57 protein-coding genes and 1 pseudogene (1 of these 58 cut by a window edge) are annotated in these 55,910 nt (G+C 63.4%); 35 read left to right on the top strand and 23 right to left on the bottom strand.

From position 1 onward, the window contains the following. A protein-coding gene (locus JQ597_RS08000; protein ID WP_212263660.1) for a uracil-DNA glycosylase crosses the window boundary here: on the bottom strand, positions 1-82 show its beginning. The gene continues 572 nt to the left of window position 1, outside the view; 82 of the gene's 654 nt are visible here — the first part of the coding sequence; the start codon lies at positions 80-82; its stop codon lies off the left edge, out of view. A gap of 122 nt (positions 83-204) precedes the next feature. Beyond that, positions 205-837, bottom strand: a complete 633-nt coding sequence (locus JQ597_RS07995; RefSeq protein ID WP_192733620.1) for a LabA-like NYN domain-containing protein — start codon at positions 835-837, stop codon at positions 205-207. A 349-nt stretch (positions 838-1,186) separates the two neighbouring features. Between JQ597_RS07995 and rpoZ the strand changes: the two genes are divergently transcribed. From rpoZ to JQ597_RS07935, 12 genes are all read left to right on the top strand, one after another. Next, a complete protein-coding gene (rpoZ, locus tag JQ597_RS07990; protein WP_074276225.1) occupies positions 1,187-1,579 on the top strand; it encodes a DNA-directed RNA polymerase subunit omega in 393 nt (130 codons plus the stop codon). Between the two features lie 298 nt (positions 1,580-1,877). Further along, positions 1,878-4,169 (top strand): RelA/SpoT family protein, encoded by a 2,292-nt coding sequence (locus tag JQ597_RS07985; protein WP_212263659.1) that lies wholly within the window; start codon positions 1,878-1,880, stop codon positions 4,167-4,169. A gap of 29 nt (positions 4,170-4,198) precedes the next feature. After that, on the top strand, positions 4,199-4,966 hold the full coding sequence (locus tag JQ597_RS07980; protein ID WP_212038336.1) for a pyridoxine 5'-phosphate synthase: 768 nt from the start codon (positions 4,199-4,201) through the stop codon (positions 4,964-4,966). Further along, entirely contained in the window at positions 4,963-5,382 is a 420-nt protein-coding gene (gene acpS, locus JQ597_RS07975) for a holo-ACP synthase (RefSeq protein WP_212263658.1), read from the top strand. The genes JQ597_RS07980 and acpS overlap by 4 nt, the downstream gene beginning before the upstream one ends. A 316-nt stretch (positions 5,383-5,698) precedes the next feature. Continuing rightward, positions 5,699-6,457 (top strand): signal peptidase I, encoded by a 759-nt coding sequence (gene lepB / locus JQ597_RS07970; protein WP_212038338.1) that lies wholly within the window; start codon positions 5,699-5,701, stop codon positions 6,455-6,457. Beyond that, the gene (gene rnc / locus JQ597_RS07965) at positions 6,454-7,278 is read left to right on the top strand and encodes a ribonuclease III (protein ID WP_212263657.1); all 825 of its coding nucleotides are present in this window, start codon (positions 6,454-6,456) and stop codon (positions 7,276-7,278) included. The genes lepB and rnc overlap by 4 nt, the downstream gene beginning before the upstream one ends. Then, positions 7,268-8,182 carry a GTPase Era gene (gene era, locus JQ597_RS07960; RefSeq protein ID WP_212263656.1) on the top strand — a complete coding sequence of 305 codons (915 nt, stop codon included), beginning with the start codon at positions 7,268-7,270 and terminating at the stop codon, positions 8,180-8,182. The genes rnc and era overlap by 11 nt, the downstream gene beginning before the upstream one ends. A 32-nt stretch (positions 8,183-8,214) precedes the next feature. Next, positions 8,215-8,595: a hypothetical protein gene (locus tag JQ597_RS07955; RefSeq protein ID WP_212263655.1), complete on the top strand. Its 381-nt coding sequence runs from the start codon at positions 8,215-8,217 to the stop codon at positions 8,593-8,595. A 155-nt stretch (positions 8,596-8,750) separates the two neighbouring features. Next, positions 8,751-9,503 carry a DNA repair protein RecO gene (gene recO, locus JQ597_RS07950; protein ID WP_212263654.1) on the top strand — a complete coding sequence of 251 codons (753 nt, stop codon included), beginning with the start codon at positions 8,751-8,753 and terminating at the stop codon, positions 9,501-9,503. Between the two features lie 196 nt (positions 9,504-9,699). Beyond that, positions 9,700-11,955 (top strand): DNA topoisomerase IV subunit A, encoded by a 2,256-nt coding sequence (gene parC, locus JQ597_RS07945; RefSeq protein WP_212263653.1) that lies wholly within the window; start codon positions 9,700-9,702, stop codon positions 11,953-11,955. Between the two features lie 216 nt (positions 11,956-12,171). Then, the gene (locus JQ597_RS07940) at positions 12,172-14,118 is read left to right on the top strand and encodes a PQQ-binding-like beta-propeller repeat protein (RefSeq protein ID WP_212263652.1); all 1,947 of its coding nucleotides are present in this window, start codon (positions 12,172-12,174) and stop codon (positions 14,116-14,118) included. Between the two features lie 51 nt (positions 14,119-14,169). After that, complete coding sequence (locus JQ597_RS07935) at positions 14,170-15,105, top strand: cation diffusion facilitator family transporter (protein WP_212263651.1); 936 nt, start codon at positions 14,170-14,172, stop codon at positions 15,103-15,105. Between the two features lie 31 nt (positions 15,106-15,136). Here the strand turns inward: JQ597_RS07935 and JQ597_RS07930 are convergent, their stop codons facing one another. Beyond that, positions 15,137-16,231 (bottom strand): AraC family transcriptional regulator, encoded by a 1,095-nt coding sequence (locus JQ597_RS07930; RefSeq protein ID WP_349628800.1) that lies wholly within the window; start codon positions 16,229-16,231, stop codon positions 15,137-15,139. A gap of 254 nt (positions 16,232-16,485) precedes the next feature. Between JQ597_RS07930 and JQ597_RS07925 the strand changes: the two genes are divergently transcribed. Beyond that, positions 16,486-16,818 (top strand): hypothetical protein, encoded by a 333-nt coding sequence (locus tag JQ597_RS07925; RefSeq protein WP_212263650.1) that lies wholly within the window; start codon positions 16,486-16,488, stop codon positions 16,816-16,818. Positions 16,819-16,855: 37 nt separating this feature from the next. Beyond that, positions 16,856-17,380 (top strand): annotated as a pseudogene (locus JQ597_RS07920) (LabA-like NYN domain-containing protein); the annotation flags it as partial. Between the two features lie 78 nt (positions 17,381-17,458). Here the strand turns inward: JQ597_RS07920 and chrA are convergent. Continuing rightward, positions 17,459-18,862 carry a chromate efflux transporter gene (gene chrA, locus JQ597_RS07915; RefSeq protein ID WP_212263649.1) on the bottom strand — a complete coding sequence of 468 codons (1,404 nt, stop codon included), beginning with the start codon at positions 18,860-18,862 and terminating at the stop codon, positions 17,459-17,461. Beyond that, on the bottom strand, positions 18,862-19,680 hold the full coding sequence (locus JQ597_RS07910) for a chromate resistance protein ChrB domain-containing protein (RefSeq protein WP_212263648.1): 819 nt from the start codon (positions 19,678-19,680) through the stop codon (positions 18,862-18,864). The genes chrA and JQ597_RS07910 overlap by 1 nt, the downstream gene beginning before the upstream one ends. A gap of 269 nt (positions 19,681-19,949) precedes the next feature. On the opposite strand from JQ597_RS07910, the gene JQ597_RS07905 reads away from it, so the two are divergent. Next, on the top strand, positions 19,950-21,176 hold the full coding sequence (locus tag JQ597_RS07905; RefSeq protein ID WP_212263647.1) for an MFS transporter: 1,227 nt from the start codon (positions 19,950-19,952) through the stop codon (positions 21,174-21,176). 22 nt (positions 21,177-21,198) lie between these two features. On the opposite strand, the gene JQ597_RS07900 is transcribed toward JQ597_RS07905, so the two are convergent. Both JQ597_RS07900 and JQ597_RS07895 read right to left on the bottom strand, forming a co-directional pair. Then, entirely contained in the window at positions 21,199-21,663 is a 465-nt protein-coding gene (locus tag JQ597_RS07900; RefSeq protein ID WP_212263646.1) for a GNAT family N-acetyltransferase, read from the bottom strand. Positions 21,664-21,676: 13 nt separating this feature from the next. Then, a complete protein-coding gene (locus JQ597_RS07895) occupies positions 21,677-22,504 on the bottom strand; it encodes a helix-turn-helix domain-containing protein (protein WP_212263645.1) in 828 nt (275 codons plus the stop codon). Between the two features lie 82 nt (positions 22,505-22,586). On the opposite strand from JQ597_RS07895, the gene JQ597_RS07890 reads away from it, so the two are divergent. Both JQ597_RS07890 and JQ597_RS07885 read left to right on the top strand, forming a co-directional pair. Further along, the gene (locus JQ597_RS07890; protein WP_249147586.1) at positions 22,587-23,471 is read left to right on the top strand and encodes a DMT family transporter; all 885 of its coding nucleotides are present in this window, start codon (positions 22,587-22,589) and stop codon (positions 23,469-23,471) included. Positions 23,472-23,528: 57 nt separating this feature from the next. Beyond that, entirely contained in the window at positions 23,529-24,101 is a 573-nt protein-coding gene (locus tag JQ597_RS07885) for a GNAT family N-acetyltransferase (protein ID WP_249147584.1), read from the top strand. Here the strand turns inward: JQ597_RS07885 and JQ597_RS07880 are convergent. From JQ597_RS07880 to JQ597_RS07860, 5 genes are all read right to left on the bottom strand, one after another. Continuing rightward, positions 24,028-24,444, bottom strand: a complete 417-nt coding sequence (locus JQ597_RS07880; protein ID WP_212263644.1) for a RidA family protein — start codon at positions 24,442-24,444, stop codon at positions 24,028-24,030. The genes JQ597_RS07885 and JQ597_RS07880 overlap by 74 nt on opposite strands. A gap of 9 nt (positions 24,445-24,453) precedes the next feature. Then, on the bottom strand, positions 24,454-25,620 hold the full coding sequence (locus JQ597_RS07875) for an MFS transporter (protein ID WP_212263643.1): 1,167 nt from the start codon (positions 25,618-25,620) through the stop codon (positions 24,454-24,456). Positions 25,621-25,754: 134 nt separating this feature from the next. After that, complete coding sequence (locus tag JQ597_RS07870; protein WP_212263772.1) at positions 25,755-26,924, bottom strand: MFS transporter; 1,170 nt, start codon at positions 26,922-26,924, stop codon at positions 25,755-25,757. A 52-nt stretch (positions 26,925-26,976) separates the two neighbouring features. After that, positions 26,977-28,341: an NAD(P)-binding domain-containing protein gene (locus tag JQ597_RS07865; RefSeq protein WP_212263642.1), complete on the bottom strand. Its 1,365-nt coding sequence runs from the start codon at positions 28,339-28,341 to the stop codon at positions 26,977-26,979. A 49-nt stretch (positions 28,342-28,390) separates the two neighbouring features. Further along, on the bottom strand, positions 28,391-28,705 hold the full coding sequence (locus tag JQ597_RS07860; protein ID WP_212263641.1) for an ArsR/SmtB family transcription factor: 315 nt from the start codon (positions 28,703-28,705) through the stop codon (positions 28,391-28,393). Between the two features lie 813 nt (positions 28,706-29,518). On the opposite strand from JQ597_RS07860, the gene JQ597_RS07855 reads away from it, so the two are divergent. From JQ597_RS07855 to JQ597_RS07835, 5 genes are read left to right on the top strand one after another with little or no spacing between them, the layout of a single operon-like run. Then, positions 29,519-29,884: an ArsR/SmtB family transcription factor gene (locus JQ597_RS07855; protein WP_212263640.1), complete on the top strand. Its 366-nt coding sequence runs from the start codon at positions 29,519-29,521 to the stop codon at positions 29,882-29,884. Beyond that, complete coding sequence (locus tag JQ597_RS07850; RefSeq protein ID WP_212263639.1) at positions 29,877-30,404, top strand: arsenate reductase ArsC; 528 nt, start codon at positions 29,877-29,879, stop codon at positions 30,402-30,404. Before JQ597_RS07855 ends, JQ597_RS07850 begins: the two co-directional genes overlap by 8 nt. Further along, on the top strand, positions 30,404-31,102 hold the full coding sequence (locus tag JQ597_RS07845; protein ID WP_212263638.1) for an aquaporin: 699 nt from the start codon (positions 30,404-30,406) through the stop codon (positions 31,100-31,102). The genes JQ597_RS07850 and JQ597_RS07845 overlap by 1 nt, the downstream gene beginning before the upstream one ends. Then, a complete protein-coding gene (gene arsC, locus JQ597_RS07840) occupies positions 31,099-31,506 on the top strand; it encodes an arsenate reductase (glutaredoxin) (protein WP_212263637.1) in 408 nt (135 codons plus the stop codon). The genes JQ597_RS07845 and arsC overlap by 4 nt, the downstream gene beginning before the upstream one ends. 50 nt (positions 31,507-31,556) lie before the next feature. After that, complete coding sequence (locus tag JQ597_RS07835; protein ID WP_212263636.1) at positions 31,557-32,819, top strand: adenylate/guanylate cyclase domain-containing protein; 1,263 nt, start codon at positions 31,557-31,559, stop codon at positions 32,817-32,819. Here the strand turns inward: JQ597_RS07835 and JQ597_RS07830 are convergent. The 6 genes from JQ597_RS07830 to JQ597_RS07805 form a co-directional block, all read right to left on the bottom strand. After that, the gene (locus tag JQ597_RS07830) at positions 32,816-34,030 is read right to left on the bottom strand and encodes a multidrug effflux MFS transporter (protein WP_212263635.1); all 1,215 of its coding nucleotides are present in this window, start codon (positions 34,028-34,030) and stop codon (positions 32,816-32,818) included. The two genes, JQ597_RS07835 and JQ597_RS07830, sit on opposite strands and share 4 nt — an antisense overlap. Before the next feature lie 236 nt (positions 34,031-34,266). After that, positions 34,267-35,520 carry an MFS transporter gene (locus JQ597_RS07825; RefSeq protein ID WP_212263634.1) on the bottom strand — a complete coding sequence of 418 codons (1,254 nt, stop codon included), beginning with the start codon at positions 35,518-35,520 and terminating at the stop codon, positions 34,267-34,269. Positions 35,521-35,745: 225 nt separating this feature from the next. Beyond that, the gene (locus tag JQ597_RS07820) at positions 35,746-37,815 is read right to left on the bottom strand and encodes a peroxidase family protein (RefSeq protein ID WP_212263633.1); all 2,070 of its coding nucleotides are present in this window, start codon (positions 37,813-37,815) and stop codon (positions 35,746-35,748) included. Between the two features lie 189 nt (positions 37,816-38,004). Next, on the bottom strand, positions 38,005-39,747 hold the full coding sequence (locus tag JQ597_RS07815) for a flotillin family protein (protein WP_212263632.1): 1,743 nt from the start codon (positions 39,745-39,747) through the stop codon (positions 38,005-38,007). 20 nt (positions 39,748-39,767) lie between these two features. Continuing rightward, positions 39,768-40,400 carry an OB-fold-containig protein gene (locus tag JQ597_RS07810; RefSeq protein ID WP_212263771.1) on the bottom strand — a complete coding sequence of 211 codons (633 nt, stop codon included), beginning with the start codon at positions 40,398-40,400 and terminating at the stop codon, positions 39,768-39,770. An 8-nt stretch (positions 40,401-40,408) separates the two neighbouring features. Continuing rightward, positions 40,409-40,696 carry a hypothetical protein gene (locus tag JQ597_RS07805; RefSeq protein ID WP_212263631.1) on the bottom strand — a complete coding sequence of 96 codons (288 nt, stop codon included), beginning with the start codon at positions 40,694-40,696 and terminating at the stop codon, positions 40,409-40,411. 168 nt (positions 40,697-40,864) lie between these two features. Between JQ597_RS07805 and JQ597_RS07800 the strand changes: the two genes are divergently transcribed. Beyond that, a complete protein-coding gene (locus tag JQ597_RS07800) occupies positions 40,865-42,265 on the top strand; it encodes an Nramp family divalent metal transporter (RefSeq protein ID WP_212263770.1) in 1,401 nt (466 codons plus the stop codon). A gap of 112 nt (positions 42,266-42,377) precedes the next feature. On the opposite strand, the gene JQ597_RS07795 is transcribed toward JQ597_RS07800, so the two are convergent. The 3 genes from JQ597_RS07795 to hemB all read right to left on the bottom strand — a co-directional run bounded on the left by JQ597_RS07795 (position 42,378) and on the right by hemB (position 45,222). Then, positions 42,378-43,154, bottom strand: a complete 777-nt coding sequence (locus JQ597_RS07795) for an arginyltransferase (RefSeq protein WP_212263630.1) — start codon at positions 43,152-43,154, stop codon at positions 42,378-42,380. Between the two features lie 159 nt (positions 43,155-43,313). Continuing rightward, positions 43,314-43,883 (bottom strand): RDD family protein, encoded by a 570-nt coding sequence (locus tag JQ597_RS07790; RefSeq protein ID WP_212263629.1) that lies wholly within the window; start codon positions 43,881-43,883, stop codon positions 43,314-43,316. 277 nt (positions 43,884-44,160) lie between these two features. Then, positions 44,161-45,222 (bottom strand): porphobilinogen synthase, encoded by a 1,062-nt coding sequence (hemB, locus tag JQ597_RS07785; protein WP_212263628.1) that lies wholly within the window; start codon positions 45,220-45,222, stop codon positions 44,161-44,163. A 180-nt stretch (positions 45,223-45,402) separates the two neighbouring features. Between hemB and JQ597_RS07780 the strand changes: the two genes are divergently transcribed. The 4 genes from JQ597_RS07780 to JQ597_RS07765 all read left to right on the top strand — a co-directional run bounded on the left by JQ597_RS07780 (position 45,403) and on the right by JQ597_RS07765 (position 47,712). Next, positions 45,403-45,885 (top strand): DUF6163 family protein, encoded by a 483-nt coding sequence (locus JQ597_RS07780; protein WP_192733586.1) that lies wholly within the window; start codon positions 45,403-45,405, stop codon positions 45,883-45,885. A gap of 404 nt (positions 45,886-46,289) precedes the next feature. Beyond that, complete coding sequence (gene ldtR, locus JQ597_RS07775; protein WP_192733585.1) at positions 46,290-46,805, top strand: transcriptional regulator LdtR; 516 nt, start codon at positions 46,290-46,292, stop codon at positions 46,803-46,805. Positions 46,806-47,244: 439 nt separating this feature from the next. Further along, the gene (locus JQ597_RS07770; RefSeq protein WP_212263627.1) at positions 47,245-47,472 is read left to right on the top strand and encodes a hypothetical protein; all 228 of its coding nucleotides are present in this window, start codon (positions 47,245-47,247) and stop codon (positions 47,470-47,472) included. A gap of 18 nt (positions 47,473-47,490) precedes the next feature. Beyond that, positions 47,491-47,712 (top strand): hypothetical protein, encoded by a 222-nt coding sequence (locus JQ597_RS07765; protein ID WP_212037750.1) that lies wholly within the window; start codon positions 47,491-47,493, stop codon positions 47,710-47,712. 144 nt (positions 47,713-47,856) lie between these two features. Here JQ597_RS07765 and JQ597_RS07760 read toward each other — a convergent pair whose 3' ends face one another. Together JQ597_RS07760 and JQ597_RS07755 are read right to left on the bottom strand one after the other, a co-directional pair. Then, a complete protein-coding gene (locus tag JQ597_RS07760) occupies positions 47,857-48,783 on the bottom strand; it encodes a ketopantoate reductase family protein (RefSeq protein WP_212263626.1) in 927 nt (308 codons plus the stop codon). A 145-nt stretch (positions 48,784-48,928) separates the two neighbouring features. After that, the gene (locus JQ597_RS07755) at positions 48,929-49,138 is read right to left on the bottom strand and encodes a hypothetical protein (RefSeq protein ID WP_212263625.1); all 210 of its coding nucleotides are present in this window, start codon (positions 49,136-49,138) and stop codon (positions 48,929-48,931) included. Between the two features lie 161 nt (positions 49,139-49,299). Between JQ597_RS07755 and JQ597_RS07750 the strand changes: the two genes are divergently transcribed. From JQ597_RS07750 to thiL, 8 genes are all read left to right on the top strand, one after another. Beyond that, positions 49,300-49,926, top strand: a complete 627-nt coding sequence (locus JQ597_RS07750; protein ID WP_212263624.1) for a glutathione S-transferase family protein — start codon at positions 49,300-49,302, stop codon at positions 49,924-49,926. 314 nt (positions 49,927-50,240) lie between these two features. After that, the gene (gene glyA, locus JQ597_RS07745) at positions 50,241-51,542 is read left to right on the top strand and encodes a serine hydroxymethyltransferase (RefSeq protein ID WP_212263623.1); all 1,302 of its coding nucleotides are present in this window, start codon (positions 50,241-50,243) and stop codon (positions 51,540-51,542) included. A 25-nt stretch (positions 51,543-51,567) separates the two neighbouring features. Beyond that, the gene (gene nrdR / locus JQ597_RS07740; RefSeq protein WP_192733576.1) at positions 51,568-52,050 is read left to right on the top strand and encodes a transcriptional regulator NrdR; all 483 of its coding nucleotides are present in this window, start codon (positions 51,568-51,570) and stop codon (positions 52,048-52,050) included. Beyond that, a complete protein-coding gene (gene ribD, locus JQ597_RS07735) occupies positions 52,047-53,198 on the top strand; it encodes a bifunctional diaminohydroxyphosphoribosylaminopyrimidine deaminase/5-amino-6-(5-phosphoribosylamino)uracil reductase RibD (RefSeq protein ID WP_212263622.1) in 1,152 nt (383 codons plus the stop codon). Before nrdR ends, ribD begins: the two co-directional genes overlap by 4 nt. Beyond that, entirely contained in the window at positions 53,199-53,807 is a 609-nt protein-coding gene (locus JQ597_RS07730; protein ID WP_212263621.1) for a riboflavin synthase, read from the top strand. A 116-nt stretch (positions 53,808-53,923) separates the two neighbouring features. Then, entirely contained in the window at positions 53,924-54,415 is a 492-nt protein-coding gene (gene ribH / locus JQ597_RS07725) for a 6,7-dimethyl-8-ribityllumazine synthase (protein WP_212263620.1), read from the top strand. 2 nt (positions 54,416-54,417) lie between these two features. After that, entirely contained in the window at positions 54,418-54,915 is a 498-nt protein-coding gene (gene nusB, locus JQ597_RS07720; RefSeq protein ID WP_192733572.1) for a transcription antitermination factor NusB, read from the top strand. After that, positions 54,908-55,900 carry a thiamine-phosphate kinase gene (gene thiL / locus JQ597_RS07715; RefSeq protein WP_349628799.1) on the top strand — a complete coding sequence of 331 codons (993 nt, stop codon included), beginning with the start codon at positions 54,908-54,910 and terminating at the stop codon, positions 55,898-55,900. Before nusB ends, thiL begins: the two co-directional genes overlap by 8 nt. The last annotated feature ends 10 nt before the right edge of the window (positions 55,901-55,910 follow it).

Here is a 55,910-nt window from a genome sequence, read left to right as displayed (position 1 = left end):
GCCCACGAAATTCGGCGAGCCGCGGGCAGAGCGGGCAGTTGCGGTCGGGTTCGGTTGCGGGAAGGGCGGCGACGCTAGCCATCTACGACCATAGCGTTTTCGAGCGCAGCGGATACCGGATGGTGTCAAGAAAACGCGTCACGACAAAAGCCAAAGCCCGGTTCTGATTCCAGAACCGGGCTCTAGCAGTGCAGCGGATCATTCTCAATCTTCGAAATCGTCGTCGCCGGCGGCCCGCGGCGCCATGGTGGTGGCGCGCTGCAGGAATTGCGGGGCGTGATGACGCGGCTCGCGCGGAGCCGGGCGCTCCGAGGGGTCACGGCCGAGCTTCGATTGCAGTTCGACCAGATCGGTGAAGACGTCGGCCTGGCGGCGCAGCTCGTCGGCGATCATCGGCGGCTGGCTCGAAATCGTCGACACCACCGTGACGCGAACGCCGCGCCGCTGCACGGCTTCAACCAGGGAGCGAAAATCGCCGTCGCCGGAGAACAGCACGATCTGATCGACGTGCTCGGCGAGCTCCATGGCATCGACGGCGAGCTCGATGTCCATATTGCCCTTCACCTTGCGGCGGCCGCTGGCGTCTATGAATTCCTTGGTCGCCTTGGTGACGACGGTGTAGCCATTATAGTCGAGCCAGTCGATCAAAGGACGGATCGATGAATATTCCTGATCTTCGATGATCGCCGTGTAGTAGAACGCCCGCACTAGCGTACCGCGACTCTGGAATTCCTTGAGAAGGCGCTTGTAGTCGATGTCGAAGCCGAGTGTCTTTGCGGTTGCATAGAGATTGGCGCCGTCGATGAAGAGCGCGATCTTGTTGGAAACGGGTGACATCAAAGGGTTCTCGCGTTGTTGTTACGTTTTTAGCGCAGCGGGAATCGACCGCGCGCACTTTCCAGTTCAGCTGCCTAAAGTTCGGTGAATCTTTCCCCACGACAATCACCACTGCAATTATGGTGAGGCGAGGGCGAAATACCTAGTCTTTTGACGTTGTAAGGAGAGAATACTTGTCCCGAACGGTGTCCCGCCGTCTTCGGACGCTCCGGCCCTTCTGGCCCCGGAGATGGTTACCAGAGCCCATTAAGAAGGCAAATCACAAATTTAGTCTTGCGAAACCCCATCCGCCCCTATAACTAGCCCCCATAACCGACATATTGGGCCCCATTTAACGGAGCGACAGTCTATGGCGCGCGTCACCGTGGAAGATTGCATTGATAAGGTCGACAACCGGTTCGACCTGGTCCTGCTGGCAGCACATCGCGCCCGTATGATCTCGTCCGGATCACAACTCACAGTTGACCGCGACAACGACAAGAATCCGGTCGTTTCGCTGCGGGAAATCGCCGACTCCTCGATCTCCCCGGAAGACCTGCGCGAGGAACTGGTTCATTCCCTGCAGAAATTCGTCGAAGTCGATGAGCCTGAGCCCGATACCGTGCCTTTGATCGGCTCGGCCGGCGCCAGCGTCGATGCCGACGACACCGAGGTCGCGGTCGAGCGCATGACCGAAGAAGAGCTCCTGAAGGGCCTCGAGGGCCTGGCGCCGCCGGAAGAGCAGCCCGAAGAGGACGAATAGACCCGGCAACGGGACGTCCCGAACACCCTGATCTGACAAAGGCCCGGACATTCGTCCGGGCCTTTGCTTTTGTTGACATTTTTTCAGGTACGGTGCGTGCTTGGCGGATGGGTGCGAGATCGCCTGAACCGGGTTGGCGGCAGCTTGGCCGGGTTCGGCATCACAATCGTCCCAAGCCATGCGAAATTGATCGTTCGCGGACCCCTAACGGGGTGCAGCTTCGCTCGAAATCGCATTAGTGTTCTTGAGGCATTCTTGCAGCGGGCCGAGCTCGGCGCGCGGATGAGGCAGTAATTCGATGGCGTTCTGGCGCCGCATATCCCGGCAAATGCAGGCTGCGACCGATTCGGTCGCGGTGGCGCCGGCCTTGCCCGCGGTGGAGCGGCCCAAATCCCCCCGCTCGCGCATGATGCGGCAATACGATCTGGTCGAGCGTGTCCGCTCGTACAATCCGGACACCGACGAAGACCTGCTTAATCGCGCCTATGTCTACGCCATGAAGGCGCACGGCACCCAGACCCGCGCATCGGGCGATCCTTATTTCTCGCATCCGCTCGAGGTCGCGGCGATCCTCACCGGCCTCAAGCTCGATGATGCCACCATCGTCGCAGCGCTGCTGCACGACACCATTGAGGACACCGAGGCGACGCGCGCAGAGATCGACAACGTGTTCGGCCACGAGATCGGCGCTCTGGTGGAGGGCCTCACCAAACTGAAGCGGCTGGAGCTGGTTTCGCGCGAGGCCAAGCAGGCCGAGAACCTGCGCAAGCTGCTGCTGGCGATCGCCGACGATGTCCGCGTGCTGCTGATCAAGCTCGCCGACCGCCTGCACAACATGCGGACCCTGGAATTCGTGCCGCACGCCTCGCGTCGCAGGATCGCCGAGGAGACGCTCGACATCTATGCGCCGCTCGCCGGCCGCATGGGCATGCAGGAAATGCGCGAAGAGCTCGAGGACCTGTCGTTCCACACGCTCGATCCCGAAGCCTATGCGGTGGTGATGCAGCGGCTCGACGCACTGGCCGAGCGCAACCGCAATCTGATCGGCGAGATCGAAAGCCAGCTCTCGAAGAATTTGCAGAAGAACGGCATCACCGCGCGGGTCTATGGCCGCCGCAAGCAGCCATTTTCGATCTGGACCAAGATGGAGCGCAAGTCGGTCGGCTTCGAACAATTGTCCGATATCTACGGTTTCCGCGTCGTGATGGGTGACGTCGAATCCTGCTATCGCGCGCTCGGCGTCGTCCATACCACCTGGCCGGTGGTGCCGGGGCGCTTCAAGGACTACATCTCGACGCCGAAGCAGAACGACTATCGTTCGCTCCACACCACCGTGATCGGTCCCGGCCAGCAGCGCGTCGAATTGCAGATCCGCACCGAGGAGATGAACCAGATCGCCGAATTCGGCATCGCTGCGCATGCGTTCTACAAGGAGGGGGAGGGCTCGCCGACCGAGCGGCTCAAGCACGAGTCCAACGCCTTTGCCTGGTTGCGCCACACCGTCGGCATCCTGTCCGAAAGCGCCAATCCGGAAGAGTTCCTGGAGCACACCAAGCTCGAACTGTTCCACGACCAGGTGTTCTGCTTCACCCCGAAGGGCAAGCTGATCGCGCTGCCGCGTCAGGCCAACGTGATCGACTTCGCCTATGCGGTGCATACCGACGTCGGCAACAGCGCGGTCGGCTGCAAGATCAACGGTAAATTCGCGCCATTGTCGTCCGAATTGCAGAACGGCGACGAGGTCGAGGTCCTGACCTCGCAGGCGCAGGCGGCGCCGCCGTCGGCCTGGGAGTCGCTCGCGGTCACCGGCAAGGCGCGGGCGGCGATCCGCCGCGCCACCCGGACCGCCGTGCGCGATCAATATGCCGGACTTGGCCGCCGTATCGTCGACCGCCTGTTTGCCCGCGCCAAGATCGAATACGCCGATGACAAGCTGAAGGGCGCGCTGCCCCGGCTGGCGCGCGCCTCGATCGAAGACGTGATGGCCTCCGTCGGGCGCGGCGAACTGAAGGCGTCCGACGTCGCGCGGGCGATGTATCCGGACTACAAGGAAGAGCGGATGGTGCGTTACGGGGCCAAGAGAAGCCTCGCGGACAAGCTGAAGCTGAAATCGCCGCCGCATCCGGCGCGCAGCGCGTCGGTGATCCCGGTGCGTGGCCTCAATTCCGACCTGCCGGTCAAGTTCGCCCCGAACGGCGGCGCGGTGCCGGGCGACCGCATTGTCGGCATCGTTTCACCGGGTGAGGGGATCACGATCTATCCGATCCAGTCGCCGGCGCTGAAGGATTTCGAGGAAGAGCCGGAGCGCTGGCTCGACGTGCGCTGGGACGTCGACGAGACCATGCCGCAACGTTTTCCGGCGCGGATTCTCGTGCATAACGTCAACGAGCCCGGCAGCCTTGCCCAGGTCGCCACCGTGATCGCCGAGCATGACGGCAATATCGACAATATCAGCATGTCGCGCCGCTCCCCCGATTTCACCGAGCTGACCATCGATCTCGAGGTCTATGACCTGAAGCATCTCAGCGCTATCATCGCCCAGTTGCGCGCCAAGGCCGTCGTCGCACGGGTCGAGCGTGTTAATGGGTAACTTCGCCCACAGGATTCCAAGAGAGTGAAATGCCGAAAGCTCTTCCGCTGCGCCTCGGGGTCAATGTCGATCACGTCGCTACCTTGCGTAACGCACGGGGCGGCGCGCGGCCCGATCCGGTGCGCGCCGCGCTGACCGCGATCGAGGCGGGGGCCGACGGCATCACCGCGCATCTGCGCGAAGACCGCCGCCATATCCGCGACACCGACATGGCGCGCCTCAAGGCCGAAATCTCAAAACCCCTGAATTTCGAGATGGCGGCGACCGAGGACATGCTGCGGATTTCGCTGGCGACCAGGCCGCACGCGGTCTGCCTGGTTCCCGAGCGCCGCGAAGAACTCACCACCGAAGGCGGGCTTGACGTGGTCGGCCAGCACAATGCGCTGGCGCCGTTCATCGCGCGCCTGAACGATGCCGGCATCCGGGTGTCGCTGTTCATCGCCGCCGATCCCGCCCAGATCGAGATGGCCGCGCGCCTGCGGGCGCCGGTGATCGAAATCCATACCGGCGGCTGGTGTGACGCGGTGGTGGATGGCCATGCCGCCAAGGCCGAGGCGGAATGGCAGCGCATTGTCGCGGGAGCGAAGCTGGCGCGCGCCGCGGGGCTTGAGGTTCATGCCGGCCACGGGCTCGACTATGACACGGCCGAGACCATCGCCGCTCTGCCCGAACTCGCCGAGCTCAACATCGGCTATTTCATGATGGGGGAGGCGCTGTTCGTCGGCCTCGGCGAAACCGTCCGCAGCATGCGCGCGGCGATGGACCGCGGGCGCCAGCGCAGCGTGGCTCCGACATGATCATCGGCATCGGCTCCGACCTGATCGACATCACGCGGGTTGCCAAGGTGATCGAACGCCATGGCGAGCGCTTCCTCGAGCGCATCTTCACCGACGCCGAGCGCGCCAAGGCCGCGCGCCGCGCCAACAACGAGAAGATGGTGGTCGCGACCTATGCCAAAAGATTCGCGGCCAAGGAGGCCTGTTCCAAGGCACTCGGCACCGGCATCCGCCAGGGCGTCTGGTGGCGGGATATGGGGGTGGTGAACCTGCCGGGCGGCCGTCCCACCATGAAGCTGACCGGCGGGGCGCTGGCCCGGCTCGAGAAGCTGACGCCGGAGGGGTTCGAGGCCCGGATCGACCTTTCCATCACCGACGACTGGCCGCTGGCGCAGGCCTTCGTCATAATTTCGGCGGTCGTTCCGGGCAAATCATAGGGCAGGCGGCCGTTCGCGCCGGGGGACCGACATAAAACTAAAAAACATTGATTTATCAATGTATTACGAAGTTTTATCGAGGCGCTTGATTGCACGGCCGCGAACAACCGTCTAAAACGCCGCGGCGACACTACCGAGCCAGGGCGAATTCGGGTTTTGCGCCGGAATTTGCCTTCAACATCAGTATCGAAGACCATTTTCTTGACGCGAACGGAACTCTCGATTCGCGTGAGGAAAACGTTCTGCCACCGTGCAGGCCAAGCCTCTGTTTAAGACTAGCCTTGCTTGAAGCAGCCTTGCGGGAATTGGGAAAGCGATGAGCGTGACATCCGGGACAAAAACTGAAAGCGGCTTGGGCGAAACCATCCGTGTCGTCATCCACGCCCTCCTGATCGCGCTCGTGATCCGCACCTTCCTGTTCCAGCCCTTCAACATTCCCTCGGGATCGATGAAGGCGACGCTGCTGGTCGGCGACTATTTGTTCGTCTCGAAATATTCGTACGGCTACAGCCACTACTCGATCCCGCTGTCGCCGCCATTGTTCTCGGGCCGCATTTTCGGCTCGGAGCCGTCGCGCGGCGATATCGTCGTGTTCCGCCTGCCGAAGGACGATTCCACCGATTACATCAAGCGCGTGATCGGCCTGCCGGGCGACCGCATCCAGATGCGCGAGGGACTGCTCTACATCAACGACGCCCCGATCAAGCGCGAGCGCCTGAGCGATTTCATCGGTGAGGACCCGTGCGGCTCCGACGCCACCGCGCGCGTCAAGCGCTGGAAGGAAACATTGCCGAACGGCGTCTCCTATGAGTCGCTCGATTGCGTCGACAACGGCTTCTACGACAACACCACCATCTATACCGTGCCGGCCGGCCATTTCTTCATGATGGGCGACAACCGGGACAATTCGACCGACAGCCGCGTGTTGTCGGCGGTGGGCTATGTGCCGTTCGAAAACATCGTCGGCCGGGCGCAAATGATCTTCTTCTCCATTGCCGAGGGCGAACATGCCTGGATGTTCTGGCGCTGGCCGACCGCGGTGCGCTGGAATCGCATTTTTTCAATCGTGCGATGAACGACGAAACGCCCGTCATCAGGGATACCCCGACACAGGGCGAGAGCCCGCAGCCTGATGCCGGCGGCGAACCTGCGCCCAAGAAGAAGCGCGGCAGGGGCTCGGCCAAGGAATCGGCGAAGGCCGCGGCGGCTGCGCTTGAAGCGCGCATCGGCCACAAATTCGGCGATCCCAACCTCCTGACCACCGCGTTCACGCATGTGTCCGCGCTGAAACCCGCGCGCAATCGCGCCGAAAGCTATCAGCGCCTCGAATTTCTCGGCGATCATGTGCTCGGGCTGATCGTGTCCGACATGCTGTATCGCGCCTTTCCGAACGCCGACGAGGGCGAGCTGTCAAAACGCCTCGCCGATCTCGTGCGCAAGGAAAGCTGCGCCGATGTCGCCAAGTCGCTCGGACTGGTCGACGACATCAAGCTCGGCCAGGTCGGCGCCAGCGCCAGCGCGCGGCTCCGCAAATCTGTGCTCGGCGACATCTGCGAAGCCGTGATCGGGGCGATCTTTCTCGACGGCGGCTACGGTGCCGCCGCCCAATTCGTCGAGCGCAACTGGACCGAGCGGATGCGCAAGCCGCGCCGGCCGCTGCGCGATCCCAAGACGGTGTTGCAGGAATGGGCGCAGAGCAAGGGGATGCCGACGCCGGTCTATCGCGAGGTCGAGCGCACCGGGCCGCATCACGATCCGCAGTTCCGCGTTTCCGTGGAACTGCCGGGCCTCGCGCCGGCCGAAGGCGTCGGCGGCAGCAAGCGTGCGGCCGAGAAGGTTGCGGCGTCCGTGATGATCGAGCGCGAAGGCGTCGGCGGTGGTGGCAATGACAGCTGAATCTCCGGCCCAGACCGCTTGCGGCTTCGTCGCGCTGATCGGCGCGCCCAATGTCGGCAAGTCTACCCTGGTCAACGCGTTGGTCGGCTCCAAGGTCACGATCGTGTCGCGCAAGGTGCAGACCACGCGGGCGCTGATCCGCGGCATCGTGATCGAGAACAACGCGCAGATCATCCTGGTCGATACGCCCGGCATCTTCGCGCCGAAACGGCGGCTCGACCGCGCCATGGTATCGACCGCCTGGAGCGGGGCGCATGACGCCGATCTGGTCTGCGTGCTGCTCGATGCCAAAGCCGGCCTCGACGAGGAAGCGGACGCGATCCTGAGCAGGCTTGCGAGTGTGCAGCATCCGAAAATCCTGGTGCTGAATAAGATCGATTTGATCCCGCGCGAGAAATTGCTGGCGCTGGCGCAGGCCGCCAATGACCGCATGAAGTTCGAACACACCTTCATGATTTCGGCGCTGTCGGGCGACGGCGTCGACGATCTGCGCGCCGAACTCGCCAAAATGGTGCCGGCGGGCCCGTTTCACTATCCCGAAGACCAGATGTCGGATGCGCCGATGCGGCATCTGGCGGCCGAGATCACGCGGGAGAAGATCTACCGCCAGCTGCACCAGGAGCTGCCGTATCAATCCACCGTCGAGACCGACAGCTGGACCGAACGCAAGGACAAATCGGTCCGCATCGAGCAGACCATCTTTGTCGAGCGCGAGAGTCAGCGCAAGATCGTCCTCGGTAAGGGCGGCGCCACCATCAAGTCGATCGGCGCGGATTCGCGCAAGGAAATCGCCGAGATATTAGGCCAACCCGTGCATCTGTTCCTGTTCGTCAAAGTGCGCGAGAACTGGGGCGACGACCCAGAGCGCTACCGCGAAATGGGAATTGAATTCCCCAAAGAATAATCAAGAAACATCAGCGATGATCGGCGTCTTCGATGACCCTGCCCAGGAACGTAGTTTGGTTTGAAGTGCTGCTCTATCTGTCGCTGACGCTGGATGCGGTGTCGGTCGCGTTCCAGGACCGCACGCCGAAAGCCGACATGACCGAGCAGATGATCATGGTCGCGACCCTGATGGCGGCGGGCCTGATCCTGCTGCTGGTCTATTTCGTCCGGCTCGCGGCGCGGGACCGCAAGAACTGGCCGCGCTGGGTGCTGGCCGCGGCGCTGGTGCTGTCGGTGATCTCACTGGTGCAGGTGATCGGTGCGAACGGCCTGCAACTCGACAGCGCCATCGAGGTCGTGTCCTGCGCGCTGACGACGGTGGGGCTGTATTTTTCCTTCACCGGCGATGCCGTGGGCTGGTTCAACGCATAGTGATAGGCCCGTCATTCCGGGATGGTGCGTAAGCACCAGACCTCAGGTGCGCAATTGCGGGAATCTCGAGATTCCGGGTTCGATGCTTGCATCGCCCCGGAATGACGATCCTGAGATAGCTGCCCGCGCTGCCGGAATCCTGTAAACTCCCGCCCATGGAATGGACCGACGAAGGCATCGTGCTGGGGGTGCGGCGGCATGGCGAATCTTCCGCCATTGTCGAACTCTTGACGCGCAGCCACGGCCGGCACCTTGGCCTGGTGCGCGGCGGCGCGGGGAAACGGATGCGGCCGCTGCTGCAGCCCGGCAACAGCGTCACCACGGTGTGGCGGGCGCGGCTCGACGAGCATCTCGGATATTACGCCATCGAGGGCACGCGGCTGCGCGCGGCGACCTTGCTGGCGTCGGCGCATGCGACCTATGGCGTCACCCATCTGGCCTCGCTGGTGCGGCTGTTGCCGGAGCGCGATCCGCACGAGGACATCTACGAGATGTTCGAGCGCACGCTGGACGATTTCGACGATGTCGGCGGCGCCGCGGCGCATCTGATCCGGTTTGAGCTGGCGATGCTGGCCGAACTCGGCTTCGGGCTCGACCTGGAAAACTGCGCCGCGACCGGCGAGACAACGGAATTGATTTACGTGTCGCCGAAATCCGGCGGTGCGGTGTCGCGGCGCGCCGGCGAGCCCTACCGCGAACGGCTGCTGCCGCTCCCGGCATTTTTGCGAGAGGGCGAGGGCGGGACGAATGGCTGGTCGGACCAGGACCTGCAGGACGGCTTTCGGTTGACCGGCATGTTCCTGCTCCGCCACGTGCTGGAGCCGCGCGGACAGGGCCATTCCGACGCCCGCGACGGATTCATCAACGCGGTGACCAAATACCGGGCGCGAATCAGTTCCGCGGTCTGACGGGCTCCTTCCCCGCGTCGTCCCTGCGAACGCAGGGACCCATACGCCCCGGCCCATCGATTGGCGTGTGGCCCCAGCCGTTTTTTGCCACAAACACCTGTGGTTATGGGTCCCTGCGTTCGCAGGGACGACGGGTGAGTGGATGACGCCCGATTCGCGGCTTGCCCGATTCAGCCCAAAAGTTTAACCCCTCCCCATGGGAAAACGAACGTTACCGCCGGAAGAGCCGGCCGAAATCCATGAAGTCATGCTGCGGGATGCGCTGGAAGAGCGCTATCTCACCTATGCGCTTTCGACCATCATGCATCGCGCGCTGCCGGACGGCCGCGACGGCCTGAAGCCGGTGCATCGGCGCATCCTTTACGGCATGCGGCTGCTGCGGCTCGACCCCGGCACGGCGTTCAAGAAATCCGCCAAAATCGTCGGCGACGTGATGGGCTCGTTCCATCCGCATGGTGACCAGGCAATCTATGACGCCATGGTGCGGCTGGCGCAGGATTTCTCCTCGCGTTACCCGCTGGTCGACGGCCAGGGCAATTTCGGCAATATCGACGGCGATAATCCGGCGGCCTATCGGTACACCGAAGCGCGCATGACCGCGGTGGCGCAGCTGCTGCTGGAGGGCATTGACGAGGACGGCGTCGAGTTCCGTCCCAATTACGATGGCCAGACCAAAGAGCCGGTGGTGATGCCGGGCGGTTTCCCGAACCTGCTCGCCAACGGTTCCCAGGGCATCGCGGTCGGCATGGCGACGTCGATTCCGCCGCACAACGCCGCCGAGCTGTGCGACGCCGCCCTGCATCTGATCGACAAGCCGGATGCCAAATCGAAGTCGCTGCTGAAATGGGTCAAGGGGCCGGATTTCCCGACCGGCGGCATCGTCGTCGATTCCAAGGAAGCGATCGCCGAAGCCTACATGACCGGGCGCGGCTCGTTCCGCACCCGCGCGCGATGGACCCAGGAAGAGGGCGCGCGCGGCACCTGGGTCGTTGTGATCACCGAGATCCCGTGGCTGGTGCAGAAATCCCGGCTGGTGGAGAAGATCGCCGAACTGCTCAACGAGAAGAAGCTGCCGCTGGTCGGCGACGTCAGGGACGAATCCGCCGAAGACGTCCGTCTCGTGATCGAGCCGAAATCTCGCGCCGTTGATCCCGCGCTGATGATGGAATCGCTGTTCCGGCTGACCGAGCTTGAAAGCAAGATTTCGCTGAACCTCAACGTGCTGATCAAGGGCAAGATCCCGAAAGTGGTTGGCCTTGCCGAATGTCTGCGCGAATGGCTCGATCATCTGCGCGACGTGCTGCTGCGCCGTTCGAACTACCGCAAGACCCAGATCGAGAACCGGCTGGAAGTGCTCGGCGGCTACCTGATCGCCTATCTGAACATCGACAAGGTGATCAAGATCATCCGCACCGAGGATGAACCGAAGCCGGAGTTGATGAAGGCGTTCAAGCTGACCGAGGTCCAGGCCGACGCCATCCTCGACATGCGGCTGCGCCGTTTGCGCAAGCTCGAGGAATTCGAGATCCGCACCGAGGACAAGAACCTTCGGGCCGAGTTGAAGGGCATCAAGGCGCTGCTCGGCTCCGAGACCGAGCAATGGTCCAAGGTCGGCGATCAGGTCCGCAAGGTCCGCGACATGTTCGGTCCGAAGACGCCGCTCGGCAAGCGCCGCACCACCTTCGCGGATGCACCCGAGCACGATCTGGCCGCGATCGAGGAGGCCTTCGTCGAGCGCGAGCCGTGCACGGTGGTGATCTCCGAAAAGGGCTGGGTGCGCACGCTCAAGGGTCATGTCGAGGATATTTCCGGGCTCGCCTTCAAGACCGACGACAAGCTCGACCACGCTTTCGTTGCCGAGACCACCTCGAAGCTCTTGGTGTTCGCGACCAACGGCAAATTCTATTCGCTCGACGTCGCAAAGCTGCCGGGCGGCCGCGGCCATGGCGAGGCGATCCGCATGTTCATCGACATGGAGCCGGAAACCGCGATCGTGTCGCTGTTCGTCAACAAGGGCGGCCGCAAATTCCTGATCGCGAGCCACGAAGGGCAGGGCTTTATCGTCAACGAAGACGATTGCGTCGGCAACACCCGCAAGGGCAAACAGGTGCTCAACGTCGAAATGCCGAACGAGGCCTGCGCGATCACGACCGTTGTCGGCGACACCGTCGCTGTGATCGGCACCAACCACAAGATGGTGCTGTTCCCGCTCGACCAGGTGCCGGAGATGGCGCGCGGCCGCGGCGTGCGGCTGCAGAAATACACCAGCGCGAAACTATCCGACGTCGCGGTATTCGATTCCAAGGCGGGGCTCGGCTGGAAGGATTCCGCCGGCCGCGACCAAAGCATGAGCTGGAAGGAACTGGCCGATTGGCGCGGCAACCGCGCCGACGCCGGCCGCCTCGCGCACGGCCTGCCGAAGTCGAACAAGTTCCTGCGGGGTGTGGAGTAGGACGGAGACGGGCTATACCAAACGTCGTCATGCCCGGCCTTGTGCCGGGCATCCACGTCTTGGCGGCGGATTACGATTTCGTTATCCGCTCGCGGTTTTGCTGGATGCCCTTTGACTGCATCCCTGTTCTCGCCGATGCTCTCCAGAAAAGGGGAGGCGGCATTGCGCAAAGCGGAATGGCAACGACTCATCGCAACGATCGGCGGAGCAGTCCTGATGCTCGCCATGCCGTCTTTGCTCAACGCTCAGGCCATCCCCGGTGCGCTGCCTGAATCAGCCAAGGCATTGTCGCAAGGAGAATGGCCGGCCTATGCCGGGACCTACGCCGCGTCGCGCTATTCGCCGCTCACGCAGATCGAGCGGACCAACGCGAAAAGCCTGCATGTCGCCTGGCGCTGGAAGTCGCCGGACATGGCGGTCAAGCAAGCCAATCCGTCCGTCGGCCCGACCCGCGCCCATGAATCGACGCCGCTGATGGTCGGGGGTGTACTTTACACCTCGACATCGCTGTCACAGGTTGCCGCCGTCGATGCCGTCACCGGCGAAACCAAATGGGTGTTTGATCCCAAGGTTTACGAAAACGGACTCGGCATGCCCGCCAATGACGGCTGGCTGCATCGCGGCGTCGCCTATTGGCGCAATGGCGAGGACGAGCGCATCATCATGCTCACGGCATTTGCGCAGATGATCGCGCTGGATGCGAAGACCGGAAAGCCGGTGCCGGGCTTCGGCAATGCCGGCCGGATCGATCTCACGCAGGGTCTGCGCCGCGAGGTCGACCGCGACTACTACACCATGAGCTCGCCGCCGGTGATCGTACGCGGCGTCATCGTGGTTGGATCGTCTGTCATGGATTGGTGGCGGAAAAGCCCGTCGCCGCCCGGCGACGTACGGGGCTTCGATGTCGTGACCGGCCGGCTGCTCTGGACCTTCCACACCGTGCCGCAGGGCGAAGAGGCGGGCGTCGAGACCTGGCAACGGGATTCGTGGCGCGAGGCGGGTAACGCCAATGTCTGGGCGCCGATGAGCGCGGATGAAGAGCTCGGCTATGTCTATCTGCCGGTGAGCACGCCGACCAACGATTACTATGGCGGGCATCGTCCCGGTGACGGGCTTTACGGCGACAGCATCGTGTGTCTCGAAGCAGCCACCGGCAGAAAGGTTTGGCACTACCAGCTCGTGCATCATGGATTGTGGGATTACGACACCCCGGCAGCGCCAACCCTGATCGACATCACCGTCGGCGGCAAAGCGGTCAAGGCGGTCGCGCAGGTGACCAAGCAGGCGTTCGTCTACGTATTCGATCGCGTCACCGGCCAGCCGGTGTGGCCGATCGAGGAGCAGCCGGTGCCAGCTTCGACCGTTCCCGGTGAAATTGCATCGAAGACCCAGCCTTTTCCGACGAGGCCGGCCCCGATCGACCTTCAGGGCGTGCGCGACGAAGACTTGATCGATTTCACGCCTGAACTCCGTCAGGAGGCAAGAGACATCGTGGCGAAATACGATCACGGTCCGCTGTTCACCCCGCCGTCGGAACGAGGCACCATCCAGGTACCCGGCGTCGCCGGCGGCGGCAACTGGGCAGGTGCGGCGATCGATCCGGACACCGGTATGCTCTATGTCAGCACCTACCGGCTGCCGTTTGTGATCACCGTTCGCAGGCCAGCGCCGGGGGAGTCGCGCTACGACTTTATCGGCGAATTCCGCTACCTGTCCGGGCCACGTGGCTTGCCGCTGCTCAAGCCGCCATTCGGCAGCATGCTTGCCATCGATATGAACAGCGGCGAGCATCGCTGGCGGATTCCGATCGGGCGTGCCGAGCTTATTCCGACCATTCAAGCCTTGGGCATACGTGAGCGGCTGGGATTTCCCACACGCAGCTGGGCGCTGATCACGAAAACGGTGATGATCGTTGTACAGTCAGGCTATTTCGGCGCGCCGCGGCTGCCTGCGGGTGGAACGCGCCGGATCGCCGATCTCAACAATTTCAGTCCGCATCTGTGGGTCTACGACAAGACCTCGGGCGAGATGCTGGCAGAGATCGCGGTGCCGGCCAACGCCGTCGGCGCGCCTATCACCTATATGGCCGGCGGCAAGCAGTTCATCGTGTTTCCGGTCGGCGGCGGTCCTCTGGTGGAGGAACTGATCGCGGTCTCCCTCTGAGGGGCAGGGCGCTGTGATAGTATTCGCATCTGGGTGCGCTATATCGGATTCATGGCGCACGCACACCACCACCACGACCACTCCCACGTACATGACCACGCCGGGCATAGCCATGCGCCCGACAGTTTCGGATGGGCATTTGCCATCGGCGCGTCGCTCAATGCGGCGTTCGTTGCCGCCGAGCTGATCTTCGGCTATGCCGCCAATTCGCTGGCGCTGATTTCGGACGCCGTTCACAATCTCTCCGACGTGATCGCGCTGCTGCTGGCCTGGGGCGGGGCGTGGCTCGCGCAAAAGCAACCGACCCAGCGGCATACCTATGGCTACCGGCGGGCCTCGATCCTCGCGGCGCTGTTCAACGCCGGCCTTCTGCTGGTCGCGGTCGGCGGCATCATCGTCGAGGCGATCAATCGCCTGCAGGAACCCGCGCCGGTGGCCGGCTGGACCGTCGTTGCGGTTGCTGCACTCGGCATCGCCATCAACGGCGGCACGGCCCTGTTGTTCATGCGCGGCCGCCATGGCGACCTCAATGTTCGCGGCGCCTATCTGCACATGGCCGCCGATGCCGGCGTGTCATTTGGCGTGGTCGTCGCGGCCCTGGTGATCATGTTCACGGGATGGCTGTGGGTCGATCCCGCGATCAGCCTTGCCATCGCCGGTGTGGTGCTCGTGAGCGGGTGGGGGCTGGCGCGCGACAGCGTCAATCTCGCGCTCGACGGCGTGCCGCGCGGCATCGAACTGGCAAAGGTCAGGGACTATCTCGGCGCACTCGACGGCGTCTCGGAAGTGCATGACCTCCACATTTGGGCCATGAGCACCAACGAGACCGCGCTGACGGCGCATCTGGTGCGGCCTGACGGCAGCGACGACGCATTCCTGCATCGGGTCTGCGAGGAGCTGTCGCACCGTTTCAACATTCATCACGCGACGCTGCAGATCGAGTCCAGCGGCGCGGTCTGCAAGCTCGCGCCGGCGGAGCGGGTGTAAGGCGATTACGGCGGCACGAGAGGCCGGTAACCTATCGGCCGGATGGTTTCCGGAGGCGCTGCCGGATTTTTGAAGCCCCGCCGACAGCCGCAGGCGGATGCTGTGCCCGCGACTGTCGTGGTGTAAGCCCGGTCCAGCGCTTGAATGCGTGAGTAAAGGCGCTGACTTCGCGGTAACCGAGCAGCCAGGCAATCTGCGAAATCGGAAGGTCGGTATCGCCCAGGTAATGACCCGCGAGGTCGCTCCTCAGCTCCTCTGCGATGTCCGAGAAGGTCAGTCCCTCCGTCGAGAGCTTGCGCGCCAGAGTCCGATGGCTCATGCCGAGGTGGCGGGCGATTTCGACGGCGTTCGCCGTTCCATGCGGGAGCAACGGAGCCATTACATTTTCCACGCTTGCGCGAAGGCTGGTGCGGGCCGGCAACCGATGGGCGAGAGCATCTTCGCAGTATTGCATCAGGAGCTGATTGAGGTGGCTGTCGGCACTGACGATGGGCAGCTGTGCGATCGCACTTGGAAAAACCAATTCATCCGCTCCGGCCCCAAATTCGATTTCGCATCCCAACAGCGACCGAAATTCGGCTGGCGTGTTCTTGCGGTGGTGAACCAGACTGATCTTGCTCGGTATCAATCGGCGGTTGGTGAGTTGCCGGCACAGGCGAACGAGGGAAACCAGCCAGAATTCGATTTGATGGTAGTCCGAGCGTCGTTCGACGCCGACGTAATCCAAGGAGATCGCGACTTCCTTGTTGGCGCGATATGTCAGTGAAACGCCCTCGTTGGTGATCCGGCTGTAGCGTGCTGCCTTTTGCAAGGCGTCATTCAAGACTTCGGAGGATGCCAGGACGTAATAAAACAGGCCGATCTCGCGAAGATCATACTCCCGCGATAGATGAAAGCCCAAAAGGCCATCCTGCAGCACGTCGGCAGCGAGTTTCAGAATCTTGATTTGGCCCTGGACCTCGACGCGGGCGGCGCGATCATCAATCTGCTCAACGCTCAATCCGGCCTTCGACAAAAGTGGCGCCAGAGGAATACCTCGTTCGCGCAGCTCAGCGCAAACCATCCGGGCGATACCTCCTGAGGCACTCGGAATCGAATCGATGCGCCCCGGTTTGGTAGCAGGCACGAGACATCATCCTCTATTGCGACATCCGTTTGCGGTCTGTTCGCCGCGAGGGGGCATCTTGGCGCAGAAGATCAAATAATTGGCGCAGGATAGCAAGCCGGATGCGGGCTGTCTGCTAGATATGAATTGCCGCTTCGAGCCGGCCGGTTTCGGTTGCGCGATTTTTGCTGCGGTATCTCCCAGGGTTTCACAGCGCGCGGATGTGTGTAGGGCGCCGAACGCGGTGTCTGATACCGCCATTCAGGGATTGCAAGATGTGCACGAAATCCGGCCATACGTCCGGCAGATTGCGAGTAACGCAGGCGTTCATAGCGCTGTCCGGCATTCCGGAGAGTGCCTCTGTGCCGAGCGTGATCTCGATCGTGAGGATCGGAATACACGAAATCCGAATTTTCAATGTTTCATCGCCCGTGGGCGACGAGCCAGCGTTGTGGATCGAGTTGTTCGATCACGACACAAAGGTGTCGGTCGATTGTTGCAGCTTCCGCGAGATCGACGCGGCGATCGCTGCATTCGACGACATGGTTTCGCAAGCGGAACGTTTGAATGAAGCTGATGAGCCGGAAGCCGGTGACGCACCGGTCTGAACGACGCTCATTTTTTTCTCGGTTCAAGGACGGTAATATGTTGCGATCAGAGCCCGGCAGAATGGCGATCTTCATCGATGGCCCCAATCTTCACGCAACCGGCAGGGCGCTCGGCTTTGACATCGACTTCAAGCGTCTGCTCTTGGAATTTCAGAACCGCGGTTCGTTGTTGCGGGCATTGTACTACACGCCTGTCAGTGAGGATCAGGAATTTTCCTCGATCCGTCCCTTGGTCGACTGGCTTGGTTACAACGGCTACACCGTCATTACCAAGGCATCGAAAGAGTTCGCCGACGCCGGCGGTCGCCGCAAGTTCAAGAGCAGCATGGATATTGAACTGGCGGTCGATGCGATGCAGCTCGCCGTGCATCTTGACGAAATCGTGTTGTTCTCTGGCAATGGCGCTTTCCGCGCGCTGGTTGAATCGCTGCAGCGGCGAGGCGTCCGCGTCACCGTAGCCTCGACGATTTCGAGCCAGCCGCCGATCGTCGCCGAAGAATTGCGTCGTCAGGCCGACGGATTCATCGACATTGCGGAACTGCAAAACAGAATCGGTCGGGAAGCGGCCTGACTTCTGACTCGTGCGACGGGGTCGAACGCCTGTTTCGTGGTTAAGACGGGTCGGCGGCAGCGCCGTCCCTCAAATCATCCCCGTCAGCCGCAGCGTCACGCCCGCCGCGCAGGACCCCGCCAGCACCCAGAGCATGCCGACATTGAGGCGGAAGATCGCGGTGGCGGCGGCAGCCGCCAGCACGAACGCGGCAATATCAATGCTCGACAGCACGGGCATGTCGAACGACAACCCGAACGATCGGACCGGCGTCGTCTGCCGGAACAGCGTATGCAGCGCGAACCAGATCGACAGATTGAGGATCACGCCGACCACGGCGGCGGTGATTGCGGTTAGCGCGCCGGCTAGCCCCTTGTTGCCACGCAGGGTCTCGATGAAGGGCGCGCCGAGGAAGATCCAGAGGAAGCAGGGCATGAAGGTGACCCAGGTCGCCAGCAATCCGCCGAGGGTTGCCGCCATCATCGGCGACAGCGTGCCGGGATCGCGAAAGGCGGCCATGAAGCCGACGAACTGCAATACCATGATCAGCGGGCCCGGCGTGGTCTCGGCCATGCCGAGACCGTCCAGCATCTCGCGCGGCTGCACCCAGTGATAGTGCTCGACTGCCTGCTGGGCGACATAGGCCAGCACGGCATAGGCGCCGCCGAACGTCACCATCGCCATCTTCGAGAAGAACAGCGCGATCTGGCTGAACACATTGTCCTGGCCGAACGCGATCAGCAGCGCGGCCACCGGCACCAGCCATAACAGCAGCCAGACCGAACTGACTTTCAGCGCCTTGGCGACACTCGGGCGGACATGCTCGGGCAACTCTTCGCCGAGCAGGCTGTCGACGACGGCTGTTTTCTTGCCGCCGCCGCCATGTTCGACCGCGGCGAATTCCGGCCGTCCGCTGCGGGCGCCGAGAAAGCCGATCACGCCGGCGGCAATGATGATGATCGGGAAGGGGACATTGAAGAAAAAGATCGCGACAAAGGCGATGCCCGCCAGCGCGATCATGACCCGGTTGCGCAACGCGCGTTTGCCGACCCGCACCACGGCCTGCACGACGATGGCGAGCACCGCCGCTTTCAGCCCGAAGAACACCGCCTCGACGAAGCCGACATTGCCGTAGGCGGCGTAGATATAGCTCAGCCCCATGATGGCGATGATGCCGGGCAGGATGAAAAGTCCGCCGGCCATGATGCCGCCGGCGGTCCGGTGCAGCAGCCAGCCGATATAGGTGGCGAGCTGCTGCGCCTCCGGCCCCGGCAGCAGCATGCAGTAGTTCAGCGCATGCAGGAACCGGCTCTCGGAAATCCAGTTCTTTTCCTCGACCAAGATGCGATGCATCACTGCGATCTGGCCTGCCGGCCCGCCGAAACTTAAGCAGGCCACCCGCAGCCAGACCCGGAATGCCTCGCCGAAGCTGATGCCGTGCGCGTATTCGCTGTTGGCACCGGCTTCGGCTGTTTTGTTGATGGTCGCTTCCATTACGACTTCGCCTTGTTGCTCGGCCAATTGTGGGTTTCGCCGGTCGCATCGCGGCACCAGCGATAGAAGGCGTCATACAGCGTGATGCCGGCCTCCAATTGCTCGAGATCGTCGTCGAACATTCGCGACAGGCCGAGCGAGGCGGCCAGCAGCCCGGGTGCTTCCGGCGAAAGGTCGAGCCGGCCGGTATCGGCGGCGCGGACCATCGTCGCCAGCCGCAACAGAGCCGGCGTCGCCAGACCGAATTCCTCGATCATCACGTCGAAGGTGCAGAGTTCGCCGCGGTGGCTCCAGAACACGTTCTCGACGTCGAAGGGCGCCGCGTTAAAGCGCTCGCCGACCGCGATCACCTCCGACGGTGCGACGAACAGGAACACCGCGTTTGGATCGACAAATCTGCGAATTAGCCAGGGGCAGGCGATGCGGTCGATCTTCGGCCGCGCCCGCGTTACCCAGACGGTGCGGCCTCGCGCGTCGCGCGGCGGCAGCTTTTCGGCCGGCACCAGCGGCAGCTTGGCAGCCTTCCAGCCTTCAAAGCCGCCTTCGAGCGTTTCGGCCGACACGTCGAGATGCCGCAGCCAGGCGGCGGTGCCTTGCGCGAGCTTTTGGCCGCGCAGGCAAGCCACGATGGCGGGACGGCCGGAGAACTCCTCGCCCCAATTGGCGGCGTCCTGATGGCTGCGCCTGACGGCGCCGGGAATCAGCCGCGGGTCGGCGGCGAAATCCTCGTCGGTACGGACGTCGATCAGGACAGGCATGTTCGCCGTGCCGATCAACCGTGCAAGTTTATCTGGAGATATCGTGGTGTAGGATGACATGGTTGCGCCCTCGTTAAGAGAAAACGGGCGCGATACTTGGGCATGTCGCCTCGTGGGGAGATCGCATGGTCCCCATGCGCCGAATTAACTGCTTGCCGGTTCGGCTGTCAACCCATGCACCCATCCTACGGGCCCGATGCTTGCGGAATTCATTGTCCGGACCTAGCATGCGTCATATCGGGGACAAAGCAGGCTCCCCGTCAGACGGTCCGCCGTCCAAGCTCTGCGCACCGCTCGACGTGTCGAGTTGCGCATGAAGGCATGGATCGATGGCCAGCATTCCCACAGAGTCCAAATCGTCTACCGCAGCCTCGCTGATCACGCTGCTCTATGTCGCGCGGGGCTTGCGCGGATTCGGCGACGGTTTTGCGATCATTATCCTGCCGGCCTACATGACGCTGCTGGGTTACGACGCCATCGCGGTCGGCATCGTCGCCACCGCCTCGCTGCTGGGAACCGCGCTGCTGACCTTGATCGTCGGCTGGATCGCGCCCCGCCATGATTTGCGTCCGCTACTGATGTTCGGCGCGGGCCTGATGGCGGCCACCGGGGTTGCGTTCCCGGGCGTCGAGCACTTCGTCCTGATCGTGCTGGTCGCCTTTATCGGCACCATCAATCCGTCCGGCGGCGACCTCGGCGTGCTGGTGCCGCTCGAACATGCGGTGCTCGCCCACAGCGCGACGGACGCACGCCGCACGCAGATATTTGCCCGCTACAGCCTGATCGGCGCGCTGGCCACCGCGGCGGGATCGTTGGCGGCGTCGTTGCCCGATTTTCTCGTTGCCAGCGGCAGCACCCAGCTCGGCGCGTTCCGCCTGATGTTCTATGCCTACGGCGCGCTCGGTATACTCTGCGCCGCGCTCTATCGTCGTGTCCCGCACACGCGCGGCGAGGAGCGGGCGCCGCAGACGCCGCTCGGGCCTTCGCGCGGCACCGTCTACAAGCTCGCCGCGCTGTTCAGCATCGATGCGTTCGCGGGCGGTTTCGTCGCGCAGTCGTTGCTGGTGCTGTGGCTGTTCGAGCGCTTCGATCTTTCACTGTCTGCGGCGGGATTGTTCTTCTTCTGGTCGAGCACGCTGAGCGCCTTCTCCTATCCGGTCGCCGCCTGGCTCGCCAGGCGAATCGGCCTCGTCAACACCATGGTGTTCACGCACATCCCCTCCAGCGTGTTCCTGATCCTGGCGGCGTTCTCGCCCAATCTTTATCTGGCGCTGGGGCTGTTGTTGCTGCGTTCGGCGCTGTCGCAAATGGACGTGCCGACCCGCACCTCCTATGTGATGGCAGTCGTGACACCCGCAGAGCGGCCCGCCGCCGCCAGCGTCACCGCGGTGCCGCGCAGCCTTGCGTCCGCGATCAGCCCGGCGATCTCGGGCGCGCTGCTGATGACAGCGTTTTCCGGCCTGCCGCTGGTGGTCTGCGGCGCGTTGAAGATCGGCTACGACCTCGCGCTGCTGTTCTCGTTCCGCCACATCAAGCCGCCCGAGGAGTCGTCCTGACGCGGTGGGGAGGCAGCACAAATCATTCCTGACGCACCGGCAACTGCCGGATCTGGAATCCGGTCTTGTTCTGTTCAAAGCCGACGCCAGAATAGAATTTCAGCATCGCCGGGCTTTTCGATCCCGTCAACAGCATGACTTTGTAACAATTGTTTTTCAAGGCCTCGGCGATCGCGTGTTTGAGAACGGCGCCGCCGTGTCCCTGCTTGCGATGGTTTGCGCCGGTGACCACGTTCTCGATCAGCGCATAGGGCAAGCCGCCGCGGGTCAGGTTCGGCACAACGACGAGCGTGCAGGAAGTGATGAGCACGTGCTGCCGGACCCCAACGAAAACGGCGCTTCCCTTGTAGCCCGAGAGCTGCCGCCAGATCGATGTCGCATCCTCGATCGCGAGAGGCGGATCGGAGGGATTCAAGTCGCGATATAATTCCAGCAGCGCCGGAAGATCGGCTTGCTCGACGGCACGAATGAGCAGATCAGCAGACATGGTTCACCCTCGTTCAGTCCCTGCGAAGCGTTGTGCGCGATGCGTTTTCGGCAGCCCAGCCGCGCAGGATGCGGGCGGTGGTGTCATCCAGGGGGAAGAAATTTTCGATGCGAAGTTCCTGCAGCGTAATATCCTGCGGAATGCCCAGCGTGGCGATGGTCGTAAACAGCCGCAGATCGATCCCGTCTTTGCGGAAATGCATGGGAAGCACTGGCGAGATAGCCAGTTCGGCAGGGGGCGCATGGACCGCCGCCTGCACGCCTTCATAAGCGAGCAATCGTTTAAGAAGCGCTGCGGTCTCGGTTGATCCATCAGCGGCAGCGTCGGCTTCCACGCTCCGGATGAAATAGCCGACGACTTCGACCCAGTTCACCAGATGCGGCCGCAGCACGTCCGGGGCAACCAGCGCGTCGGCCAGATTGATCGGCGTGTCCGGCGCCAACGGCCCGACCAGGAATTCGACCAGCCGGACGGTGCCGGAATTGCTTTGCAGCAGATTCCAGTGCCGATCGACCGCGACCGCAGGAAACGGCTCCTGCTGGGCCAGCATGAAATCGAGCGCAGTGCGGATTTGCCCGAGCTCGGGCGCGGCGAGGTTGGTCTGCCGCCACACCGGCGCAAAGCCCGCCGCGATCAGCAGCGAATTATGCTGGCGCAGCGGCACGTCGAGGGCGATCGCAAGCCGTATCACCATGTCCCGGCTCGGCGCTGCGCGGCCCAGTTCAAGGAAACTCAGATGCCGCTGCGAAATCTCGGTGCGCCCGGCGAGTTCGAGTTGCGACAGGCCTCGCTTCCGCCGCCACCAGCGGAGGTTTGCCGCGAAATCCTGCTGGAGCGCCATGAGTACCTGCCAGGTAGTTGCCGAAACCTTGCCGACCGGCAAGATGGCACAAGCAAGCTTGGCAAGACATGGGAGACAGGCATTGGGCGGCGAATGGGTCGGTGTCGCAATTGCATTGGTATCGAGTTCTCTCGGTGGGACCGCGGCGGCGATCACGCGCTATCTCGCCGGCAATACCGATCCGGTCACGATGGCGATCCTGCGCTGGGGCATCGGCTTTTGCTGCGTGTTGCCTGCCGCGCTGCTCCTGAAAGCACGCTGGCCGCAGCGCCGGGATTGGCCTGCCGTCGCCGCACTGGGCTTCTGCTTCTTTGGCGTGTTCTTCGTCCTCTACAACATCGCGATGTCCTATACGACCGCGGCGCGCGCCAGCCTCGCGCTGGCGACGCTGCCGCTGCACACCATGGTGGTCGGCGCGTTGCTCGGCATCGAGCCGCTGACGAAACGGAAATCGGTCGGCGTCGGCATCGCCGTGCTCGGCGTCTTCGCGGCCCTGGCATCGGGGCTCTCGAGCGCGCCGGCGGGCGCCTGGCGCGGCGAACTGATCATGACGGCGGCCGTCTTGTGCATGGCGTTCTACAACGTCTGGTCCCGTCCGTTCATCCAGCGCTCGAGCGCGCTCGGCTTCCTCACGGTCGGCATGGGCACGGGAGCCGCCGCGCTGATCATCGTGGGGTCGTTGACCGGCAGCGCTGCAGTCTTGAGCCAGTTCGGAACGGCGCAATGGATCGCAGGCCTCTATCTCGGGATCGCCGGCGGCGCGCTGGCGTTCATCCTGTGGGTGCTGGCGCTGGAACGGGCGTCACCGACAAGGGTGGCCAACACCATGACCGTCAACCCGCTGGCGGCAGGATTGCTGGCCACGCAGTTGGTCGGGGAGCCGATCACGCCCAACCTTGTGCTCGGGCTGGTCGCGGTGTTCGCCGGCATCTGGATCGCGACGTCGGCGGCGAAGGGGTTACCCTAAGTTGCCAGGCCGGATATCATCCGATGCCGCCGTTCTGAGTTGTAAGGAAGTCGCGCCATGACGATCGAGGTCCGTCAGATTCGCGAGGAAGACATTGAGAGCTTCCATGCAGCCGTCGGTGTGGTGGCCCGCGAGCACAGATATCTGGCGCTTATCGAGGCGCCGCCGATCGAACGCGCAACGGCCTTCGTCCGCCGCAACATCGAAAAGGGATACCCGCAGTTCGTCGCCATCGCCGATCGGGAGGTCATCGGCTGGTGCAACATCCCACCGGCTTCACGCGAGGTGATGGCGCATGTCGGCGATCTCTTTATGGGATTGCTGCCGCAGTGGCGCGGTCAGGGGCTGGGTGAACGTCTGCTGCGGGAATCCCTCGTGGCCGCGGATGCGTTTGGATATCTGCGCATCGAACTCGGCGTGTTTGCGGACAATCCGAGCGCCGCGGCGCTCTACCGCAAGGCCGGGTTCGTCGAGGAAGGGATCAAGGCGTGCGATTTTGATCAATGGTGTCTTCCACGACGAGGTCATCATGGCGCGCTTCAGGGATTGAGGCGACTCACGCCGCGGCGATGGCCTCGATCTCGATCAGGAAATCGGGGCCATAGAGCTTCGACACCTCGACCAGCGTGACCGCGGGCGCGGCCGGCGGCGTGACGGAGGCAAAGAAGCGGTTCCGGGCTTCCCGGTAGCGGCCGAGATTGTCTATGTCGGTGAGGAACACCGTGAGTTTGACCAGGTTGGCGGCCGTGCATCCGCTTGCCCTCAGCGCGATGGTGAGGTTCTCGAACACTTGTTCTGCTTGCGCGGAAAAATCGTTCTTGCCGACCACATTGCCGTCGCGATCGAGCGCGGTTTGGCCGGCGATGAAGATGAGGCGGCCCGGACTGACGTCAACGATCTGCGAATAGCCGGGTGGGGTGCCGAGTTCGGGCGGGTTGATGCGCCGGATCGACGGCGTCGTGTCATCTACCATTGGGAGTCCTCATGATTGTGTCGTCATGGGCGGATGGCTGCGCACCATAAACAGCGCGAGCAGCGCCGCGAGGCTGAGCGCGGAGGAGACGATCAGAACGCGGCTGCCCATAATGTCGATCAAGAGGCTGAACAGCAATGGAGCGGCGGCCTGCGCCATCCGCGCCGGCGCGCCGATGATGCCGAGGCGATAGCCGTAATTCTGGGGGCCGAAGATCGCCAGCGGCAGCGTGCCGCGCGCGATGGTGAGGATGCCGTTGCCGGCGCCGTAGAAGATCGCGAACACGCTGGCCGCCCCGCCACCGGCCAATCCGAGTATCGCCGCGCCGATCGGATTCGTGACACATGCGAGCTTGGTCGAGACCAGCGGATGAAAGCGGCTGAGGAAGCCAGCCTCGAAGATACGCGCCGCCACCTGCGCCGGGCCAAGCAGGGCGCCGGCGAACACCGCCTGCGCGGTGGTGGCGCCGGCCGCTTCCATGATGCGCGGCAGATGCGCGGCCATCGCACCGGTGACGGTCCAGGCGGCGGCGAACACGAAGGCCAGCAGGATCATGGTGCGGTCGATCGCGATGTGCGGCTTGACGGCGTTCGCCACCGCAGCCTTGGCGCCCTTCACCGCCGGCAGCATCAGCAAATTGATCGGCAGGCCGATCAGGATATGCGCCGCCGCCCAGGCAAAGCAGGTGTTGCGCCAGCCGATGGTCTCCAGTCCCCAGGCCGACAGCGGCCATCCGACCGTGGATGCAAAACCCGCGAGCAACGTGATGCCGGTGATCGAGCGCCGCGCTTCATTGCCGTAGATGCGCCCGAGCGCGGCGAACGCCGCATCGTAGAGGCCGCCGGTCATGCCGATGCCAAGCAGTAGCCAGGCGAGAACCATCACCGGAATGGAATAGCTGAACCCAAGCAGCGTCAGTCCGGCCGCGAATATCACATTGGACATCGACAGCACCGGCCGGCCACCGACCAGGTCGATCTGCCGGCCGATGCGCGGGCCAAGCAAAGCCGAGATCACCAGGGCGGCGGAGAAGGCGGCAAATATCCAGTTCGAGGAGACCCCGAGATCGCGTGAGATCGGGTCGGCCAGAATGGCCGGCAGGTAATAGCTCGATGCCCAGGCCAGCGTCTGCGTGGTGCCGAGCGCGATGATGATGGGGAGGGGGCGTGCGCTCATGGCTTATCTTTTTCGTTGCGCCTGCTTGTTGTCGTTGCCGTCGTTCCAGCGTGCCGGAATCAAGTTGTCTATGATAATAGACAACTTGGAGCCTAGGCGCCATGACGTCAGGTGGCAACAGGCTTGTGTCGCACTCATGCCTGAACCGTGGTCCGTCTCGACCAGTAGAGTGCCAATGGCCCAAGCAGAATACCCACCGCGAGCACGGTAAACGCCGCCGTCCAGGCGGAGGCGCTCGACGGTCCACCGGCCGCATCCAGCGCGACGCCAAGGGCCCAGGCGCCCAAAGCCGAAAGGCTGAAGCCGACGGTCGAATGCACGGCCATCGTCGCCCCGCGGTATTTCGGGTCCGCCGCCATCGTCATCCCCGATGTCAGCGCGCCGGAATCGGCAGGCACGGTGATGGCGTAGGCCAGGATCAGCGGCAGCAGCAGCCATGGCGATTTGTCGGCGAACGCGCCGATCAAGAGCGCCACGACGGCCGAACTGAACATCACGGCGGTGATGGCGCGATGGCGGCCGAACCGGATCGCGCATTCATTGCCGAGAATACTTGCGGGCATCGCGAGCACGGAGAACAGCACGCTGACCACGACGGGGGTCAGGATCGAGCCGTCCGAACTCCTCGCCGCCACGAATGTCCAGAACGCCACCAGCCAGGTTCGGATGCCGTAAAGCTCAAAGCAGTGCGCGCCATAGCCGAGAACGAAACCCATCGCGCTGGTGTTGCGGAACACCGGCGCAAAATCCAGCAAACGGCCTTGCGCGGGCTTCGGCGTCACCGGCTGCAGCAGGAAGCACACGGAAAGCATCACCAGTGGGCCCAGCGCCGTCACCAGGAAGGCGGCGCGCCAGCCCCAGGCTTCCGCGACGAGCTGTGAGATGAGGAACGACAGTCCGACGCCGAACGAGAAGCTCGACGTGTAGAACGTGACCGCGCGAGATGAATCGCCCGGCGCAAGCCGATCGGTCAACGCCTTGAGGCCGGGCATGTAAGCGCCCGCAAATCCGATGCCCGCGATGGCGTTGAACAACGCCCCGGACCAGAGGCCGGTGGCAAACAGGCTGAACAGCAATGTACCGAGTGCACTGACCGCCGAGCCCGCGATCAGTATTTTTCGCGCGTCGATCCGGTCGGTCAGCGTCGCCAGCACCGGCACGGTCAACATGTAGCCCGCAGCGCCCGAGCCTGCGAGCAGGCCGGCCTGCGCGCCGCTCAGATGCCATTCCGGAATCAGGAACGCCGCGAGAATGGAAGGCACCACGACATGCGGAAGCAGGCTGCCGAGCTGCCCCACACACATCGCGACGATGACGGATCGGCCGTTTAAGGAAATGCGTTTCACCCCGGTTCGTTCAGGACGCGCAGCCGCATCCCGTTTTGCCTTGTTGCTTGGCATTTGCATCTGCCGCGCAACAGGCGTCAACAGCTGATGGCGCCGGTCCGCCGCAGCACTGGCTTGCGCTGGGCGCGTCCGCGCGACTGCAAACGCCGGTTTCGGGCAGCACCAGTTCGACACGCTCTGCCGCCGCGTGATCGCCGGCAATATCGGCGGCAATCGAACGGACCTGTTCATAGCCCGTCAGCATCAGGAATGTGGGCGCACGACCGTAGGACTTGATGCCGGCGAAATAGAAGCCGGGTTCGGCCTGCGCCAGTTCACGCGCGCCGTGGGGCCGCACGGTGCCGCAGCTATGCTCGTTCGGATCGATCAGCGGCGCCAGCGCCACCGGGCATTCGATAGCCGGATCAAGCTGGATGCGAAGCTCGCGCACGAAATTCAGGTCCGGCCGAAAGCCTGTTGCAACGATCAGCTCGTCGACAACGATTTGACGGCAGCAACTGCCCGCGCCGGTCGCGACGGTGAGGCGAGGGCCCTCCGCCGTGATGTGCGAAACCCGAAACTCGCTCTCAACCCTGATGCGGCCAGCGGCGACCAGCGATGCAAAGGCGGCGCCAAGCTCGCCACGTGCAACCAGCTTGTCGTTCTCGCCGCCGCCAAAGGCCTTGGCGGGATCGTTGCCGCGCAACAGCCAGATCGGACGTGTTTCCGGCACCTCGGCGGCGAGCCGCGCGAGATCGGTCAGCGTACCGATCGCCGAATGACCGGCGCCCAGCACGGCGACGGTCTTGCCGGCGTAGCGCGCGCGATCTCTTCCCAGAATATCGGGCATGCCGTAGGCGATTTTGCTCGCCGCCTGCGCCTCGCCGATGGCGGGGAGGCCATTGGCGCCGGCCGGATTGGGCGAATGCCAGGTGCCTGACGCGTCGATCACAGCGTCAGCCTTGACGACCTTCGGGCCTTGCCCGTTCTGATAGCGAATTTCGAACGGCGCTGACTCGCGTCCTTTGGTCTTGAGCTTGTCAAAACCAGCGCGACTGATGTCGGTGACGCGGCTGGAGGTGTGGATGTGATCGGTGAGGGCGGTTTTGGCCGCGAGCGGTTCAAGGTAGCCCTCCAGCAATTCCGCGCCGGTCGGATAGTGCTGCGGGTCGGGCGAATTCCACCCCGTTGCCGCGAGCAGACGCTCCGCAGCGCGATCGATGTTGTATTCCCACGGCGAGAACAGCTGGACGTGGCTCCATTGCCGGACGGAATGTCCAACGCTGCTGCCTGCTTCCAGCACGATCGGCCGGAGCCCGCGCTCCAGCACATGGGCGGCGGCGGCAAGGCCAACCGGGCCGGCGCCGATGATCGCAACGGACTTTGCCTCGCTCATACTGTTCTCCCATCAAACTAGAAATATCGAAATTACGGGCGGCGCAAATTCACGCCGCGGTCTGCGTATCATTGCTTTCGGAGCCGGTGCAGCATTCGGCCACCAGGAACTCCACCAGCCCTCGCATCACGTCGTAATTGGCGTGGCATACGAGTGTGGTTGCGTCCCGCACCTGGTTGATCAGGCCCACCACCATCAGCGTCTTGATATGATGCGAGAGGGTGGACGGCGCGATCTTCAGCTTGTCCTGCAGCCGGCCGACCGACATTCCGGCGTCGCCGGCGCGAACCAGCGCGCGATAGATTTTGAGCCGGGTCGGATTGCCCAGGGCTTCGAGGTGTGCGGCGGCGTCATCGAGTTTCATGACGGCAGAATGACGCCCGAATCCGGGGTTGTCAACCGTATTTCTAGAATTATGGAAATAGAGAATTCTGCCCGCAATGAACGTCGATAGGGTCGTTCCGCACAAGGCTGTCGTCCTCCGCGAAAGCGGGGGACCCAGTACGCCGGGGCTTCTCGGTTCAATCATTGCCGTCTCTGGGATCCTGGGTCACCCGCATGGGCGGGTGATGACAGCTGAATGTGTGTTCGCGTTCTCGCGACGCATTGCGCCCGAGTTTTGCTGGAAACTTCCCACCCTCAAATGAGAGGGCGCAGGGAATGCCGGATGCGCGCTGCACCCGCGGTCTCGCGTGCGGTTTGCACAAAACAAAGTGCACACGAGCATACAGGGCAGCGGAGAACATCCGACATTCCCTGCGCAATGGCTTTACGGCTTATGCCGTGATCTCCCCGGAGACGAGTTCTTGGTTGACTCCGTCACTGCCGTTTCCGCTTGCGCTTCTCCGACAGCTTGACACCAGCAACGGGTGCCAGGACCACACGGTTTTGCCGTACGCTCGATCCACGCCGTCGTCAGACGTGAACCAAGCGTCCACCGCAACCCGTCCAACGTCCGTGACGACGGCCGACGCCCTTCTGACCAGGACGGGATGGGCAAAGATATGCACCTGATTTGCCATTCTGTAAAAGCGAAATATTTTTTATTTCGGGCTTGACACGACTTCCGTAAATCAGAAGTGATTTGCCCGTCGGGCAGCAGATTATTGTCGGCAAGGCATCGCGGGTACGTCCGCGAGGCTTGACGGGGACAATATATATCCATAAGTCTGGATATATGGAATCAGAACAAGCTATCCTAGCGCTCGCTGCATTGGCCCAGCCGACCCGGCTCGAGGTGTTTCGTCTGCTGGTGAAGCACGAACCGGATGGGCTGGCGGCGGGCGATATCGCCAAGGCGCTGGCGGTGCCGCAAAACACCATGTCGTCGCATCTGGCGATCCTGTCGCGCGCGGGGCTGGTGACGGCCCAGCGCTTCAGCCGCTCGATCGTCTACCGCGCCGATCTCGACGCTTTTCGAGCGGTCATGCTGTTCATGGTCAGGGATTGCTGCGACGGCCGGCCGGAAATCTGCGCGCCGCTGGTCGAAGACCTCACGCCTTGCTGCTCACCGAAATCGAAGAGGAGGAAAGCTCATGTCTGAACGCATGTACAATGTTCTCTTCCTTTGCACCGGAAATACCGCCCGTTCGATCCTGGCCGAGGCGATTCTGCGGAAGGATGGCCATCGCCACTTCCGCGCCTTCTCCGCGGGGAGCCAGCCGAAGGGAACGGTGAATCCGTTCGCGATCAGGGTCCTGAATAGCCTCGATTATCCGACCGGCGATTTGCGCTCCACGAGTTGGGAAGAGTTCGCGCGCCCAGGTGCTCCCGCGATGGATTTCATTTTTACGGTTTGCGACAACGCTGCAGGGGAGTCCTGCCCGGTGTGGCCCGGCCGGCCGATGACGGCGCATTGGGGTATCGCGGATCCGGCCGAGGTCGTTGGGACTGATATCGAGCGCGAAGCGGCATTCGTCGAGGCATTCCGGTACATGAAGAATCGTATCGCCGCGTTCACGAGCCTGCCGCTGAGCAGCATCGATGCCCTGTCGCTGGGAACGCGGCTGCGCGATATCGGCCGGATCGACGGTGCCACCAACGGCCACGAGAAGGCGAGCTGATGTCCGACTTCGATCTTCCGCGCCGCCTGACCGCCGAGGCCCTCGGCACCGCGATATTGGTCGCGACCGTGGTCGGCTCCGGCATCATGGCGGAAACGCTCACCAAGGACGTTGCGCTGGCGCTGCTCGGCAACACGCTGCCGACCGGTGCGATCCTTGTCGTGCTGATCAGCATTCTCGGGCCGATATCGGGCGCGCATTTCAATCCCGCGGTGTCGCTGGTGTTTGCGCTCCGGCGCGAACTGACGGCACGCGAGGCGCTGTCGTATGTGGCGGTGCAGATCGCCGGCGGCATCGCCGGAACCATCATGGCGCACGCGATGTTCGCCCTGCCGCTGCTGGATGCCTCGCTGAAGGTCCGAACCGGCGGCGCGCAATGGCTGGCCGAAGGCGTGGCCGCGTTCGGCCTGGTTGTCACTATACTCGCCGGCATCCGGTTCAACCGGCCGGCGATTCCCTGGCTGGTCGGGCTCTACATCACGGCGGCCTATTGGTTCACGTCGTCGACGTCGTTTGCCAATCCCGCGGTCGCCATCGCCCGTTCTTTCACCAATACGTTTTCGGGAATTCGTCCGACCGATCTGCCCGGCTTCATCACCGCCGAACTTTTGGGCGCCATCCTTGCGATGATGCTGATGGGCTGGCTGCTGCGCGGGGCAGGCGAGGTGGCTGCAACGACCAGGGAGGCTCATTCATGAGCGTGACGATCTATCACAACCCGTCCTGCGGCACCTCGCGCAATACGCTGGCAATGATCCGCCAGAGCGGCGAAGAGCCTGAGGTGATCGAATACCTGAAGACGCCGCCGAGCCGGGCCCGGCTGGTCGAACTGATCGCCGCCTTGGGCATCTCCGCGCGCGAGTTATTGCGCGAGAAGGGCACGCCCTATGCGGAGCTCGGTCTTGCCGATCCCAATTGGAGCGACGATGAACTGATCGATTTCATGCTCGCCCATCCGATCCTGATCAATCGGCCGATCGTGGTGACACCGAAGGGGGTTCGGCTGTGCCGACCGTCGGAACTGGTGCTCGACCTGCTCGACCGTCCCGTGGACTCCTTCGTGAAGGAAGACGGCGAAGTCGTCGTAGCGGGGAAGACGTAACGGGCTTCGGCAGGCTTCCGTCTGTCACGATTGCGCGGCATAATGGCGGGATGGAACTCACGCCCCGCCTGCGCCTGATGAACTGGATCGCCCACCAGAGCCTGACAGGCCTGCCCGAAAACGATCTGCTCCGTGGCTTTTGCGAGCGCTGCCGCGCCCATGGCCTGGAGCTGTCGCGTTCAATGGTCATCATTGATACGCTGCACCCGGTGTTCGAGGGCCGCGGATTTCGCTGGAGCGATTCCCAAACCAACGAGAGCGACAGTTTTGAATATGGTTCGAGTAGCGAGGGCGGCGCCGTTGCGGAAAACTGGCGGCGCTCGACATTCTACCATTTGCTTGAAACCGGTGGCGACGAACTGCTGATCGATCTGTCCGATTGCGAAGGCCTCGATTTCAACATGATCGAGGACCTGTCCGCCAAGGGGCACAAACATTTTCTCAGCATGGTGCACCGCTTCGGCGAAGCCGGCACCATGGGCCAGATGGACTGCTTTTACTCGACATGGGTGACCCGGCGCGACGAAGGTTTTGGCGAGCAGGGGCTCGCCGCCTTGCGCGAACTGGTGCCGGTGCTCGGGCTTGCGATCAAATCCGCCGCGCAGGCCGACGTCGCGCGGACGCTGGGGCGGGTCTATCTCGGCCGGGACGCGTCCGAGCAGGTGCTGCGTGGCCGCATTGCCCGCGGCGTCACCGAACGCATCAACGCGGTATTGTGGTTTTCGGATCTGCGCGGCTCGACCTCGATCAGCGAGAGCATCGAGCCCGGCCAGATCATTCCGTTCCTGAACGATTATGCGCAGGCTTCGATCGACGCCATCCATGATGCCGGCGGCGAGGTGCTGAAACTGATCGGCGACGGCGTGCTGGCGATGTTCACCCATGAGAACATGGCCGTCGCCAAGCGCACGGCGCTGCGCGCCGAGCATCGTTTCCGGCACAACATGGCCGCGGTCAGCGCCCGCCGCGCCGCCGAAGGCGTGGCGGTGACGACGGCCCATGTCGGCCTGCATGTCGGCGAAGTCTTCTACGGCAATATCGGCAGCGAGGACCGGCTCGACTTCACCGTAGTGGGGCCGGCCGTCAACGAAGTCAGCCGCATCGCCTCGATGTGTCGTTCGGTCGATCGCGAATTGCTGACCTCGGAGGCGTTCAGGACGGGACTGGATGCGGCGGGGCGGAACTATCTGGTTTCCACCGGCCGCTATGCGCTGCGCGGCATCGGCCGCGCGCAGGATCTCTACACGCTGGATCCGGACATTGCGTCGGATGAAGTCGTGGCCGGAAAGTACGAGCGCTATCTCGGCAGTTAGGCCGCTTTGGCGCGCAGCGTATACAGCCCGACCGCGACGAAGGAAAACACCGTCAGCACCACGCCGAGCGCAAACAGCGCCTCACGCGAGATCGTCGCGGCCAGCCAGACGCCGATCGCCGCCGTCATCATCTGCCAGAAGCCGACCAGCGCGGAGGCGGCGCCCGCTTTCTCGCCGAACGGGGAGAGCGCCTGCGCGGTGCCCAAGGGGTTCACGATGCCCATGCCGAGCAGGAACACGCTCATCGCCCCCAGAAATGGCAGGAAGGTCGGGCTATACAGCGACACCAGCAGCATCGCGAAGCTGCCGGCAGCGGCCGCGAACAATCCGCCGCGGATCGAACGGTCGAGCCCGTAGCGCGGCGCCAGCTTTGTCGCCAGCATGCCTGAGGCGAATACGATCAGCACGGTGCCGGCGAAGAACAGGCCCAGCTGGATCGGCGTAAAGTGCATCGCTTCGATCAGCACGCGGGGCGCGGCCGAGAACATCGCGAACAGACCGCCCATGATCAGGCTCACGGTCGCGGCCGGCACTACGAAACGCCGGTCGGTGATCAGGCCAAGATAGTTTTTGGCAATCGCGAGCGGGTCGAGCGGTGTGCGCGTCGCATGATGGGTCTCGCCCAGAACCATGCTGTAGGCGAGCGCGCCGAGCACCGCAAAGGCGGCGACAAGCGCGAATTCGGAACGCCAGCCGAAATAGTGATCGAGCGCGCCGCCGAGCAGCGGCGAGAAGCCGGGTGCGGCGGCCATCGCGATCATGATCAGCGCCATCGCGCGCGCCAGTGCCGCGCCGGAGAACAAGTCGCGGGCGATCGCGCGCGACAGCACGGAAGTGGCGCAGGCGCCGGCGGCCTGGACCACGCGGCCGGCGAGCAGGTTGGGCAGGTCGGTGGCGAGGCCGCACCAGACGCTGCCGGCGAAAAATACGGCAAATCCGATCAGTACCGGCCAGCGGCGGCCGTAGCGGTCCGAAATCGGTCCGACCACCAGCTGGCCGACCGCGAACACCGCGAGAAAGATCGTGATGGCTGATGTGACCGCAGCGCTGGTGACGTGCAGCGACGCTGCCATCTGCGGCAGCGACGGCAGCAGGATATTGGTCGCCAGCGTCCCGGTGGCGGCCAGCGCCGCCAGCACCGCGATCTGCAGCACGGTGGAAGAGGCCTCGGGACGGGGGCTCGCGTCGATCGCTACGGTCTGGTTCGCCATGGAGGGTTCCCGTTTTCTATAAAATGATGAATATCATATAAAACGGGATTGGGAAACGCCGATGGCCATGCTGTTTTGCTTCATCATGGGTTCAGTTTGTCATGGCCAGGCTTAACCCGGCCATCCACGTCTTACTTCCGGGTTTGCAGCCAAGAGAGACGTGGATGCCCGGGACAAGCCCGGGCATGACGGAACCATCTCGGAACGCGCGCGAAGTCAGAGGATTCTTTCTGCAATCAACATGCCCGCAGCGCCGGTCCGTCGCCGACCATGTCCGGCTGCCGCGTCAGCGAAACGGCGGGCGACATCAGGATCACCAGCGCTTGCGCGGCGAAGATCGCGGCCGCCAGATACAGGCACGCTTCCGCGCTGTAGAGGCCGCCGACGATGGCGCCGAGCGCCGAGCCGAGCGGGCGGGCGCCATAGCTCATGATGTTGATGGCGGAGACGCGCCCCAAGAGCGAGGGCGGCGTCACCGATTGGCGCAGCGTGGTGGTGGAGATCACCCACAGAATCGGGCCGACGCCGAGCAGGAAGAAGCTCAGGCCCGCGAGCAGCGGTGACGGAAAGATGGTCGTCAGCGCCATCACGGTGGCGGCGACGAAACCGGTCACCGGGCCGAGTCCGATCACGGTGCCGAAGGCGAGGCGCTTCATCACCCGCGTTGCCAGGAGCGCCCCGACCACCATGCCGACGCCGTACATCGCCAGCGTCGTGCCGACGCCGGTCGCCGACAGGCCGAGATGACGCACGGCATAGGGCACGAACACCGCAAGCAGCAGGAACGAGGCCGTGTTGAAGATGAACTGGGTGATGAACACCGGCCGCAGCAGCTTGTGGTGCAGCACGAAGTCAGCGCCTTCCTTGATCTCCTGCAGCGGATGCCGGCGCGGCGCGGGCGCGCGGGCGGGCTCATAGATGCCCGACAGCAGCACCACCGCGATCACAGAAAGCGCCGTGGCAAATCCGAAGGCGGGGGCCGCACCGACCCATCCGACCAGCACGCCGCCGAGCGCGGGGCCGCTGGCGAACGCCACGGTGCGCGCCAGCTCAATCCGCGCGTTGGCCGCAGGTAGTTGCTCCGGGTTCACCAGCGACGGCACCAGCGCCGGTGCGGCGACACTATAGGCGACCGTGCCGCACACCGCGACGAAGCCGAGCAGAGCCAGCAGCGGCAGCGTCATCCAGCCGAGCCAGATCAGCAGCAGGATTCCGCCGAGCGCCGCCGCGCGCAGCGCTTCGGAGCCCGCCATCAGCCGGCGCCGCGAGATGCGGTCCGCCAGCAGGCCTGCCGGTATCGCAAACAGGATGAAGGGCAGCGTCAGCGCGGTCTGCAGCAGGCCGGTCTGGCCTTCGCCGACGCCCAGCAGCAGCACGGCGACGATGGGGGCGGCGGCCAGCGCTACCTGCTCGGCCGATTGCGCGGCGAGGTTGGACCAGGCGAGGCGGTTGAAGGTCGGCGGCAGGCGCGGCGTCTCGGCGGTGGACATGGGGGATTCCTTGGCGATTCCCTGATGGCTTTATTGGCCCTCACTGTCCGACGACTGCACGGTCCAACCCACCCGTTTCCCGACAAGCTGTGGGCAATGAAAAAACCTCCACACGCGAACGTGTGGAGGTTTCTCACCTTGATGTGTCAGCTATGTCTCCCAACATCTGTCGGTGATCTGTCCGGGCTAAACACTTGTCCCGGCCATCCACGTCTTGCTGACCCATCAAACGTCGAACAGAAAGTCGTGCTTGCTGAGTTCATAGGGCCGCACGCCCGTCAGTTCGATCCAGTCGTCGCCGACCTGCACGATCGTGTTGCCGTGGTTGCCCGAGATTTTCACATCGCGAAAGTCGAGACGTCCGGCGTGCTTGAACACCAGCAGGTCGACGTCGGGATCGAAGTCGGTGATCCTGGCTTTGGTGGCGCCGAGATCGAACACGAAGCGATCCGCGCCGGCGTTGCCCGTCATGGTCTGCTTGCCGGTGCCGGCGAACAGGTAATCGCCCTGCGGACCGCCGATCAAGGTGTCGGTGCCGTTTGAACCGATGACGATCTGGCGGGCGTCGGGGTCTTCGGACTCGACGCCGCCGGCAAGCCCCGTGTGCCGGACATAGGTGACGAAAACGTCGTCCTGGATGTGCTTGGTGTCGGTGTTGCGCAGGATGATGTCGGCCAGCGTCGTGCCCTTGATCTCGGACAACGTTTTGGCATCGAAGCCCTGGTTCTCGAACCAGAGCCGGTCGCCGTCGCGCAGCGCCTCGAACTGCATCGTCAGGATGGCCTGAAAGGTTTCGCCGACAAGCGCGCCGGGGACATGGTTTTCCGACAGGCCGCCGGTCCACAGGCCGACATTGTTGACGTTGCCGTAGGCCGCCTTCAATCCGGCCAGCGTCTCCGGGTCGCTCGTGATCTGGCTGAAATCCGTGTAGGGGTCGAGGCCGAGCGCTTCACGGGTCTGGTTGAGCGTGCCGAGACCAAGGTCGCGCGCGCGCTGGATATTGATCGCGGCGAGATCCATCGACACCGGCGCATCGACCAGAAAATTTCGCAGATCCTCGACGATGCGCGCATCGAGCGCCTGCGAGGGGTCGGCGGCCAGATGGCGCAATTGTCCGTCGGCGCCGCCATTGTCGATGAAGTCTGCCGCCGGCTGGAAGAACACGTCTTTCAAGTCTTCCTCGGAGCCGGCGATGACCTCGCCGTTTTCCGCAAGGCCTTCGGTTTCGCCCGATACGATCGAATGTCCGAAGCGGAACGCCGCGGCGACGAATTCCAGCGTCAAGTGCGGATCGACATTGGGATCATAGCCGTCATAGGGCGTGAGCGCGTCCTTGCCGACGAGGTTCGGCAGGAATTCGGAATAGGTGATGTTGGCGATTTCGGCTGACACGATGGCGCGGGCGTAATTGTAGAGCTGGTCGCCGCTCCAGTTCGGATGCTCATGATGCAGTTTGTCGACCTGATAATTGTGTTCGCGCACGAACAGCGTCTGCAGGGCGGTCAGCGCCGGATTTTCCGCGGCACGGCCGTCGCCGGCCACCACCATGCCGTTGATGATGGGCAAATTGTCTCCCGCCGACGTCTTCATGTGGCCGTCGGCGGTGCGCAGGCTGGCCGCGATTGCCGCACTCGACCCGTAGACCATCGAGGCGTCGAGCCAGGCGGAATTGGAATTGACCGCCATCGCCGGATTGGCTGTGCCCGCACCGGTCGTGGGATCGGTGACGGCGCGGGTGATCCGAATGATGGTGCCAGCCGGGAATACGGGATCGCCCGCGGGAACGACGACGCTGATGTCGTTGACGCCGTCTGTGCGGGTCAGCGTCATGTCATGATCGATGAATTGGCCCCAGGCGTACATGAACGCGGAAACACCTTCCGGGTTCGCCACGTCGGCATCGCCGGCGCCGACTACGAGATTGCTGATGGTGCGCGGGTTGTTGCCGCCGAGCGGCACCGAAATGCCGTCGGCAAAATGCGCCGTGCCGATACGCGCGAATTCGGTTCCGGCGGCGTTGAGGGTGGAATCCGACCGGTTGTTCTGCGAGCCGTCGAAGCTGCGGTATTCGATTTTTACCGGCTGCGGACCCGGTTGGCACGACGGGTCATCATGCGAGCCATGAGAACCGTGGCCCCCGTGAGAACCATGGCCCCCATGAGAGGGGTGGGATTCGTGCGAGCCATGTGAACCGTGAGGCTGGTGCGGCAGGAAAAAATGCTGGGAAAAATTGCCGAAGTGAAAATCGTCATGGTCTCCGTCCATGCCGCCAAAAGCCCGCTTGAGCTGACGCATCGACCGCCTCCCTGACTTGCAATTGCGAATTATTCGCAACTAGTGTCACTAATGAGAGGCATTTGCAATAAAGAAATGGAGGAGGGACGAAAGCGCCGTGCCCGACAGGCGTAAAAAAAGCCCGCCGCATCGGGTGCGGCGGACCTCTCTAAATTTGCGATCTGACCGCGGATCAGGCCGTCATGGCGACTACGACTTCGGTCCGAGCGTCGCCTTGCCCGTGCCGGAGATGGTGGTCGGCGGCGTTGCGGTACTGTCGGCAGGCGCCGCTGGCGCCTCCATTTCAGTCAGCGGGCCGCTGCCGGACCGCAGCGCATTCAACAGGCTGGTCATGGCGTCGGGGCCAGCCGGGAAGCCGGCCTCGCCGAGAATCTTGTCGATCATCGGCTTGAACGCCGATACCGACAATAGCTGCGCGGCGAGACCGTCGCCGAGTCCGAGACCGCCGTTGCCGCCACCACGACCGAGCATGCCGCCGGTGTCGAAGATCCGGATGTCCGAGATCTTCTCGATCGGCTTGACCGCTTCGGCCAGCGCGCCCGGAATGATGTTGATACGGGCGAGGTTGAGGTCGTATTCGATTATCTCGGCGCCGAGCTTGTTGCGGGCCTCGGCCTTGAGCGCCGCCACCTCGGCTTCGGCCTCGCCGAGCGCCTTGACGCCGGTCGCGCGCGTGGTCGCGGCGGTGGCGTCGGCCTGGGCCAGCACGTTGATCGCTTCCGCCTTGTTGGCGGCGGCCTGACGTTCGGCTTCCGCCATCACGGTGATCGGCATCGCGTCGGTTTCCGCCACCTTGCGCGCCGCGATCACGTTGATGATCTTGTCGCGCTCGGCGATTTCGGTGGCCCGTGCGGTCGTGACCTTTTCTTCGGCTGCGATCGCAAGCGCGCGCGCCGTCTCGGCGATGGTCTGCGCTTCGGATTGCTCTTTGTTTTTGGTGGCGACGACGATCGCGGCTTCCTGCGCCACGATCTGGAGATCACGCTCCATTTCGGTGGTGCGGCGCTTTACCGCCAGATCAGCCTCGATCTTCTTGGTGTCGCGGGCCTGGTTGGCCTCGGTCTGGACGTTGGCGACGGCCAGTTCCTGCTGGATGCGGTATTCGGCCTCGTTCTGCAACGCCGTCTGCTCGACCTGCGCGGTCTGCGCGCGCATCGCGGCGGTCTTGTTGGCGATGTCGCGCTGCTGCGCCAGTTCCGCCTCGCGCTTGGTGCTCTCGATGGTCAGCGTGGTCTGGCGGGCGACCAGGTCCTGCTGCGCGATGTTCACCTCGGTGGTGCGGACGATCTGGTTGCGCTCCTGCTCGCGCTCCTTGGTGATCTTGGTCAGCGTGGTGAGGCCGTGCGCGTCGAAGAAATTGCTCGGATTGAAATGCTTGATGTCGCTCTGGTCCAGCCTCGTCAGCGAAACCGATTCAAGCTCGAGGCCGTTGTTCTGGATGTCGGCGCCGACCGCATCCTGCACCGATTTGACGAAGGTCGCGCGCTGTTCCTGCAGCTCTTCGAGATGCATGGTGGCGGCGACCGAGCGCAGGCCATCGACGAATTTCGCCTCGATCAGTTCGCGCAATTCAGCGGCGTCGTTGGTGCGGTTGCCGAGCGTCTGCGCGGCCAGCGCGATCGACGACATGTCGGGTTTGACGCGGACGTAGAATTCGGCGCCGATGTCGACGCGCATGCGGTCCTTGGTGATCAGCGAGTCCGGACCGCCACGGGCGACTTCCAGCCGCAACGTCTTCAGATTGACGGCGGCCGTCGAATGGAAGACCGGAAGCACGACGGAGCCGCCGTCGAGAACGACTTTCTGACCGCCGAGACCGGTTCGCACATAGGCCTCGTCGCGGGTCGAACGCCGGTACAGCGTCGCGAACATGAAACCGATGATGACAAAGAGAAGGACGCCGATAGAGACCGGTACTGCTAATTCCCACATGTTCATGTCCTGTGTGATGACTATTGTTGTGCAATGAGGTCGGCTGGTGCGGCAATCGCGATAAAGCTCTTGGTGTCGCGGTCGACCAGCAACACGCTGCTGCCGACCGCGAGCGCTTTCGAATCGGGGCCGGCGCGCGCCGGGACAGAGTGCCAGTTGCCGAAGACATCCTTGAGACGGACGCGGCCGGGCAGTCCCTGGTCGAGCGGACCGATCGAAACCACTGCGATCTGGCCGACGAAGTCGGCGTCATCCACCGCATAGGTCTCGTCGCGCGGGATCACGCGTGAGATAGCGCGGCTGGTAACCCGGACCGCCGGAATGGTGCCGATGATGGCGCCGACGGCGGCGAGCGAAACCGGGAGAGAAATTCCGACACTGTGCGCGATGGCCTGCAGGAAAAATCCCGCGATCGAAAAGATGCCAAGCGTCAACATCAAAAGAATCAAAAGCGGAACGCGCCCCGCATTGATCCAGAGAAACAGGCCGGAGATGGCGCTGTGGCCGTCGGCCTCGATCTCGACGTCCTTGCCGACGACGTGGCTGAGCGAAAACCCAACCATCGTCGACAGCAGTTCGATCACGGCAAGCACGACCACGATCGCCGCGGCAATCGTGAAGGGCCGGACGTCCGCCGCCAGCAGGAGGTCGATCACGGCGCTCATTGTGAGGACTGTTTGACGAGGGCCACCTTGTTGTTGCCTTCCAAATCATCAATCGCCTGACTGGCGATGGCGGCAAGCAGCCGGCCGCTGCATGCGAGGATGCCTTCGTGGACCACTGTCTTCTCCTCCGGTCGGATTGATTTCGATTTGACGCCGATGTGGATCTCGTAAGCGCGGCCTTCTGAGACCAGGTGGGCCGGGAAGGGACTTTCCCAACCGGCAAGGTAGCCCGGAACTGCGAATGGAACCAAGACGCGCCCTCTGATTGTGCTGATGGTCAGCATTGTTGGTCCCCTGATCGCGAACAGTTTGTCGTCGAGGGGGAATCGGCGGTTCACGGTTCCGGCCAAATAGCTGGCGCGGGCGCGCAGGCCGCGCCGGTATCGTTCTCGTGCATCAGATGCAGTTGCAAATTAGTTGCAATAAGGGTGAATTTCGACCATCTTGCTGAGATGGATGCGCGAACGCCCGAATTGGGCCGAAAGACTAATTCGGAGAGCTTGCCTGTGGCCTTGCAAGACGCCGACGCCGGCTGGCGCGCCGACGCCGCCGCGAACAGGCAGCGCAGTCTGGCCGAAGTCAACGCGACCATCGCGGTGCCGCTCGGTGGCCATTGGGCGCGCCGGCTGCTGGCGTTTGTTGGGCCCGGCTATCTGGTTTCGGTCGGCTACATGGATCCCGGCAATTGGGCGACCGACCTCGCCGGTGGATCGAAGTTCGGCTACACGCTGCTGTCGGTGATCCTGCTGTCGAACCTGATGGCGATCCTGCTGCAGGCGCTCGCCGCACGGCTCGGTATCGTCACCGACCGCGATCTCGCGCAGGCCTGCCGCGCGAGCTTTTCGCGTCCCGTCAATTTCATGCTGTGGCTGGCCTGCGAGGCCGCGATCATCGCCTGCGATCTGGCGGAAGTGATCGGCACCGCGATTGCGCTGAAGCTGTTGTTCGGCATTCCGCTGATCGGCGGCGCGCTGATCACCGCGCTCGACGCCTTCCTGCTGCTGCTTCTGATGAACAAGGGTTTTCGCTTCCTCGAAGCCTTCGTCATCTCGCTCCTGATCGTGATCGCGGTCTGCTTTGCGATCCAGATCTTCGCCGCCGCGCCCCCTGTTGCCGCGATGCTGCGCGGCTTCTTGCCGTCGACCGAAATCGTCACCAATCCTGAGATGCTCTACATCGCGATCGGCATCATCGGCGCCACCGTGATGCCGCATAATCTCTATCTGCACTCCTCGATCGTGCAGACCCGGGCCTATCCACGCACCGACGAGGGCCGGCGCGATGCGATCAAATGGGCGACCACGGATTCCACCATCGCGCTGATGCTGGCGCTGTTCATCAATGCCGCGATCCTGATCGTGGCCGCCTCGACGTTCCATTCCAGCGGCCGTACCGATGTGGCCGAGATCGGGCAGGCGTATGAGCTGTTGTCGCCGCTATTGGGCCTCGGGATCGCCTCGACGCTGTTTGCCGTCGCGCTGCTGGCATCCGGCCTCAACTCGACGGTGACGGCGACGCTGGCCGGCCAGATCGTGATGGAAGGCTTTTTGCATTTGCGCCTGCCGAACTGGGCGCGGCGGCTGATCACGCGCGGTGTCGCCATCGTTCCGGTGGTGATCGTCACCGCGCTCTATGGCGAGAAGGGCACGTCACAGCTGCTGGTCTTCAGCCAGGTCATCCTGTCGATGCAATTGCCGTTCGCGGTGATCCCGCTGGTGCGGTTCGTTTCCGACCGCCGCAAGATGGGTGATTTTGCGATCTCCCGTTCGGTCGCCACGGTGGCGTGGATCGTGGCCGGGATCATCGTGACGCTGAACGTCAAGTTGCTCTACGACACGCTGTTCGGCGGCTGAATAGCGACCCTCATGGTGAGGAGCGCGCATCTTGCGCGCGTCTCGAACCATGTGGCCCGTGGCCATCCTTCGAGACGCCACTACGCGGCTCCTCAGGATGAGGTCCGGTCGGCTAATCCTGCGGCTCGGTCAGCACTTCGCCTGACGCGTCGATGCGCAGCCAGCCTGAGGGCGCCAGCCGCTGCTGCGGCAGGAAGCGGCCCTTGTAGTCCATCTTCTTGGAGCCTTCGATCCAGTAGCCGAGATAGACGTATGGGAGCCCCAGGCGCCTAGCGCGCGTGATGTGGTCGAGGATCATGAAGGTGCCGAGCGAACGACTTTGCTCGGACGGCTCGAAGAACGAATACACCATCGACAGCCCGTCGCTGAGCACGTCGGTCAGGGCAACGGCGATCAGCTCCTCGCCGCGGCCGGAGATGCCGGAATCGACGTTGCGCTTGCGGTATTCGATGATGCGGGTTTCGACGTGGCTGTCTTCCACCATCATGGCGTAGTCGAGCACGGTCATGTCGGCCATGCCGCCATGGCGGTGGCGCCGGTCGAGATAGGCGCGGAACACCGAATATTGTTCCGAGGTCGGGACCGCGCTGCGCTGCTCGCCGATGATGTCGGCATTGCGCGCCAGAATTTTGCGGAAATTGCGCGAGGGCCGGAACTCGTTGGCGACGACGCGCACGGAAACGCAGGCGCGGCACTGGTCGCAGGCCGGCCGGTAGGCGATCGACTGGCTGCGCCGGAAGCCGCCATGGGTGAGGAGGTCGTTGAGGTCGCCGGCCTTGTCGCCGACCAGATGCGTGAACACCTTGCGCTCGTGCCGTCCCGGCAGATAGGGGCAGGGCGAGGGCGCCGTCAGGTAAAACTGCGGGGTATCACGCGAATGCTGGGTCACGTCGGGTCGTCAGGCCTCCGAAACACGAACGATAACGCTTTCCGGTGAACAATTGGTACCGGTGAGGGAAGCTCCGCCCCGATCCTGATCCGGGCCGAACAAACCTGAGCATCGCGCCGCGGGGGCTGACGGTCAATCAATTTGGAGTGTGACATCCCTTCAATAGGCGCGCGCTGGAGGTACAACCTGTGTGCGAACCGAGCTGTTGATGACAACGGTTCCCAGCACGATGTCATGCAGCAACCGCCGGCGGCCGTTGAACAGGCCGACCAGCAGCACCAGCGGCGTCAGGAACGAGATCGATACCCAGAACAGCACGGCATGGGTGGCGCCGAGCACGAAATAGCCCGGTGCGCCGTACCAGGTGCGCAGTTCCAGATCCATCACGCGCATGCCCATGGTCGCCGAATGCGGCCCGCCGAGGGAAGAGCCGTAATAGACGATGGCCCAGACGATCGTGGCCGGCCAGGCCAGCCAGAACAGCGCCCAGCCGAGCCCAAGCGTGATCAGGCCGAACACCGCGATGAAGATGTAGCCGAGGATCACCGGGACCGACAGCACGACGAGGTCGATCAGAAAGGCGAACACCCGCCGCGTCAGCAGGCCGCGAAACAGTTCCGGCTGCAAATCGGGGTCGAACGCATGCGGCTGCACGCCGCCATCGTTACGCCAGCCGCCGCCAGCACTTGAAGGGCCGCCACCGGTATTACCCGAACCGCTATACGACATGATCAGTCCTCCAGACCGTGCATATTCCCGCAAGCCAACACACTAAGCCGAGACATGGGAACCGCCCCCGCGCGCGCAAGCCCTGCGACGGTTACGAAACGGCAATATTCAGGCGATTCGGGGGCTGGGTTACTTGTCGTCCGGGAAGGCCGGGACCCATATGCCGCGGCCCAGATTGTTGGAAAAGGAAGATAACAACCAGCGTGCAAACCAATTATCGCCGGTGGTTATGGGTCCCGGCCTTCGCCGGGACGACGGATGGAGAGAGACCGGCGGCTCAGCTCTCCGCCTTGATCTTCTCCGCCGCCTTCGGCGCAAAGTAGGTCAAAATACCGTCGGCGCCGGCGCGCTTGAAGGCGAGCAGGCTTTCCATCATCGCGCGTTCGCCATCGATCCAGCCATTGCCGGCGGCTGCCGCGATCATCGCGTACTCGCCCGACACCTGGTAGACAAAGGTCGGCATCGCAAAGGTGTCCTTTACCCGCCGCACGATGTCGAGATAGGGCATGCCGGGCTTCACCATCACCATGTCGGCGCCTTCGGCGATGTCGAGTTCGACCTCGCGCAGCGCCTCATTGGAATTGGCGCTGTCCATCTGATAGGTGCGCTTGTCGCCGGTCAGCGTTTTGGCCGAACCAATGGCGTCGCGGAACGGGCCGTAGAAGGCGGAGGCGTATTTCGCCGCGTACGACATGATCTGCACGTCGGTAAAACCTTCATCGTCCAGCGCCTCGCGGATCGCGCCGACGCGGCCGTCCATCATGTCGGAAGGCGCGATCACGTCGCAGCCGGCTTCGGCCTGCACCAGCGCCTGCCGGACCAGCACGGCGACGGTTTCGTCGTTCAGGATCCGGCCGTCCTCGATCAAGCCGTCATGGCCGTGGCTGGTGAAGGGATCCAGCGCCACATCGCAGAGCACGCCGAGACCAGGGAACTCCTTCTTGATCGCGCGCACCGACTGGCAGACGAGGTTGTCCGGGTTCAGCGCCTCGGACCCCTGTTCGTCGCGCAGCGAAGGGTCGGTATAGGGGAACAGCGCGATGCAGGGGATGTTCAGCTTCGCCGCGCGCTCGGCATCACGGACCGCCTGGTCGACGGTGATGCGGTCGATGCCGGGCATCGAGGCGACCGCGGTGCGCGTATTGTGGCCGCCGACGATGAACAACGGCCAGATCAGATCGTCGGTCGTCAGCACGTTTTCCCGCACCATCCGTCGCGCCCATTCGGCCTTGCGGTTGCGGCGGGGGCGGATCGCGAGGTCGAGCGGGGCCGAGGTGAGGGCGGTCTGGTGCCGCGGTGCGTCGCGCATTTCGATCGGGCGCCCGAATTTGATCGCCATATGATGGTACTCCCCGGCGGAAGGCTGATTTGGCCTGATTTGGACCTGGTCTAATTCTAGCATTCCGGAACGGCCGCGTCACCGCAGCTTGATTTGCGCCAGCGGCAATTGATTTTGCCGACCCGGCGGGCCAAGACTCCGCCTATAAGGACCCGTTTTCGCCTGTGAGCACCGATTCTCATGTCTGACACCTCCGCGCGCGACCCGTCGCGGGATAACAGGGACAACGCCCGGGACAATGCGATGTCGGTGGCGGCGATCTCGTCCGAGCGGATCGAGCCTGATGACAACGCGTGGACCCGGCGGCTGGTGCTGTTCCTGCGCATCATGGCGGTCATCTCGATCGCCAAGGGCCTTTACCATTGGGCGCAGGTGACCGGTTTCATCGGCGGCGAGGAAGAGGCGTTCGAAAACCAGTCGATGGCCTGGCAGACCGCGACGATCTATTTCGCCGTGATTGAACTCGTCGCCGCCGTGGGTCTGTGGCTTGCCACGCCCTGGGGCGCGGTGGTGTGGCTCACCACAGTGGTGTCGATGGCGGTGATCGAATTGATGTTTCCTGGCATCTACGGCGGCAGCCTGACGGTGGTCGGCGTCGAAGCCGTGATGCTGGCAGCCTACCTCGCACTCGCCTGGATGGCCGCGCGCGAACGGCCGCCATAGCAGGCCGCGCGCTGATCTTAACGACCACATCCTGATTTGATCGCGCGCGTGCCAAAACGCGCCACGGATTCCCATAAGATTTTCGACGATTTTCGCGGTAACTTTTCAGTCACCGTAAAGGGTTCCCTCACGTCGGTTACCCAGGCGTTTCGAATTCAAACGAACCTGTTTTGGAATGCGACAACCCTGCCAGACGAAGCGTGAACAGAGGCCTGCCACCGTCAATGAAATCTTGCGAAAAGCCCTTTATCCATGGGCTTAATCCGCGATTCACTGTCTTAAATTCATGATCTCTTTATTGTCTTATTTAAGCGGATCTTCAAACGGCCCCCTTAAGTTGAAGCTATCAGGCGGGACAAAAGTTTCGTCGAATAAGTCGATAAAAACGACAACAGGGGAATGTCATGATGAAAGCCGTTGCAACGGCGGTGGAAACCGCTGAACGCTCTGCCGGTCAAGCTCCGGTGCAGCCGCTCTATCTTGAAGCATTGACTTTGGTGGAGCGGCTGCATCGCAGGCTGCTGGATGTGATCAAGGATGAATTCGATCGCCGCGGCCGCGCCGATATCAACTCGGTGCAGGCGTTGCTGCTCTATAACATCGGCGACAAGGAACTGACCGCAGGCGAGCTGCGCACGCGCGGCTACTACCTCGGCTCCAACGTCTCCTACAATCTGAAGAAGCTCGTCGAGCTCGGCTTTCTCGATCATCAGCGCAGCCGCGTTGATCGCCGCTCGGTGCGCATCCGCCTGACCTCGCAGGGCCAGGAAATCCGCAAGATCGTCGACGCGCTGTATCAGAAGCACGTCAAGACCGTGGAGCAGGTCGGCGGCATCTCGAACGAGGAGTTCGCGACGCTGAACAAGTCGCTGCATCGGCTCGAGCGGTTCTGGACCGACCAGATCCTGTATCGGCTCTGAGATTTACATAGCGTTTTCGAGCGAAGTGGACTTCCGGTTCGCGTGAAGAAAACGCGTCAAATAAGAACTCGAATCCGCGGCCAAGCCGGCCACTCAAAAGACCGGCAGCCAACAGCGGATCATGAACTGGCAAGGCAGTAAGCCCTGCCCAAGGCGCATCGGCTCCGGTTTACCGGGTCCGGTGCGTTTTGCTTTTTGGCCTGAGTATTGAGTGCAGCGGCTTCATCCTTCGCGACGCGCGCAAGAGCCGCTTCGGGCACATCCGCTTCGAGTGATAGCGGTCACAGTTTCACCTGATAAAGCGCATCAAAACAACAAGCTGCATCGCAATTCTAAGGTGACGCAAGCATTGGCGGCGGGCCGGGCAATAGCTGGTTTCCCGGAATGGAACTTCTGCCGGGCTCGCGCATTATCGTTCCTGACACGGGGACCGAAGAACATGCTCGTCGAGCGCGGATTGCGGGTGATGAATGTCGAGGTGGTGGGCGACGCTTACGCCATTGCTTCGAACTATCTCCGCAGGACCGGCGCCATCCCGGATACTTTCGCCACCGACGAGCGGCTGCTCGAAATCATCGTGCAGATGTTTCAGCGCGGCGAGTTGAACAAGATCCGCCTCGCCAACCAGGCGATCGCCAAATTCGAAGCCGAAACCTACATCGCCTGACCCCTACCGGAGAACTTCATGGAAGCCGCCATCGACCGCATCATGCACACCTACGACCTGCTGGTGAACCGCAGCTCGGCCGCGAACGATGAAGCGCGCGAGAAGGTGACGGACTATGTGAAGACGCTGTTCGAGGCCGGCGAAAAGGACACCCACCGCCTGACCGTGTGCGGCCTGACCTATCTGCGCCAGCTCGACGGCTCCACCGACCCGGTGAAGGCAGGCTATACGGGGATGTGAGCGGCGAGGGCGCTGCCGCACGTAGTAACGTAGCCCGGATGAGCGAAAGCGACATCCGGGTTTTCGCTGTCCGGTCCCGCAGATCGCGGAGCCTGTCATCGGGCGCGCATTCGCGCGACCGGGTCGCTCATGCGGGCAACGCGCTCAGTCCTTCGGCTTGCCCATCACGTAAGGCTTCAGCATCGCATACATCAGGCTGTGCGTCGGTGTCGGCACGCCGAGCTTTTTGCCGAGCTCGACCACCTTGCCGCCGAGCCAGGGCAGCTCCAGCCGGTTGCCGCGCTCGAGGTCGAGCGCCATCGATGGCTTTTGATGCGCCGGCAGGCTGTCGGAATATGCTGATATCGTCTCCACCGCGTTGTCCGGCATCGCCACGCCGTAGGCGCGGCCGACATTCATCACTTCGCGGTAGGCCGACATCAGCACCGGGCGAATATCAGGATCGTCGCGCAACGCGCCGATTGGCTGGCGCGCCAAGGCCACCGCGCTGGCGTTGGCGGCGAGCAGGATGAACTTCATCCATAGTTCGGTGAGGATCGCGTCGCTCAGCTTGGCATCGAAGCCGGCCCTCAGGCACAGCGCTAGAAATGCCTCGCCGCGCGGGCTGCTCCTGCCGTCGAGTTCGCCGAACACGATGCGCATGAAGGTGCCGACCTGCTGGATCACGCCTGATGCTATGATGTTGGCGCTGATCTGCGCGACGCCGCCCATCACGGCGTTTTCGCCCAGGATCGGGATCAGCCTTTCTGCGGCATCGACGCCGTTCTGCAGCGGGATGACAGCCGTATCAGGGCCGATCAGCGGCTTGATGCTGATCCCCGCGCTTTCGACGTCCCACAGCTTGACGCAGAACAACACGAAATCGACCTTGCCGATCTCGGCGGGGTTATCGGTCGCTTGTGTCGGCACCAGATGGATGTCGCCGCGGGGGCTTTGAACCTTCAATCCGTCGCGCTTCATGGCCGCCAGATGGGCGCCGCGCGCGATGAAGGTGACATCCGCGCCGGCTTTCGCCAGCGCCGCTCCATAACCGGCGCCTACGCCGCCGGTGCCGACAATCGCAATTCGCATCGTTCTCTCCTCGCTCGCCGAAAGCCTAGCATCGCAGGCGGACGGTGGGCGAGGGTAAAACTTCGGGCATGCATCAACAAACAGCAGGAAGAACCGGACTCACGAAATCCGGTTATTTCTCAAACCTTTTAGTGACGGCGAATGCTTATTTGGGGCAGTAAGCGATGGCTGTGCCGCCAAGCCAGCCACCGATGCAGCCCGCGCCGACGAAGATGCCGCCGACACCTTTGATTCCGATCGCGAGAATGCCGTCTTCATAGGTGATCGGGCCGATCGTGAGGCCGCCTGCGGCGGCATCGAGTTGATCGAGCGACAACTCGCCGTTGATTTCGTGCGCAGTATTGCCTTCGGTCATAGCCGTTCTCCACTGTTTGCGATTGGCTCGAACAGGCCAATCGGGATGGAGCGTAGTTGCGGTGAGGCGGGAGCTCAGTGATTGCGGTCACGCATCATGACGATGCTCGAAACCTCTGCTAACGTGCGCCTCCAAACAAGAAACCCCTTGAGGAAACTGCCATGCTCACGGTTCATCATCTCAACGACTCCCGCTCGCAGCGGATCCTGTGGCTGCTCGAAGAGCTCGGCACGCCCTATGAGATGAAGCGCTATCAGCGCGATGCCACGACGCGGCTGGCGCCGCCGGAACTGACGGCGATCCATCCGCTCGGCAAGTCGCCCGTCATCACCGATGGCGGCACCACGATCGCGGAGTCCGGTGCGATCGTCGACTACATCATCCGCAAATACGGAAAAGGCGCGATGATGCCGGCGCCCGACAGCGCCGACTATGAGGCGTACAATGAGTGGCTGCATTATTCGGAAGGGTCCGCGATGCTGCCGCTGATGCTGAACCTCTATGTCAGCAGGCTGAAGGAGGCGGGCGCGCCGCTGCATCCGCGCATCGACAGCGAGTTGGCCAACCATCTCGCCTATGTCGACCGCGCGCTGAAGGATCGCGAATTCTTCATCGGCCCGTCGCTGTCGGGTGCCGACATCCAGATGAGCTTTGTCGGCGAGATGGCAAAGGTGTTCGAAAAGCTCGCCCCGTATCCGAATCTGGCGGCCTGGCTGACGCGCATGCACGCGCGCCCGGCGTTCCAGCGCTCGATCGAGAAGGGCGGGGCGTACCGGTTCGCGAAATGACGACCTAGTCGTCATCCCCCGATGTGCACTTGCACATCTGAGGGCGATGCGGAGCATCGAACCCGGAAACTCGAGATTCCGGGTCTGGTGCTGACGCACCATCCCGGAATGACGGGGCTGGGGCGGCGGTGGGTTATTTGCCCGGGACTGGCATCCCCGCCATCCCCACCATATCTTGCATAAATATCAGACGGATACCGCAAGTGCTTGGCCGGCCCGGGCCGATGTGGTATCTCGCAAGCGCTTCTTTCGACCGCCACACGTAACCGACCGTTTTGCCCCTAAGGGCTTGCGGCGGTGGAGATATTCGGCCCATGACCTCCAGCAGCAAGACCGCCTCCGCGCCCGACTCGTTCTTCACGGCGACCCTCGCCGAGGCCGATCCGGAAATCGCCGCCGCCATCAAGGGCGAGCTTGGCCGGCAGCGCCACGAGATCGAGCTGATCGCCTCGGAAAACATCGTCAGCCGCGCGGTGCTGGAAGCGCAGGGCTCGGTGATGACCAACAAATACGCCGAGGGCTATCCGGGCGCGCGCTATTATGGCGGTTGCGAATGGGTCGACGTCGCCGAGACATTGGCGATCGATCGCGCCAAGAAACTGTTCGGCGCTGCCTTTGCGAACGTCCAGCCGAACTCAGGCAGCCAGATGAACCAGGCGGTGTTCCTGGCGCTGCTGCAGCCCGGGGACACCTTCATGGGTCTCGACCTTGCCGCCGGCGGCCATCTCACCCACGGCGCGCCCGTCAACATGTCCGGCAAATGGTTCAAGGCGCAGCACTACACCGTGCGCCGCGACGACCAGATCATCGATATGGACGACGTTCAGCGCCGCGCCGAGGAAGTGAAGCCGAAGCTGATCATCGCCGGCGGCTCGGCCTATTCGCGCGCCTGGGATTTCAAGCGCTTCCGCGAGATCGCGGACAGCGTCGGCGCCTATTTGATGGTGGACATGGCGCATTTCGCCGGCCTCGTCGCCGGTGGCGTCCATGCCTCGCCGGTGCCGCATGCCCATGTCACCACCACGACCACGCACAAATCGCTGCGCGGCCCGCGCGGCGGGTTGATGCTGTGGAACGACGAGACGCTGACGAAAAAGTTGAACTCGGCGATCTTCCCGGGTCTGCAGGGCGGTCCCTTGATGCACATCATCGCCGCGAAGGCGGTGGCATTTTCCGAGGCGCTGCGTCCGGACTTCAAGATCTACGCCAAGAACGTCGTCGAGAACGCCAAGGCGCTGGCGGAGGCGCTGCGCGCGCAGGGCCTCGACATCGTCTCAGGGGGTACCGACAACCATCTGATGCTGGTCGATCTGCGGCCCAAGGGCCTGAAGGGCAACGTCTCGGAAAAGGCGCTGGTTCGCGCCGCGATCACCTGCAACAAGAATGGCATTCCGTTCGATCCCGAAACGCCGTTCGTCACGTCGGGGCTTCGCTTGGGCACGCCGGCGGCGACCACGCGCGGTTTTGGCGTTGCCGAATTCCAGCAGGTCGCCTCCATGATCGCCGAAGTGCTCAACGCGCTGGCGCAATCGCCGGACGGCAAGGCGCCGCTGGTGGAAGCCGCTATCAAGGAACGCGTCAAGGCACTCACCGACCGCTTCCCGATTTATCAGTAAAGGCCACCAGTAAGGGATTCGTGGGATGCGCTGCCCCAGCTGCAACAGTCTCGATACGCAGGTGAAGGATTCGCGCCCCACCGAGGATTCCGCCGTGATCCGGCGGCGGCGGGTCTGTATCGCCTGCAATTTCCGCTTCACCACCTTCGAGCGGGTGCAGCTGCGCGAACTGACCGTGATCAAGCGCAACGGCCGCCGCGTGCCGTTCGACCGCGACAAGCTGGTGCGCTCGCTGCAGATCTCCTTGCGCAAGCGCCCGGTCGATCCGGAGCGCGTCGAGAAGATGGTCTCTGCCATCGTGCGCGAGCTCGAAAGCGGCGGCGAGGCGGAGGTTTCCTCGGAAGCGATCGGGGAGATCGTGATGGAGCATCTGCGCCAGCTCGATGACGTCGCCTATGTGCGTTTTGCCTCGGTCTATCGCAACTTTCGCGAGGCCAAGGACTTTGAAGCCGTGCTCGGTGAGCTGTCCGGCGAGGAAGACGCACGGGTCACCGCGTTGCGCAAATGATCTTCCGCATTCTGGAAGACCAGTACGCGCAGAAATCCAGAGAGTCCAAAGCCGCGGACGCGCGCTTCATGCAGCTCGCGCTTGCGCTCGGCCGGCGCGGGCAGGGACGCACCTGGCCGAACCCCGCCGTCGGTGCCGTCATCGTCAAGGACGGCGTCATTGTCGGGCGCGGCTGGACCCAGCCCGGCGGCCGGCCGCATGCCGAGCCGGATGCGCTCAAACGCGCCGGTGAAGCCGCGCGCGGCGCCACGCTCTATGTGACGCTGGAGCCGTGCTCGCATTTCGGCAAATCGCCGCCTTGCGTTGACGCTGTGATCGCGTCGGGCATTGCCCGCGTGGTGTCGGCGATCGAGGATCCCAATCCGGAAGTGGCGGGGCAGGGCCACGCCAGATTGCGCGCCGCCGGGGTTATCGTCGATGTCGGCCTGAATGCCGCGGAAGCAGCATACGACCATGCCGGGCATTTCCGCCGCATCCGCGACAAGCGCCCGCATGTGATCCTCAAGCTGGCGGTCTCCGCCGACGACAAGATCGGCGCCGCCGGCCGCAAGCCGGTCGCCATCACGGGCGAGGCCGCAAGGACGCGCGTGCATCTGCTGCGCGCGCAATGCGATGCGATCCTGGTCGGGATCGGCACCGTGCTGGCCGATGATCCGGTGCTGACCTGCCGCCTGCCGGGAATGGAGACGTTATCGCCGGTACGGGTGGTGCTGGATCGGAGCTTGCGGATTCCCGGCACCAGCCGTCTGGTGCAGACCGCGCGCGAGACGGCGCTCTGGGTCATGACGTCGGATCTCGCCGAAGCGCCGGCCGCCATGAAGCTCGGCGCTGCCGGGGCGCAGGTGATCCGCGTCGCCGCGTCAAGCACGCCGCCGGGGCTGGATCTGCCGGCGGTGCTGCGTGCGCTGTCCGACAAGGGCATTTCGCGGCTGATGGTCGAGGGCGGGGCGCGCGTCGCGTCGTCCTTTGTATCGGCGGGGCTGGTCGACGAGGTCTGGCTGCTGCGCGGACCCGAGGCGGTAGGCGCGGGCGGCATTCCCGCGCTGGACGCATTGCCGCTGTCGGCTCTCACCGGGTCGCCCGCGCTAAGAGTCCGTGCTAGCGAAAGCGTCGGCCAAGATACTCTCACGATCTACGAGCGCGCTTAAATGTTTACCGGAATAGTCACCGATATCGGCGAGATCGCCAGCCTGACGCCAACGGCGCAGGGGCAGTTGCACCGCTTGCGGATCGCATGCCGCTATGACCAGAAGACCATCGCCGATGGCGCCTCGATCGCCTGCAGCGGCGTCTGCCTTACCGTCGTCGGCTCCGGCGTCGAGGACGGAAAGGCCTGGTTCGATGTCGATGCCGCGGCCGAAACGCTCGGCATGACCACGGCGAAGCATTGGGCCAAGGGGACAAAACTCAATCTCGAGCGCGCGCTGAAGATCGGTGACGAACTCGGCGGTCACATCGTGGCCGGCCATGCCGACGGCATCGCCTCTATCGTCAAGCGCGACGATCTGCCCGATATGGCCAGGTTCGAGCTGCGCACCACGCGGGAACTGGCGCGCTTCATTGCCGTCAAGGGCTCGATCACGCTGGATGGCGTGTCGCTGACGGTGAATACGGTCGAAGACGTGGTGTTTTCGGTGCTGATCATTCCCCATACGCTCAGTGTCACGACATTGGGGGCCTGGAACGCTGGCAGCGAGGTCAATATCGAGGTCGATCTGATGGCCCGCTATGCGGCGCGGCTGTCGGAAATGAAATAGCAACAGCAACAATTGTGTCATACGCGGCTTGACCCGCGTATCCATCCTCTTAACAGGATGGATTCCTGATAGGATGGATTGCCGGGTCGAGCCCGGCAATGACAAGAAGGTAGATAATGGCAGACGCACGACGCGCACCCCTGAAAGATCAGACCGATATTGCCGGCGCGCGCGCGCTGATCGTCGAGGCACGCTTCTACGACGATATCCAGGATGCGCTGCTGGAAGGCGCCGTCGCCGAATTGAAGGCAGCCGGTGTCACGCATGACGTCATCACCGTGCCCGGCGCGCTGGAAATCCCCGCCGCGATCGCGATCGCGATCGACGCCGCCGAGCGCAACGGAAAGCCCTATGACGCCGCGATCGCGCTCGGCTGCGTGGTGCGGGGCGACACCATTCATTTCGAGATCGTCTCGATAGAATCCTCGCGCGCGCTGATGGACCTTGCCGTCGCCAGAAAGTTCCCGCTTGGCAACGGCATCATTACGGTCAACACCGAGGCGCAGGCCTGGGCGAGGGCGCGCGCCAGTGAACTCAACAAGGGCGGCGACGCCGCCCGCGCGGCGCTCGCGATGCTGCGGATCAAACGCCGGCTGGCAAAGGCCTGACGATGGCAGACAGCAAGAAGCCCGCTCCGAAAAGTCCGGACAAGAAAGCCAACCGGCGCGGTGCGGCGCGGCTCGCCGCCGTGCAGGCGCTGTACCAGATGGACATTGGTGGCGCCGGGATCAACGACATCTTCGCCGAGTTCGAGAGCCACTGGCTCGGCAACGAGGTCGAGGGCGACAAATATCTGCCGGCTGAAGCCGCGTTTTTCCGCGACGTCGTCTCGGGCGTGGTGCGGGATCAGGCAAAACTCGATCCGCTGATCGACGACGCGCTGTCGAAGGGCTGGCCCTTGAAGCGGATCGACGCGATTTTGCGCGCGGTGCTGCGGGCAGGGTCCTATGAACTGGAGCATCGCAAGGACGTGCCCGGCCGCGTGGTCGTGTCCGAATATGTCGATGTCGCGCATGCCTTTGTCGAAAAGGACGAGACCGGCATGGTGAATGCGGTGCTCGACCAGATCGCGCGCCAGTTCCGCGCCGACGAGTTCGCGCGTGGCTAGCGCGCCCGCGTCCGGCGAGGACTCGCTGATCGCCCGCTATTTCAGGCCGATCGCGACCGACCCTGGCGCCTTCAATCTCGACGACGACGCTGCGGCCCTGAAGCCTGATGGCGACGACATCGTGGTGACGACGGACGCCATCGTCGAAGGCGTGCATTTCCTCCCCGACGATCCGCCTGATACCGTTGCGCGCAAGGCGCTGCGGGTGAACCTCTCGGATCTCGCCGCCAAGGGCGCGGTGCCGGCAGGTTTCGTGCTGACGCTGGCGCTCCGCGATACCGACGAAGCCTGGCTCAAACCGTTCGCGGCCGCGCTCGGCGAGGACGCGGCGCAATTCGGCTGTCCGCTGCTGGGCGGCGATACGGTGTCGACATCAGGACCGCTGATGGTCTCAATCACCGCGTTCGGGCGCGTGCCGTCAGGCAAAATGGTCCATCGCAGCGGCGCCAAGCCTGGCGACCGGGTGCTGGTGACCGGCACGATCGGCGACGCCGCGCTCGGGCTTGCCGTGCTCGGCGGCGGAAAGGTCCATGCCGCGGTCAGCGATATCGCCGCGCGCGATCTGCTGATCGGGCGTTATCGGGTACCGCAGCCGCGCGTAGTGCTCGCGGAAATCGTTCGCGACCATGCCAAAGCGGCGATGGACGTGTCCGATGGGCTCGCCGGCGATCTCACCAAGCTCTGCGGCGTGTCCGGCGTTTCCGCTGCGATCGATCTGGAATCGATTCCGCTGTCGGATACCGCGCGCGATCTGGTGTCGCGTGGCATCGTCGGAATCGAAACATTGATCGCCGGAGGCGACGATTACGAAATCCTGTGCACGGTGGCGGAAGACCGCGTCGATGCGTTCCTGCAAGCCGCGCAGGGCGCCGGCGTGGCGGCGAGTTCCATCGGAACCGTGGTCGCTGGAAATGGTGCGCCAATATTCCTCGACGGGCAGGGCGGTGAAATCGTGCTGAAACGGCGCTCTTACAGCCATTTTTGAGCGTCGCAGC

Origin of the sequence: Bradyrhizobium sp. AUGA SZCCT0177 (assembly GCF_018130125.1) — a bacterium.
In the GTDB taxonomy this organism is placed as follows: domain Bacteria; phylum Pseudomonadota; class Alphaproteobacteria; order Rhizobiales; family Xanthobacteraceae; genus Bradyrhizobium.
Note: the sequence above shows the minus strand (reverse complement) of the source record. Positions and strands in the feature narration are given on the sequence as shown.

Coding starts and splice junctions, on each gene's coding strand:
- JQ597_RS07995 (WP_192733620.1), bottom strand. CDS start 837: ATGTCACCCGTTTCCAACAAGATCGCGCTCTTCATCGACGGCGCCAAT.
- rpoZ (WP_074276225.1), top strand. CDS start 1,187: ATGGCGCGCGTCACCGTGGAAGATTGCATTGATAAGGTCGACAACCGG.
- JQ597_RS07985 (WP_212263659.1), top strand. CDS start 1,878: ATGGCGTTCTGGCGCCGCATATCCCGGCAAATGCAGGCTGCGACCGAT.
- JQ597_RS07980 (WP_212038336.1), top strand. CDS start 4,199: ATGCCGAAAGCTCTTCCGCTGCGCCTCGGGGTCAATGTCGATCACGTC.
- acpS (WP_212263658.1), top strand. CDS start 4,963: ATGATCATCGGCATCGGCTCCGACCTGATCGACATCACGCGGGTTGCC.
- lepB (WP_212038338.1), top strand. CDS start 5,699: ATGAGCGTGACATCCGGGACAAAAACTGAAAGCGGCTTGGGCGAAACC.
- rnc (WP_212263657.1), top strand. CDS start 6,454: ATGAACGACGAAACGCCCGTCATCAGGGATACCCCGACACAGGGCGAG.
- era (WP_212263656.1), top strand. CDS start 7,268: ATGACAGCTGAATCTCCGGCCCAGACCGCTTGCGGCTTCGTCGCGCTG.
- JQ597_RS07955 (WP_212263655.1), top strand. CDS start 8,215: ATGACCCTGCCCAGGAACGTAGTTTGGTTTGAAGTGCTGCTCTATCTG.
- recO (WP_212263654.1), top strand. CDS start 8,751: ATGGAATGGACCGACGAAGGCATCGTGCTGGGGGTGCGGCGGCATGGC.
- parC (WP_212263653.1), top strand. CDS start 9,700: ATGGGAAAACGAACGTTACCGCCGGAAGAGCCGGCCGAAATCCATGAA.
- JQ597_RS07940 (WP_212263652.1), top strand. CDS start 12,172: ATGCTCGCCATGCCGTCTTTGCTCAACGCTCAGGCCATCCCCGGTGCG.
- JQ597_RS07935 (WP_212263651.1), top strand. CDS start 14,170: ATGGCGCACGCACACCACCACCACGACCACTCCCACGTACATGACCAC.
- JQ597_RS07925 (WP_212263650.1), top strand. CDS start 16,486: ATGTGCACGAAATCCGGCCATACGTCCGGCAGATTGCGAGTAACGCAG.
- chrA (WP_212263649.1), bottom strand. CDS start 18,862: ATGGAAGCGACCATCAACAAAACAGCCGAAGCCGGTGCCAACAGCGAA.
- JQ597_RS07910 (WP_212263648.1), bottom strand. CDS start 19,680: ATGTCATCCTACACCACGATATCTCCAGATAAACTTGCACGGTTGATC.
- JQ597_RS07905 (WP_212263647.1), top strand. CDS start 19,950: ATGGCCAGCATTCCCACAGAGTCCAAATCGTCTACCGCAGCCTCGCTG.
- JQ597_RS07900 (WP_212263646.1), bottom strand. CDS start 21,663: ATGTCTGCTGATCTGCTCATTCGTGCCGTCGAGCAAGCCGATCTTCCG.
- JQ597_RS07895 (WP_212263645.1), bottom strand. CDS start 22,504: ATGGCGCTCCAGCAGGATTTCGCGGCAAACCTCCGCTGGTGGCGGCGG.
- JQ597_RS07885 (WP_249147584.1), top strand. CDS start 23,529: ATGACGATCGAGGTCCGTCAGATTCGCGAGGAAGACATTGAGAGCTTC.
- JQ597_RS07880 (WP_212263644.1), bottom strand. CDS start 24,444: ATGGTAGATGACACGACGCCGTCGATCCGGCGCATCAACCCGCCCGAA.
- JQ597_RS07875 (WP_212263643.1), bottom strand. CDS start 25,620: ATGAGCGCACGCCCCCTCCCCATCATCATCGCGCTCGGCACCACGCAG.
- JQ597_RS07870 (WP_212263772.1), bottom strand. CDS start 26,924: ATGTGTGTGGGGCAGCTCGGCAGCCTGCTTCCGCATGTCGTGGTGCCT.
- JQ597_RS07865 (WP_212263642.1), bottom strand. CDS start 28,341: ATGAGCGAGGCAAAGTCCGTTGCGATCATCGGCGCCGGCCCGGTTGGC.
- JQ597_RS07860 (WP_212263641.1), bottom strand. CDS start 28,705: ATGAAACTCGATGACGCCGCCGCACACCTCGAAGCCCTGGGCAATCCG.
- JQ597_RS07855 (WP_212263640.1), top strand. CDS start 29,519: ATGGAATCAGAACAAGCTATCCTAGCGCTCGCTGCATTGGCCCAGCCG.
- JQ597_RS07850 (WP_212263639.1), top strand. CDS start 29,877: ATGTCTGAACGCATGTACAATGTTCTCTTCCTTTGCACCGGAAATACC.
- JQ597_RS07845 (WP_212263638.1), top strand. CDS start 30,404: ATGTCCGACTTCGATCTTCCGCGCCGCCTGACCGCCGAGGCCCTCGGC.
- arsC (WP_212263637.1), top strand. CDS start 31,099: ATGAGCGTGACGATCTATCACAACCCGTCCTGCGGCACCTCGCGCAAT.
- JQ597_RS07835 (WP_212263636.1), top strand. CDS start 31,557: ATGGAACTCACGCCCCGCCTGCGCCTGATGAACTGGATCGCCCACCAG.
- JQ597_RS07830 (WP_212263635.1), bottom strand. CDS start 34,030: ATGGCGAACCAGACCGTAGCGATCGACGCGAGCCCCCGTCCCGAGGCC.
- JQ597_RS07825 (WP_212263634.1), bottom strand. CDS start 35,520: ATGTCCACCGCCGAGACGCCGCGCCTGCCGCCGACCTTCAACCGCCTC.
- JQ597_RS07820 (WP_212263633.1), bottom strand. CDS start 37,815: ATGCGTCAGCTCAAGCGGGCTTTTGGCGGCATGGACGGAGACCATGAC.
- JQ597_RS07815 (WP_212263632.1), bottom strand. CDS start 39,747: ATGTGGGAATTAGCAGTACCGGTCTCTATCGGCGTCCTTCTCTTTGTC.
- JQ597_RS07805 (WP_212263631.1), bottom strand. CDS start 40,696: ATGCTGACCATCAGCACAATCAGAGGGCGCGTCTTGGTTCCATTCGCA.
- JQ597_RS07800 (WP_212263770.1), top strand. CDS start 40,865: ATGGATGCGCGAACGCCCGAATTGGGCCGAAAGACTAATTCGGAGAGC.
- JQ597_RS07790 (WP_212263629.1), bottom strand. CDS start 43,883: ATGTCGTATAGCGGTTCGGGTAATACCGGTGGCGGCCCTTCAAGTGCT.
- hemB (WP_212263628.1), bottom strand. CDS start 45,222: ATGGCGATCAAATTCGGGCGCCCGATCGAAATGCGCGACGCACCGCGG.
- JQ597_RS07780 (WP_192733586.1), top strand. CDS start 45,403: ATGTCTGACACCTCCGCGCGCGACCCGTCGCGGGATAACAGGGACAAC.
- ldtR (WP_192733585.1), top strand. CDS start 46,290: ATGATGAAAGCCGTTGCAACGGCGGTGGAAACCGCTGAACGCTCTGCC.
- JQ597_RS07770 (WP_212263627.1), top strand. CDS start 47,245: ATGCTCGTCGAGCGCGGATTGCGGGTGATGAATGTCGAGGTGGTGGGC.
- JQ597_RS07765 (WP_212037750.1), top strand. CDS start 47,491: ATGGAAGCCGCCATCGACCGCATCATGCACACCTACGACCTGCTGGTG.
- JQ597_RS07760 (WP_212263626.1), bottom strand. CDS start 48,783: ATGCGAATTGCGATTGTCGGCACCGGCGGCGTAGGCGCCGGTTATGGA.
- JQ597_RS07755 (WP_212263625.1), bottom strand. CDS start 49,138: ATGACCGAAGGCAATACTGCGCACGAAATCAACGGCGAGTTGTCGCTC.
- JQ597_RS07750 (WP_212263624.1), top strand. CDS start 49,300: ATGCTCACGGTTCATCATCTCAACGACTCCCGCTCGCAGCGGATCCTG.
- glyA (WP_212263623.1), top strand. CDS start 50,241: ATGACCTCCAGCAGCAAGACCGCCTCCGCGCCCGACTCGTTCTTCACG.
- nrdR (WP_192733576.1), top strand. CDS start 51,568: ATGCGCTGCCCCAGCTGCAACAGTCTCGATACGCAGGTGAAGGATTCG.
- ribD (WP_212263622.1), top strand. CDS start 52,047: ATGATCTTCCGCATTCTGGAAGACCAGTACGCGCAGAAATCCAGAGAG.
- JQ597_RS07730 (WP_212263621.1), top strand. CDS start 53,199: ATGTTTACCGGAATAGTCACCGATATCGGCGAGATCGCCAGCCTGACG.
- ribH (WP_212263620.1), top strand. CDS start 53,924: ATGGCAGACGCACGACGCGCACCCCTGAAAGATCAGACCGATATTGCC.
- nusB (WP_192733572.1), top strand. CDS start 54,418: ATGGCAGACAGCAAGAAGCCCGCTCCGAAAAGTCCGGACAAGAAAGCC.